Below are 57,671 nucleotides of genomic sequence, written 5' to 3' on the forward strand. Positions count from 1 at the left end.
GCCCCGCCCCTTCCTCACCAGCGCCAACGGCCAGCCCAGCGCTATCGGCATCGCCACCACTCAGATCATTAACACCAACTACAAGATGATCCAGCCTCGCGTGGGCTTCGCTTGGTCGCCCTATACAGGCACCGTCCTGCGCGGCGGCTACGGCATGTTCTACGGACTGATTCCGTTGAGCGCCTACTACAACGTACGCGTGGAAAATGGTGTCTTCCAGCAGCAGTACAATCTCCTGCCTGGCCAGGCCGGAGCGCCCACCAACCTCAACGTCCTCTTTACGCCTCCTGGCCCCCCGCTGGCTGCGCCCTTCGCAGGCGCGCTCACGCCTCAGCCAATCGGCGTTCCCGCAGGCCAGCCGCTGAGTCCGCACGGCGTCGATCCTCACTACACCCAGCCCTACACACACTCGGCAGACCTCGCCATTGAGCAGGCCCTGCCCTTCCAGACCACGCTCTCCATCGGCTGGGTAGGCACGCGCGGCATGCGCCTGCCTTACTCCATCGACCTCAACCAGCCCGCTTACACCGGCGCCACCCGCACCTATGACGTCGTCGACAAAACAGGCAAGACCCTCTCCACGGTCACAGTGCCCTTCTATCCTGCCGGGCTCCCCAAACCAGACCCAGGCGATGGCAACTTCCAGGTCTCCTTCAGCGGACTCAACACCTGGTACAACTCCCTCGCCGTCTCCCTTAAGAAGCAGATGAGCTATGGCTTCTCTGCGCTCTTCAACTACACCTGGGCCCATACCGAAGACGCCGGCCAGAGCGCCGGCGGAGCCTCCGGTGCCAACAGCTCCGGCGGAGCCTTCTTCGGCACCGACGTCCTCCTCGATCCGTTCAACCGCAAGGGAATCTACAACAATCCAGCCATCAACATGACACGCGAGCAGGCACGTTCGGACCTCGACATGAGGAGCCGCTTCGTCGCCAGCCTCGTCTGGCAGCCAACCCTGAAAACGGATAACGCCTTGGCTCGCCACGCCGCCAATGGCTGGACCCTAGCCGGCACAGCAACCGAGCAGACCGGCTTTCCGGTGACAGCGTTCTTGACCAACAACCCTGGTAAAGGCGTCTACACCACGAACGCTGGTAACACTGCCACCGCAGCCGGCTTCGATGGCAGTGCCACCGGAGCCGCCAACAACACCTTCAACTCCCCTGGAAGCGCATTCGGCCGGGCCCCGCAGGTCGCACGTAACGGATTTCATGGCCCCGGAGTTCATAACATCGATCTGCGGGTCTCTCGTGACTTTCCAATCCACGAGAATGTTCGCTTCCAGATCGTGGGCGAGGCGTTCAACCTGGTCAACCATCGCAACGGCCTTGGGGTGGCAACCAGTGCATTCTCCTTCGTCGCTCCCACCGCCACCTCGGTGACCTGCCCGGTCTCAGGCCATTCCAACACCTGTATCGCGCCGTTCGTGTCGTCGACGCCATTCGGCACCATCAACAACACCAGCGGCACCCTCTACGGCCCTCGCCAGTTACAGGTGGCCGCAAAACTCTTCTTCTAAACCGAACTACCCAACTAGAACGGCTCCGTTTCGACGGAGCCGTTCTCTTTGCCTCTCATCCTCTCCCGAGTTTTCCACAGCAAAATCTTGTCAAGCCCCTAAATGGCCTAATCCCATAAAAACAAATAACTTAGCAGTGGCAGACTAGTTACTGCAACTTGCTAGAAATTGAAATAGCTGGAAAACGGACAAAGCCCCGGTCATCCCGGGGCTCATCTGTGCCCATAACTATTTTGTTATGAATATTTTACGATTAAACCCTTTTGATGCAATATTTTACAAACGCCAAAAATCTCTAACTCTTTCTATTGCAATATTTTGCGGCTACCCAGGGGGGGGTAGGTACCCCAGAGCAGCTACTCCGGACGCCTCCGGTCCAGCGACAAAGGCCGCTTCGGCTGCGGCAGAATCACGTCTCGGTTCTCGGGTGAGACGGGATGTACGCCGAAGTCCCACACACCGAGATTCACCTCCCGGTCGCTGATCACCTCCATCAGCGCATACTCGCCGAACTCCAGCGGCTGGCGCGGCGTCAGCTTCATCCAGTGGCCTCCGGAGAGCACCTCCCGGGCCGTTTCGATCACGTCCTCCTGCTGGTGCACACTGCCCAGCATGCTGATTTTGAAGCTCGCGACAATGCGCGCGCCCTGACGCACATCGGCCCGCACAATCACATAGCGGCTGCCGGCCGATCCGCCAGCAGGCGCATCCTTGATGGCGCTGCTCGCCCCGTGCGTGTCCACCGTCAGCGGCGCGCCTCCCGTCGCTGGCGGCTCGTCGCTGCCGATGCGGAGGAACAGCGCCGGCGTGTCCACATGGAACTGCACTGCTGCCCGTTCACCCTTGAGCTGCACAAGCTGGTGCGAGCTCGACAGCGGATTGATCGCGGCCTTCAGCACATTGTGCGATGTGTTGCGGTTCAGCTCGCTGTCGGACTGCGGCATCGGAACCAGCTCCGGCTTGCCCTGAAAGATGTCGAGACCCAGCACGCTGTCCTGCTCCGGCAGACGCAGGTCCTTGGCAACCTCAGGCGTGTACGAGGCGCGCTCTGCCTCCTCCTTCAGCAGCTCCGGATCGATCGCCGGAGCGCCATCGTTCTGCCCTGCGTCGTTCGCCTGCTGTTCGGCATGCTGCCGCTCCCACCGCTTCGTCGCCTCGAAGTCCACTAGCGAGGCTGGAATCTCCTCCTGCACGCCGCCCCGCTCTGCGCTGACGTAGAGCACTCGGTCGCCCAGCACGCGATAGCTCATCACAATCTGGTAGCTTCCGTCCTTCAGAATCAGGCGGGTACGGTGAGGCTGCGCCGGGGCATCGGGGACAGGAAGGCTCTTCTGCGAGGAGGTCTGCGCCCCGGCGATGATATCCAGTGTGGCAAAAAAGACACAGCCTACCAGCAATACAGGCGGCAAAACTAAAAACCTTATGGGGCAATAATGCGTCTTATTCATAGAACTTCCCACAGTGTAGAGCCACTGGAGCTCTCCGGTTAGACGCACTCGACCACGGGCTCGATTGACAGCAACTCCACCGGCAGTTTGGCTCCTCACGCAGGGTATGTTACACAGAAAGCAGCATTCAAAACGCATGCAGACCATCTTCCAACGCGGACGCAGCACGCAGAGCCCTCTCTGGCTCAAGCTGATCGCTGTCTTCTGCGCATTCATGGTCTGCGTGATGGGAACCGTGCAAGTCAGCCACACTCATGTGGTCTTCTCGAGCGTGAAGCAGAGTCCCACTCACAACAGCCCGTCGCAGGACGACCATTGCCCGCTCTGCGTGGCGATGCACTCGTCGGCGCTGCCCGTCTCGGCCCACGCACCCGAACCGACCCTGCAAATGCAGGCGCTCGATTCGGTCGCCGCGGATGCCGAGAGAACCTTCCGCTGGCGGTTCGAGATGGCCAGCCGTCCACCTCCCGCTGATGCAGTCCGCGCCTAGTCCGCAGACACAATCACGTTCCGCGCAACTCAGTGTCTGAACCCACCGCGTACAACCTACGCGGACGCGCCCCATATCAGCACGACGCTCTTCCTGAGAGCGTCCCCAGGAGCCATCTTCTTTATGTGCAGGCCATCTCTCCACCGGCTTTTCGTATTCGTGCTCTCCCTCGCGCTGTTCGCCACAGTCGCGCAGGCACAGAGCAACTCCGGAACCATCTCCGGAACCATCACTGACCCGAGCGGCGCCATCGTCCCTAACGCGACCGTCGAGATCGCCAATCACGTCAGCGGTTACACCCGCACCGTCAGAACCGACAGCGCAGGTCAGTTCCGCTTCTATAACATCCCCTTCAACCCCTACCATCTCTTGGTCACGGTATCCGGCTTTGCCAAAACCGACAAAGCAGTCGACATTAACTCCATCGTGCCGGTCACGCTGCCGATCCAGCTCTCTGTTGAAAGCGCTTCGACGACCGTCAACGTTGAAAGCGGCGAGGAACTGATCGAGACCGATCCCAGCTTCCACACCGACGTTGACCGCTCGACCATTGACCGCCTGCCGCTCGAGAGCCAGTCTTCTTCTCTCAGCTCCATCGTTACGCTGTCTTCACCGGGAGTCGCGGCCGATTCGAACGGCCTCTTCCACGGCCTGGGAGATCACGCTGAGAACTCTTTCTCTGTCGATGGCCAGCCCATCACCGATCAGCAGAGCAAAGTCTTCTCCAACCAGCTTCCCGCCGACGCAGTGCAGTCGCTTGAAGTCATCGGAGGCGCCCCCACGGCGGAGTACGGCGACAAAACCAGTCTCATCATCGTGGCGACCACTCGCTCAGGACAAGGAGTTACGACTCCTCACGGCAGCATCGCCCTCGACTATGGAACCTTCGGCTCATCCAACCTGGATGCCAACCTTGCCTACGGTAAGCAGAACTGGGGCAACTTTATCGCGGTGAACGGCCTCAACTCGGGTCGCTTCCTCGATGGTCCCGAGTTCCTGACGCTGCACGATCACGGCAACGAACAGAACTTCTTCGACCGCGTGGACTATCAGTTCAACCAGGCCAACTCCCTCCACACCAACTTCCAGTACACGCGCTCCTGGTTCCAGACCCCGAACTCCTATGACACCTCGAGCGTCTTCGACCAGTTCGGTAACTTCCTCGGAGCCGCTGATCAGAGGTCCAAGATCGAGACCTTCAATATAGCTCCCACCTTCACTCGCATCGTCAATGCGAACTCTGTCTTCAACATCGGAGCCTATGTTCGCCGCGACGGCTACAACTATTATGCGAGCCACAACCCACTGGCCGACTTCGGCCCCATCCAACAGGAGACCGTACAACAATATCGCACGTTGACCAACGCCGGCATTCACTCTGACTTCTCCTACAACAAAGGCATTCACAACATTAAGATTGGCGGCGTCTATCAGCAGACGTTTCTGCGCGAGAACATCCACACCGGACTCGTCGATCCGGGTGTAAATGCTCCATGCGTCGATAGCAACGGCAGCTCCGTCGGCGGATTCACCGACCCCAACCAGTGCGCCAACGCCGGGCTGCAGGCCAACCCGAACTTCAACCCCGTTCTCCTGCCATACGATCTCACCCGAGGCGGCACCAAGTACTACTGGCACGGCCAGACCGACGTGAAGCAGCTCGCTCTCTACGCGCAGGACCAGATCTCGGCCGGCAACTGGCTCTTCAACGTTGGCGTGCGCGGCGACTTTTACAATGGCCTCGCCGTTCAGCGCCAGGCCGAGCCCCGCGTTGGACTCTCCTATAACATCAAGAAGACAAACACCGTGCTACGCGCCTCCTACGCGCGCGCGCAGGAGACGCCCTTCAACGAGAACCTCGTGCTTTCCACCAACGGCTGCTACGATCCCGTCATTCAGGGCATCTTCGAGACGCTTGGCCAGTGCACCCCCGCGCCGTTCAACCCTGGCTTCCGCAACGAGTTTCACGCAGGCCTGCAGCAGGCCTTCGGCAGGCACCTCGTTGTCAGTGCCGAGTACATCTGGAAGTACACACACAACGCCTACGACTTCAGCGTCTTCGGATCGACTCCCATCACCTTCCCCATCGAGTGGCACAACTCGAAGATCCCCGGCTTCGCCATCCGTGCCAATGTCCCGGAGACCCACGGCTTCAGCGCCTTCGTCGTGATGTCTTCGGTCGCTGCGCGCTTCTTCAACCCGCAGGTCGGAGGCGTCGGCGCAACCCCTGGGACGCCCGGCTCCAACTTCCCCTTCCGCATCGACCACGACGAGCGTTTCAACGAGACTACGCACTTGCAGTACAACCTTCCTTTCCGCAAGAGCGCCTGGATCGGCTTCAACTGGCGCTATGACAGCGGCCTCGTCGCCGGTTCGGCTCCGTGCTACAACGCAATTGATCCGAATAGCAAGTGCGCGACGTTCTCGTTCGACAGCAACGGAAACCCGCTCACTATCAATGGCCAGCCTGCTGTCGACCTGAGCGGCTTCACTGCCGACCAGGAGTTCCAGTCTGGGCTCATCTGCAATGGTGTTCGTGCAACACCGACCAATCCTTTGCCCGTGACCTGCCTCGCCTCGCAGCTCACCTCCAGCCTCATCAACATCCCCGCTCCGGGAACTGAGAACGACGACCGTAACCCGCAGCGTATCCAGCCGAGGCACCTCTTCGACATGGCTTTGGGCGAGGACAACCTCTTCCACGGTGACAAGTACAAAGTTGGCCTTCGTGCGACTGCTATCAACATCACGAACAAGTACGCGCTGTACAACTTTCTCTCCACCTTCTCAGGCACGCACTACGTCTCGCCGCGAGCAATCACCGGAGAGGTCAGCTTCACCTTCTAACCTCCCGCTGCGTCACCAGCAAACAAAAGCGAGTCAGCAACAGAGCATCGTTGCTGACTCGCTTTTTTGCTGACTCACTGTTGCTATAGTCTCAGCCCCTCGTCGCCATCTGGATGCATTCTTCCAGAATATCGAGCGCCACGTCGGCCTCCTGCTGTTTCACCACGAGCGGTGGGCACAGGCGAATGCTGGTCTCGCCGCAGCCGAGAATCAGCAGGCCGCGCTCAAACGCCAGATCGACGATGCGATCGCGCAGCGCGCCCACAGGCTCGCGGCTCTGCTGGTCCTTGACGATCTCGATGCCGATCATCAGCCCGCGCCCGCGAACATCGCCCACGTTCGCGTGCTTGCTGACCCACGAACGCAGCCGCCCCAGCATCTTCGCTCCAACCGTGGCGGCGTTCTGCATCGCCTCGCGCTCGATGATGTCCAGCGTCGCGAGCGCCGCAGCAATGCACACCGGATTGCCGCCAAACGTACTCGCATGCGAGCCCGGCACCCAATCCATCACCTCGGCCTTCGCCATGCAGACACTAAGCGGCATGCCGCTCGCGATGCCTTTGGCGATGCAGACGATGTCCGGCTGCACGCCCGAGTGCTCGATCGCCCACCACTTGCCCGTGCGGCCCACGCCCGACTGCACCTCATCGGCGATCAGTAGGATTCCGTGCCGGTCGCAGATACGGCGAATCTCCTCAAGGAAATTCGTCGGAGCAACGACATAACCACCCTCGCCCTGAATCGGCTCGAGGATAATCGCGGCGACCTCCTCCGGCGGAACCGTCGTCTTGAAGAGCTTCTCCTCGATGAACCGCGCGCATCCAAGCGCGAACGCCTCTTCCTCCTGCGGCCCGCCGCTGCAACCGCGATACGCATACGGATAGCGGACATGATGCACGCCCGGAACAAATGGCGCGAAGCGGCGCTTCTGCTGCGGCTTCGACGCGGTCAGCGAGAGCGCACCCATCGTGCGTCCGTGAAATGCCCCAAAGAAGCTGATGATGTTCTGCCGGCCCGTGTGATACCGCGCGAGCTTCAGCGCGCACTCCACCGCTTCGGCTCCGGAGTTGCCGTAGTAGAAGCGATGCGGCCCAGGCATCGGAGCAATCGCCGAAAGCCTTTCCGCGAGCTTCACCATGTTCTCGTAGTAGAAGTCCGTGCCCGACATATGCAGCAGTTGACCAGCCTGGTCCTGAATCGCCTTCACCACCTCAGGGTGACAGTGCCCCGTCGAGTTCACGGCGATTCCTGCGGCAAAGTCGAGGAACTCATTGCCGTCGACATCCGTAATACGAGTCCCGCGACCCGACTTCGCCACCAATGGATAACCACGTGTGTAGCTGGGCGAGGTCAGACTGTGGTCTTCGGCGACGGTCTTCTGGGCAAGCGGCCCGGGGAGCGGCATCTTCAGCTTCGGGCCGTACTGCGCGTAGTCGGCCTCGGTGGCAACTCGAGTCTGCTCGTGAATCAGGGTGCTCATGCGGGTCTCCTTCGGTTGTCAGCGAGAAAGGGTGAGCCGCTTCCATCCGCCGCACGAAGGCGGCGAGATGCTGCAAAGAAAGCAGAGAGTAGAACGGCTGACGCTGGGCGAGAACTTCGCCAGGCTCGGAGGCGCTCGGCTAGTCGCCGCCGAAGAGGCTAGGCCGCGTGCTGGAAGGCAGACCGCACAGGTACGTGCGCGGCATCTGCTGCGTCCTGGAGGGGCACGATACCCCTGTGGCCTTGGAGATTGGTTCCATCGCGACTGAGAGACGGGATCTCATAAGGCTCGGCCTGTGCCGCTGAGTATAGCGCATTGAGCCCACCTTAGTGGAGCGCATTGCCAGTAACGATCGGGTGCGGCATCCCATCGTCAAACTGGACCGAAAACTCAAGGATCCCCGTCAGCAGATCGCGATGCTGCGTCGTAAAGTCGAGGCAGATCACCTCATCTGCCTGCGCTTTCGCTCCGGCCTTCTGCTTGTCAGGGACTATGCTGCGAAAGCAGGCCTTGGCCGCATAGGTCGTCACCACCGGGACTCCAATAACCGCAGTATCATCCTGCCTGGCAGAGCCCAGCGTAATTGCTGCAGGACGGCCGTCGATCGTGTAGTGAAACGGCTCCTGCAACAGAGACGCCGTTCCATACCGCTTGAGCTGCCGCAGAATCTGCTCCTTCGTAAACCATCCCTGCTGCTCTGCCTGCTTCAATGCACCCGGACACGTGCCGTCGATGGCCGAGATAACAAACGCCGAACTGCCAAGCTTGCTCTCCGAGCCTGCGGAGAGAATCGAGCGGACGCACTGCGGCGCCGCGGGGCCTTTGTCCGATGCCTGCGCTTTCGCCGCGCCCGTCATCACAGGCGTGAACTCGGCCGGATACGCAAAGGTCATGTTCAGCCCGGGATCGCGAAAGAGTTTGAGCGCAGTCGTGGGAGGCTTAGCAGGAGATTGCTGCGAAGTCTGCGCGAGACAAGGAGCAGCAAAGAGAGGCAGGCACAGCAACACCGCGGTCCGCAGCAACATGGCCATATCGTAGCACTTGTGGTCAAAACTGCATGGTCAACGCCAGCAAGCTCGCACTCGATCCTATCTTCCGTCAGAAGTCTACTTACGCTTCCAGCGGACGCCGTCCTTCGAATCCTCAAGCAGAATTCCCTTGGCCAGAAGCTCGTTCCGAATCGCGTCGGCCCGCGCGAAGTTGCGCGTCTTCTTGGCCTGCGTCCTTTCGGCGACAAGTGCATCGATCGCCTCATCGCTCAGCGACAGCGTGGCAACCATCGATGAGTCGGCCTCACCCAGCCGCCCTTCAGCCTCAGCCCATGCCAGCGCAGCGCGTGTGATCTCGGCGTCCCTGTCTTCGAGCACCGCAAAGACTCCATCGAACAGCGCAAGCACGCGAAGAATCTCGCTCACATTGCCTGCGCGAAGCGCATGCGCATCCGCGGCAGAGTTCGCCGTGCGCACCAGGTCGAAGATCGCCGCACGAGCCTCGGCCGTATTCAGGTCGTTCGCCAGAGCGGCGGTGTAGTCCTTCTCGGCCTTCGCTGCCGCCTGCGCCACTGCCTCGTCCAAACCTTCAGGAAAGCCACCCTTCAGCATGCGTTGGTGAAACGTCCGCAGCCGGTCAATCGCGTTGGTGGACTCCTTCAGGCTCTCGAAGGTGAAGTTCATCTGATGGCGGTACGGAACCGAGATCAGCAGGAACCGTATCGCCGAAGCACGATAGCCCTTCAGCAGAAGATCGCGCAGCGTGTAGAAGTTCCCCTCGGACTTCGACATCTTGCGTCCTTCCACCAAGAGAAAGCGCACATGCATCCAGTGCCGCGCAAACGCGTGCCCGCTCGCCGACTCCGACTGCGCAATCTCGTTCTCGTGATGCGGAAACATCAGGTCTTCGCCGCCCGCATGCAGATCGAACGACTCACCCAGATACTTCATCGCCATTGCGGAGCACTCGATATGCCACCCCGGACGCCCGCAGCCCAACGCCGTATCCCAGTGCTGCTCGCCGGGCTTGCAGGCCTTCCACAACGCAAAGTCGCGTGCAGCATCTTTCTCGTACTCGTCCACATCCACGCGCGCGCCGTCTTCGATCCCCTCGAAATCCTTGCGCGAGAGCTTGCCGTACTCCGGGAACCGCGCGATGCGGAAGTACCAGCTCCCATCGTCTGTCTGGTACGCGATGTCCCTGGCCGCAAGGTTCTCCACCATCGCAACCATCTCCGGAATGCAGCTCGTCGCATGCGCTACATACTCCGGCCGCTGAATCCCCAGCGCATCGGAGTCCTCAAAGAAGGCCCGTTCAAACTTTGCCGTGTACTCCGCAATCGGCAGGCCTGCCATGGTCGCATTGCGAATGATCTTGTCATCCACGTCGGTCACGTTCATCACGTGCCGGACCTTCATCCCCTGCTCGAGCAGGAAGCGGCGCAGCACGTCGACGTGCAGAAACGTCCTGAAGTTCCCGATGTGTCCATAGTCATACACCGTCGGGCCGCAACAGTACATTCGCAGTTCGGGAGCGCCGACTGGCTCCAGCGTCTCGGTCTTGCCGCCCAGGGTATTGAAAAGTTCCATTGTTGCCACGTGCGCTCTTATCCTGCCGCAGCCGAGCACGTAGCGCGGTGCAGACCACTTTTCTTTTGAAATTCCCTATTGATTTTAGCCGATGGCCCGTTTGCTCATTGTTCCTCGAGGTGCTATCCCTGCCCCAGACGAAGCTGCGGCGTCGCGCCCAGGTCATCGCCTGCAAACTGCTCGAGGACAAACTTCGGCCACGCCGCAGCCGCAATCATCGCGGCGTTGTCGGTCGAAAGGGCCAGCGACGGAAACGCCACCGGCAATCCGCGCCGGTCAGCCTCAGCCTGAAACCGCCGCCGCAGCTCGCGATTCGCAGCCACGCCGCCCGAAACCACAATGCCGCGCGCGCCGAACGCCTCCGCCGCAGCGAAGGTCTGGCGAAGTAGATTCCCTACCACCGCGTACTGGAACGACGCGATCAAATCCAGCGTCTGCGCATCGCATAGCCCTACAACCTCGTCCGAACCAGGCTTCAACTCCAGCTTCGCCGCCAGCGCCGCCCGCCGTGCCTCCACGCTCTCTCGCATGTGACGCGTCTCGATGTGCCGCAACACCGCCGTCTTGATGCCGCTGAAGGAAAAATCAAAGCTCGGCCCACTCGCGGCCACAGGAGCCTTCTTGTTCGGCAGCGAAGCCCCATCGCGATGCGGACGCGGCTTGATCTGCGCGAAGCTGAACTTCACCGCGCGCGGATTTCCCCGCACCGCCAGCGAATCGATCCACGGCCCTCCCGGATACCCCAACCCCAGCAGCTTCGCCACCTTGTCATAAGCCTCGCCAGCAGCGTCGTCCACCGTGCGGCCCACGTTGCGGTATCGCCACGCGCCCTCGCTGTCCTGCGTCTCGGCAAGATCCCGCGTTTGTTCTGCCAAATACAGATGCGTGTGCCCACCCGAGACCACCAGCGCGAGCAGCGGCAGCTCCATCGGAGCCTCAGCCCGCTGCCGGGCCTCCATCAGCACCGCATGAATGTGTCCCTCCAGATGGTTCACGCCGATCAGCGGCTTCCCCAGTCCAAAGCTCAGCGCCTTCGCATACGTAATCCCCACCAGCAGCGCGCCGGCAAGCCCCGGCCCCTCGGTCACCGCCACTGCATCAATATCGTCCAGGCTCACACCACTCCGCGAAAGCGCCTCGCGCACCACAGGCACTACGTTGCGCAGATGCTCCCGCGAAGCCAACTCCGGCACCACGCCGCCGTAGTTCGCATGCAGATTCATCTGCGAAGCAACTACATTCGACAGCGCGTCCGTGCCTCCACGAACGACCGCCGCAGCCGTCTCGTCGCACGAGCTTTCGATGCCCAGGATTAGACCCTGTGTCCTGCTTAGGCCTGTTCCGCTACCATCGCGCATCTCTTTATCATAGGTGAGAGCCGCGCATGGCACCCAGCATCCAGTCCGACCCGCGATACCTCGCCGCACACGAGATCGCCCTCACCCTCCGCAGCGCGGGCCATCAGGCCTACCTCGCCGGAGGCTGCGTGCGCGATCTCCTCCTCGACATAGCGCCCAAAGACTACGACGTAGCCACCAGCGCCACACCGGATGCCGTCCTAAGACTCTTCCCCAACAAGAAAGCCCTCACCGTGGGCGCGCACTTCGGCGTCGTCCTCGTCTGTGAGCCAAACCGCGGGGAACCAAACAACGGGGAAGACAACGTCGTCTCCACCGAAGTCGCCACCTTCCGCCACGACGGAGTCTACTCGGACGGCCGCCGCCCCGACGCCGTTCGCTTCTCCAGCGATCCCACAGAAGACGTGCAGCGCCGCGACTTCACCATCAATGGCATGCTCCTCGATCCCCCCATCTTCGAGCGGACAGGCGATGCCCCCGCCGCAACTCTCGACTACGTAGGCGGCCGCAACGACCTCGCCGCACGCATCATCCGCGCCATCGGCGACCCCGCCCAGCGCTTCGCCGAAGACAAGCTGCGTATGCTCCGCGCCATCCGCTTCGCCTCCCGCCTCGACTTCGACATCGAGCCAACGACCTTCGCCGCCATCCACAACGCCGCAGCGCAGATCAATCAGGTCAGCCTCGAGCGCGTCCGCGACGAGCTCACCCTGATGCTCACCGAAGGCCGCGCCCGCCGGGCCTTTGAGCTGCTCGACTCAAGCGGCCTCCTCGCGCAGGTCCTCCCCGAGGCCACACGCATGCACGGCGTCCAGCAGCCGCCCGAGTTCCACCCCGAGGGCGACGTCTGGGTCCACACCATGCTCTTGCTTGAAAAGCTTCCCGCCGGCTGCTCGCCCACGCTCGCTTGGGGAGCGCTCCTGCACGACATCGGCAAACCCGCCACCTTCCGTGCGCCCAACCCCAACGACCCACACGACCGCATCCGCTTCAACGGCCACGTCGAGGTCGGCGTACGCATTGCAGAGAAGGTCCTCGCACACCTGCGCTTCTCCAACGAAGACTCCGCGCAGATCGTCGCGCTCGTCAAAAACCACATGCGCTTCGGAGACGTCATGCACATGCGCCAGTCCACGCTGAAGCGCTTCCTCCGCCTGCCACACTTCGACGAACAACTCGAACTCCACCGCATCGACTGCGCCTCCGCGCACGGCGACCTCAGCCTCTACGACTTCACAAAGCAGCAGTACGAGACCGCGCCCGCTGAAGAGATCCACCCCAGGCTCCTGCTCACCGGCCGCGAGCTCATCGCCGCCGGCTACCACCCCGGCCCGCGCTTCAAGGCGATGCTCGAGGCCGCCGAAGACGCCCAGCTTGAAGGCGCCGTTAGCACCCCCGAGCAAGCCCTCTCGCTCATACGTGAGCGCTTCGGCAAGCCTCCCGCCGCCTGAGCGCGTCTATACGGTTCCCTTTAGTTTTTTGATTCGCCGTTCACGTTCGTCCGGTACACACTCTGCGAGGTGTTCACCTGGCTTCGCAGCTTGATCAACTCCAGAACCCCAGGGTCGTTCGCCTGCTCACCATGGGGAGCAAACAAGGCACGTCCACGGTCCGCTGCACTTTCTCGAGGCTCGCACAGGTAGTACACAGCGAGACTGTTTCGTGCCCTGCCCGGCGGGCAGGTCACTGGCTCCGGAAGCCCATGCCACGACCTCTGCGAAGTATCGAAGATCACTGCACGGTTGAACATGCACGAAATCTGCTTCCGCAGTTCACCCGGCGCACCGTTGTTATCCGCCCAGAGCCCCAGCGCTCCTCCGTACTCCTCACGCCAGTCGGGAGCCACATAGACAATCAGATTCAGAATCCGCTCCAACCCCAGCTTCGGGTGGATCGAATAATCGAGGTGAGTGTTCAGTTTGCCGCCGGCGGCGTGCGAGTGCCAGCCGCCACCATGCAGGCCCGGATCGGCCCACAGCTTCACTCCGGCCAGCTTCGACATCTCCGCCACAAACTCATCGGAGTTCAAAAAATTGAACAGCGCATAGGTATTCTTCGGAAAACGATCCCAATGGTTCAACGCCTTCTTCACCTCGATGGCGTTGTTATAGACAGACCAAGCCGGGCCATCAAACTCCGGAAACTCCTCGGCAACCGCGCGCGCCACGTCTTCACGGAGGAAGTTATCGATCACAATATGTCGAAAGGGATCTCCCGAGTCGAAATCAGAACTCAGATCGTCAAAGTTGATCTCTTCACGAAGCAGGGATTCATTCTCTGTCTGCAGTAGATTGTTCATCTGAGAAAAGAATATGAGAGCGTTGGGGGAGCGTCAAACACATTATCGACTCTGGAACCACTTCAAGGCATGGGCTCTCGCACGAACTCCGTTGCGCCTTGCCAGACGGCCCTCAAGCCATTCCAGTCTCTCTGCACGATCCGGTTTCCTGATCGCAGCGCTAAATAAAGCGGCATACCGATCAATGCCAGTCTTGAGTGCCTTCGGATGAATCGGAGAGAGGACACCGTAATCGTCTTTGTCATGAATGGCTTTTGACTCTTCGGCGTGCTTGCCCCCTCCTTATGCAGCACCGCCGTATCTTCGGCCATCACAATCTTCCAGTGTGTCTCCTGCATTCGCAGACACAGATCAGTGTCATCGCAATACATAAAGAAGCCTTCGTAGAGCAGACCAACTTCTTCAAGCATCGCTCGACGTGCCAGCACGCTGGCGAAGGTTGTATAGCAGTTCTTGTCAAACTTCACCGGTGCGTGAAAATGCGTCGAGTAGGCGATCCACGGCCTGACCTTACCGCCACCCCATGCCTGCACCTGCGTCGGATCGTGCGCATACAGCAATACCGTTCCCACCAGCCCTGCCTCCGGGCTCGCCATCGCCCGCCGCACCAGCTTCCGCAGTGTGTCCTGCGGGCAAACCGTATCGTTATTGAGCAGCCATACGAACTCCGCACTTCCCGCAAGCGCGGTTTGGATCCCCACATTGCACCCCTTCGGGAACCCAAGGTTCTTACCAGTCTCGATCAGCGTCACCTCAGGAAACGCCGACCGTATGCGTCCCGCGGAGTCGTTTGTCGACCCGTTGTCCACCACAACAATCTGCAGATTGCGGTAGTCCTGTGTCCGAAGCGAGGATAGGCAATCGAGCGTATCCTGCCATCCGTTCCAGTTCACAATCACACAGCACACGCTCGGACTCGCGTCAGCTGTGTCGTGCATCTCCATCGACTGCTCTCCCGTCATTCACTCTATATCACCCGCTTCAGGCGGGAAGCGTACGCTCCCATCTGCAACGGCCGTGACACTATGGTCAAATAGCAATCGTGACCCATCCCTTCGAAATCGGCCGCGCGCCCAACACCGTCTCCGCCGGCCACGGTAAGCTCTTCCTCATCGGCGGCCCCTGCGTCATCGAGTCCGAACAGCACGCCCGCATGATGGCTGAGTCGATCCAGCGCATCACCTCCGACCTCGGCGTCCCGTACATCTTCAAGGCCAGCTACGACAAGGCCAACCGCACCTCCATCAAGAGCTTTCGCGGCCCCGGCCTTGTCGAAGGCACGCGCATCCTCCGCACCATCGCCGAGACCACCGGGCTGCCCGTCCTCACCGACGTCCATACCGCAGAGGACTGCGCCGTCGCCGCCGAGTCCGTCGACGTCCTCCAGATTCCGGCCTTCCTATGCCGCCAGACTGACCTGCTGATCGCCGCCGCCGAGGCCGCGAAGACCAACAACCGCGCCATCAATATCAAGAAGGGCCAGTTTGTCGCCCCGGCCGACATGCGCCACGCCGTCGAAAAAGTCCGCGAGAGCGGCTGCGATCGCGTCTCCCTCACCGAGCGCGGAGCCAGCTTCGGGTACAACAACCTCGTCGTCGATATGCGCTCGCTGCCCATCATGCGCGCCTTCGCGCCGGTCGTCTTCGATGGAACCCACTCCGTCCAAACCCCTTCGGCAGCCAACGGAGTCAGCGGTGGCCAGCCCGAGTTCATCCCCGTCCTTGCCCGCGCCGCCGTCGCCGCCGGAGTTGACGGCGTCTTCCTCGAAGTCCACAACGACCCGCCGCATGCCAGGAGCGACGGAGCCAACGCGCTTCACCTCAACCACCTCAAGGCGGTGCTCGAACCGCTGCTCGCCATCCACGAGATCGTCAAGGGAATATCGCCTTCAGCCTGACAGCGCATCAGGCGATGCGTGAGGCAAAGCTGAGCAAAGCAGCCCAAATCCAGAAAAAAAAACGGCCCCTCGCGTGAGGGGCCAATCTGCCTTGGTTCTCTCTGGTTAGGAGAGTCTATTGCGGAGTGCGATCTATGTCGCAGGCTCTGCAAACTTTAGAACTTTCGGGCGGCACTCAAGCATCGCTGCTCGGCCCGTGCCGCCCTTTGGGGGGAGGGCTACTCGGTCACTCGGGCTTGCTCACACCCGCGTTGGATGTCGTTGGGGGCGTCGGAACAGCGTTCGACGCCGAAGTTGAGTTCATGGTCGCGAGACTGTTGTGCAGCAGGGTCACGCGGACTCCGTTGACGAGCGCCTTCTCACCCTCAGCCGGCTTGGTCGTGTTGCGGCCCATTCCGGTGCGGTAGATGCGGTAGACCGGGATCTGGTGCTCGGTGACGAGGTAACGAACCACCGAGTCAGCCATCGCCTGCGAGCTCTGCACGCCGCCGCGGCTATATCCCTCCACCTCGACGATGTAGCCCTTCTCGGCGCTCAGCTTCGTCGCGACGTCGTCCAGTTGGGCCTTGGCCTTCGGACCGAGCGAGGTACGTCCCGCGGCGAACGGAATCTCGGTCGCCGAGACCTGCTGGTACTGGTCCAGATTGGTGACCGTGGTGTTCAGGGCATCTGTACGGGTGCTCGCGTTGGTCGCCAGCGTATTGGCTGCATTAGCGCGATTGCCCGCATCCGTCGCGTGCTGGTCGGCCAAGGTTGCGGCGGTCATCGCCTTATTGATGCCAGCCGTCGCGCGCGAATCCACATCGCGGATGTCGTTGGCGTTCTTGGCCTGAAGCTGGTCGAGTTCGTTGGTGCGATCCTTGATCGGATCAACCTGCCTGTGTACCCACTTCTTGCGAGCGAGCGGGTTCATCTTGCCCCAGAAGCCTTCCTTCGACTGCGTATTGAGGGGCTGGCCGGTGGCGTAGGTCCCCTTGTCGTCCGGGCTGATCTGCGAAGTGGTGCTCGCAGGCTGCGTGGACTGGCTAGCGGGCGAACTCGACTGGGCCAGGGCGCTCATTCCCATCGCGCTACCCAGCACCAAAACTGAGAGACCAAAGGTATTTCCTGTTTTCATCATTTTCAAACTCCTCAGTGTCTTGGTTCGCCTAACGTTCAGACGTCAACACGCCATTGCATAGAGCATCTGGCGTGCCAAACTCAAAAACCCGTGGTTGTCTTTGAAAGCAAGTGACTTATGGCCAACGAGGTCGCAAACCGGCTCTCGGGAGAATGAGCACACGTTCAGCAAATTCTTCCGGGTCGCCGGTAACATTTGCTGAATGCCGAAAGTCTGGATTTCCCAGCCCTTACCAGCCGGGAATTACCTGGTCTCAACCCGAATGATATGAACCTCGGGCATCTGCTGGTTCCAGTTCTGCGGGATCGACTCAAAGATCAGCCGGAACTCCCGCGAATCCCCGGACTTCAGAGGAGCGGACGCCACCGTCTGGGTGTCGATATAAGGCTCCCGCGTCCGAATCAGCATCAGAGGTACCGTCTCCACCTGCGGGGGCATCGCCTCGTCGTTGCGGAACAGCACCTGAACCGTGATGCCGGCCACCGTCTGGCTCCCTGTATTCCGCACCGTTCCGTCGATAAAGGTCGACTTGCCACCTGAGAGGCTTGTCGACTCGCTCATCGCAAGCCCCGAGAGCGGCAGGTTAGCCGCATAGGCCGCCAACGGCTGAATCCCGGTCACTGGAGACGCCTTTTTTCTGCCCGCAATGACCAACCCAGCCAAAACCGCCAGCACTACGACGCCGGCGATAACCCAGACCGAGGCTGACATCCCGCCCCCCGCAGGCGCCTTGGGCGCAAACATTCCCGAGTCCCCAGCCCGCTCTATCCCGCGTGTGCCTTCCTGCTCCCTATCGCTCATAAGCCCGGATTTTATACCTCGCAGTTGCCCTTTTCTCACGTACTGCAGTCACAAAGGAAACCAGCAGAGCACCTTCGCAAAAAAGTAGCCTGATTTTCATTTGAGGCCAGAACTTTCTGAGCCAATATGCCGTTAAGAGTCATCAAAGGGTTATGAGAGGAGACGCTCCAATGGACACCCCAACCAGCAAAGCGCCGCCCCCTGCTCAGAAAGCCGGGCAGTTTACCACCGTTTCCGACACCACTGCACGTTCTGCGCCGTCCAAAGTGGCGGACCGCGTCTACAGAATCGCCGCTTTGACTGCCGGAATCGCCCTCCTGGCGACCGTCGTCTAGCACCCGCGCCGCACGCGCTCAGGCGAAGCTTGCGCGTTTGATCTTCTGCCTGAAGTCCTCACCCTGCATCTCAACCACAACGCACATCTCCTGTAGCCTCGACCGCATGCGCTCGCCGATGCGGTCGCCAAGGGTCTCCTCGCGCACCGCTGTGCCGCGTGGCCCCGCCTCCGTGCCCAGCGGCCCGAGGTTGCTGTAGTTCGTGGTGATAATCGTCGTCCGCCGGTCGTTATAGCGGGTATTCAAGATGTGCGCGACCGTGTCCCAGACCCAGTCGGTCGGCTTGGCCGCACCCAGCTCGTCCAGCACCAGCACCTCGGCCTCAAACACGGGCCGCAGCACCTGAAGCTCGGTCTCGCGAACCTGCGGGTTGTAGCTGTTCTGCACCTGCTTCAGCAGGTCGCGATAGTCGTAAAACAGCCCTGACGCGCCGCGCTCAGTCACCAGGGCCTGCAGAATCCCGACCGCCAGGTGCGTCTTTCCCACCCCGATCCCGCCCGTCAGCAGCAGTCCCGTCCCCGCCGTCTCCAGCGGATAACTCTCCACAAACTTTCGCGCCCGCACCAGCGCCGCGCCCAGCGACCGGTGCGACGAGGGAAATTTCGTCTCATAGTTATCGAGCGAGCAGTGTTCATACCGCCGCGGAATCCCAGCCCGGCCCAGCCTGCGCGCCGCACGCTCCCGCACGCGGCACTCGCACTCCTCGGCAAACTGCCGCCCATCGCGCTGCACCACCCGCAGCCCGGCTCCCTCGCAGATCTGACAAATCTCAGCCATCGGTCGTAACTCTAGTATCGCAGCACTTCGCCGTCTGCGGGCCCTGTGCGAATCCCGATCGCACGGCTGAAAAGCTGGACACGTGATGCTAAAATAAGAGAAGCGCTTAGCCACTCCAGTCGGGGTGTGCCGGCTTCGCGACAGGCCTTCGATGTGACGTGACCGCACCGTCGCAAGCGATCCGCGACCCGACGAGCCATCTCAGCCAACCGGCCAACACACGCCTTTGGCAAAAGGATAGAACCACCGATGCCTAAAGAAGGAATCCACCCGAAGTACGAAACCATCACCGTCAAGTGCGCCTGCGGCAACCACTTTGAGACCCGCTCCACGCACAAGGGCGACATCGTCCTTGAAATCTGCTCCAACTGCCACCCGTTCTTCACCGGCAAGCAGAAGCTGGTCGACACCGCCGGACGCGTCGAGCGCTTCCGCCGCAAGTTCGCCCAGTCGGACGCCGGCAAAGCCGCAAAGTAAAGCGGAGCCGAAAACTATCAGAAGGCCTCCGCGAAAAACGGAGGCCTTCGCTTTCTACTCCCTACTCCCTACTCCCTATTCCCTGTCTTTATGAAGAAGCGTTACACACTCGAGCAGAAGCGCTGGGACTCGCCCCGTGAGTACGCCATGCCGGAGCACGCCCGCGTGCCTGCCAGCTTCTCCATCGGCAACGTAACGATCGCCCCGGCGACGGTCCTCGCACCCATGGCCGGTGTCACCGATACAGTCTTCCGCCGCTTCATCAAGAACGCGAGCCAGTTCACCGCTTCCACAGAATCCTCGACGAACGTCGAGGCTATAACCACCAACCAGCAATCCGGCTGCGGCCTCATAATGACGGAGTTCACCTCCGCCGACGGCCTCTCCCGCATGCGCGAGACCAAGCGCAAGCGCTATCTCACCTACTACGACGACGAGCACCCCATCTCCGCGCAGCTCTTTGGCTCCAACCCCGAGACCCTCGCCGACTCCGCCCGCATCGTGCAGGACGCCGGATTCGACCTCGTCGACCTCAACCTCGGCTGCCCGGCCAAGCGCGTCGTCGCCTGCAACGGAGGCTCCGGCCTGCTGCGCGACCTGCCGCTCATCGAGACGATCTTCAAGGCCATCCGCGCCGCCGTCACCATCCCCTTCACGGTGAAGTTCCGCATCGGCTGGAACGACTCCAACATCGTCTGCGTCGAGCTGGCGAAGCTCGCCGAGGACTGCGGCCTCAATGCCTGCGCGCTCCACGCCCGAACCCGCGAGGACGGCTACACGGGCCAGGCCCGCTGGGAGTTCATCGCCGCCGTGAAGGATGCCGTCAATATCCCCGTCATAGGCAACGGCGACATCCGCACCCCCGAGGACGCCGCCGCCATGGTCGAGGCCACAGGCTGCGACGCCGTCATGATCGGCCGCACCGCGCCGTCCAATCCATGGATCTTCCGCCAGATCGCCCAGTACACGGCCTCTAAAGAGGCAACGGGGACCGGCGCCTACGACATCCCCACCAACGAAGACCGCTACCGCATGATCCGCACCTACTTCCAGATGCTGGTCGACGAGATCGCCGTAGAAGAGGCCGCCGAAGCCGCCCGTGCCGCAGCCATCACGGCCTCAGGCCAGATCGCCCGCGAGCAGCGCAACCGCGACTGCGTCGGCAAGATGAAGCAGTTCGCCAGCTGGTTCACCCACGGCGTCCCCGGAGGCTCCACCCTCCGCAAACAAATCTTCGAATCCAAAAACGGCCCCGCCGTCCTCGACGCCGTAGAGCGCTTCTTCGAGTCCCAGCCGCAAACTTCCGCGTTAGAGATTCTTGCGACTGAGCCAGCAGACGACTCGCTCCTCACCTCAGCCGCTTACTGTGACTGAATTCGCCGCTACTGCATCAAAAGGACACCCACAAATCCTGCTGGTAGAAACGAGACCAAAGGTGCAGCCTAACAACATTCGCGTCGCTCTCGCGCAGTTCGCGCCCATCTACCAAAACAAGCAAGCCACGCTCACTAAAGCGCTTGACCTGATCCAGCAGGCGGCCGGCAAGGGCGCAAAGCTCATCGCCTTTGGCGAAACGTGGTTTCCCGGCTATCCCGTCTGGCTCGACGTCTGCCCCGCCGCCGGCCTGTGGAACCATGAGCCAACCAAGCGCATCTTCGCGGAGCTGCGCCAGAACAGCATCACAATCACCGGCCCTGAGACGAAGGCGCTCGCTGAAGCAGCCGCTGACCTCAGCATTGGAATCGTCATCGGCATCAACGAGCGCGTTGACGAAGGCCCAGGCCAGGGCACCCTTTACAACAGCCTCCTCACTTTCTCAACCGACGGCCTTCTGGCAAATCACCATCGCAAGCTCGTCCCCACATTCACCGAGCGGCTGGTCTGGGGCAACGGCGACGGCGGTGGCCTAAGCGCTGCTTCCATAGCCAACGCCCGCGTCGGCGGACTCATCTGCTGGGAGCACTGGATGCCGCTCGCGCGCACCGCCATGCACCAGTCCGGCGAGCACATCCACGTCGCGGTCTGGCCCACGGCCAACGAGATCGCGCAGCTCGCCAGCCGCCACTACGCCTTCGAAGGCCGTTGCTTCGTCCTCGCCGTCGGCCTGATGATGCGCGCCGTCGACATTCCAGGTGAGCTTCCTCACAACGTCAATCAGGAGTGGGCCGAGAGCGGAGGCAGCGCCATCATCGCGCCTGACACCAGCTACGTCGTCGAACCCATCTACGACCGCGAGGAGCTCGTCATTGCCGACCTCGACCTCAACATGATCGACCGCGAGAGCATGGCGCTCGATGTAACCGGCCACTATTCGCGACCGGATGTCTTCACCTTCTCGCATCGCACCCTCGCGGGCTAGCGCCAGGCTCTGCAATGAGTTGACTCTAATTTGGCTAAACGTTTTGTAGGAGAAACGATAGCTTCAAGCCGCCGTTCGTCTTGCAGTCCTGGGAGCGTGTGTTGGCCGTCGGCCGCGCCTGCTCTGTGGTTCCTGAATAAGCAGATCTGCCGAGATACCCCAGGACGCACTCAGCCGCCGGATCATCGTCAGCGTGAGCGGACGCCTTCCGTTCAATATCTCCGACACTCGCGCTCTGCTTCCCAGCAGATCCTCGAGATCTTTGCGCCGCAAACCTCGCTGGTCCATCACAAACTGAATGACTGCGACGGGGGTCGGGCACTGGATGGGAAAGCGCTTCTCCTCATAGGCCGCCACAAGCGTCGCGAGTACGTCCAGCTCATCCTCTTCGGCGGAGCTCCGGTTCTTATCCATCAGGACTTCGATCCTCGATAGAGCCTTCCCGTGGTCCTGCTCACTCCGAATGGGAAATATCCGCATAACGCTCCTTGTCGTGCTGAACAGTGGCGACATCGACCCTGTCGTACTCCGCATGCGTGCCCAGCCACTTGATGAAGATGACCTGTAATTGATAGTTGATACTCACGACCAGCCGGTAATCGTTGCCCTTGATGTTGAAGACCACTCTGTTCGCGGAAACGATGCTCGCCGAACCAAACATTCGCTTCAATTCGGCTGAGTTCTTCCACTCCGCCCTGGAGGCAATGGCATACCACGCCTCCAGATGATCGAGAACGACGCGTCGTTCTGCTCGGCGAACTCGGTGGTGCACGAAGTTGATCAGAGTGCTCCGAGCTACAATCCTCACTTCGAAAACATACCACGCTCCCATTTTGGGAGCAATGCCGAGAATGGCCTCTACGCAGTCGTACCCACACTTCGCTTCCGCCACACCGCCTTTACCTTCTCGCGCCACCGCTCATCCAGCGCCACCAGTACCCACTCCACCTGCGGCGAGATATACCTCAGTACCACCTCCGTCGCCGGATGCACCCGCAGCGAAGGAGCCACCAGGTACAGCCGCGGGTCCGCCTCCGACAACCGAACTCCACCAAAGTACCCCAGCCTCTGAAACTCCCCCAGCCCGAAGCCCGCATTCTCCGCCGTCTGCCGATGATGCCATCGCACTCGCACCCAGTAGTCCAGCCCTTGTAACGCGAGATGCAGGTCATCATCGGCCTTCAGCTCAATCACCGCCAGCCGCCCGTCGTCCGTCACTCCCAGCAGGTCGAGCATGCCGCGATCCCCCGCGGCAAACGCTGGAACCTGCGTGTACACATGCGCCGCATTCAGCCGCGCATCCAGCGGCTCGACATCTCGCCGCAGCACGTTCTCCAGCCAGCGCTCCGGCTGCATCCTGTAAAGCGGATCGCGCTTGTCCCCGCCCGAATGCCGCCGCTCAAACAACCGCGCCACCAGCTCTCCCAGCTCTCCCTCGTTCTCGCCGGTCAGCGGAGTCTCATTCGCCCCCGCACCAAACGTAATCTCATCCTCGCGATTGAACGAGGCGCCCGCATACCCACTGCGCACCCGCGCAAACTCCAGCCCATGCAGCAGGAACGCAACCTCCGCGCCGCTCCTCACCCGCAACTCCACCACACCACGCATCGCCTCAGGCACCAGCGCCATCACCCGCGCTGTAGCGTCCGCAAACCTCTCCCGCACAGCCGCCTCATTCGGAGCATGCACCAGCCGCGTCGTCAGGTTCCCATGGTCCGCAGGCTCGCGCTGCGTTAGCCCCTCGCTCGCCTGATCCAGCTCCCATAGCTCCCACTGCGCGGCGCGTGTATTCAGCCACGCCATCCGCGAGGCCGTCAGCGCCGCCATCCCACGCGGCACAACCACCTTCAGCCCCTGAAACACCCTGCGCCCATCACCCTTCGCGCGGCAGTGATCGAGCCACAGAATCCCCAGCGTCAGAATCCCATCGACGACAGCCGGCGACTCCTCCTCGTTCACCGCGATCACCGCCCATGCCTGCTGGCCCTTCACCAACGAACCACGAGCATACGCAGGCCCAAAGCTCTTCTCGAGGTCCATCGCCGTGCGCAGCCCGTCCACCTTCCAGTCGGCAAACTCACGCTGAAGCACGCGCTCCAGCACGCGCAGATACCGCACCCGCGTCGTCTCACGCGCCGAAGGCGTCCGCCGGTCGCGATCCGCCACCAGCTCGAGCGTCTGCGGCTTCGTCTGCCCGAAGCGATGCGTGCTCAGCCGCAGCACGCCGTTGCGCGTCGCGACGGCGCTCACCCTCCGCACCAGGTTTCTGTCCTCGCTCCAAAGGTGCAGCGTGCACCGCCCATGCTCCGCTGCGAGCCGGTACTTCGCCTCGCGCATTTCGAAGACCACCCGCCCATCCTCGAGCACCACCGCGCGCGGATGCTCTGACAGAAACGCATCGAGCCCGCGCGCAATCTCCTCTGGCGTCTGCTCCCTTTCGGTTCCCCGCGTCAACGTAGCCCCGGTCTCCCGCCCCACATCACCACTTCTTATTCGCGCGCAGACGCGTAATATGCGCTACGTGATGCCGCGAGTGCCATCCATACGCCAGCGTCGCCAGCTCAATCGACATCGGCCCGTCCTCCGGGTGCCGGAATCCCCTCGCCCACTGTTCCTCGCTCAGCGACTGCAACATCAGCACCCACCGCGCATGCAGGCTCTCGATCAGTTCCAGCGACCACTCCACCGGGGCAACCGAATCACGCAACGCCGCCCACGCCTTCTCGTCGTACGTCTTGACCGTCGGCCAGTCCTCCGTCAGCGCCAGCCGCACGCGGATAAACGCATTCATGTGGCTGTCGGCGATGTGGTGCACAAGCTGCCGCACCGTCCATCCACCCTCGCGATACGGCGTATTCAACTGCGTTGCATTCAGCCCGTCCACCGCATTTCGCAACTGCTCCGGCATCTCGGCGATCGACGCAATCGCATTCAGCCGGTCATCCGGAGTGATCGTCTCCGGCTTCACAAACTTTCCAATCGGATACTGCGAGTCCACCACCTCGGTCACATTCATCGCCCCCTCCTTCCCCTTTAGCAGCAAGGTAGCACAGCTACATTGCATCTCATCCAATCCCATAATTCCTCCACCCTGTAACCTCAAATAAGGAGCCCTCTCGATGCGTTTCCTCCCCGCGAGCCTCGCCACCATTCTTCTCTTCACCGCGACCATCGCGCGGCCCCAGCAGACTGCTCAGCGGCCTGCTGAGCATTTGGGCTTCGACGCCAACGACTACCCCGGCGACGCTGCCCTGCCCGCCCTCCGCCGGCACTTCGTTTTCACCGGATACTGGCTCAACAACCCTCCCGGCGAGACCACCAATCCCTGGCTCGGCAAGCGCGACACCCTTCTCCGCAACAACTTCGGCTTCCTCGTCCTCTACAACGGCCGCCTCGACGCCGAGATCCTCAAAGCAAAACGCCGCGGCACCACCCCTCAAGCCCTCGGCAAACAAGACGCCGCCGCCGCCATCGCCGCTGCGCAGCGCGAACACTTCCCCGCCGGCACCGCCCTCTTCCTCGACCAGGAAGAGGGCGGCCGCCTGCTCCCCGAACAGTCCGCCTACCTGCTCGCATGGACCGAAGCCATCGCCCGCTCCACCTACCTCCCGGGCGTCTACGCCAGCGGCCAGCCCGTCCCCGACGACCCCGGCACCACCATCACCACCATCCAGGACATCCGCGAGCAGGTCGCCGCAAAGCACCTCCACCCCATCGCCTTCTTCGCCTACCAGGACGCCTGCCCACCCTCAAACGGCTGCACGCTCACCCCGCCGCCCATCACCGCCGCCGGAACCCCCGACATCGCCGTCTGGCAGTACGCCCAATCCCCCCGCCGCCCCGCGAACACCCGCTCCTGCGCCAAAACCTACGCCGCCGACGGGAACTGCTACGCCCCCGGCATCCCGAAGCTCTATCTCGACATGAGCGTAGCCACGTCAGACGACCCCTCCCACGGCCGCTAGCACTACACTCAACCCAGCAGGAGAGGCCGCCATGAAGCTCCAAGCCGCGCTCACGTTCGCTCTCGTAGCTGCCTCTCCTCTCGCGCAAGCACAAGAACCCACTCCTCAAACACCCACCATCAGCACACAGTCCACTCTCGTCCTCGTTCCCGCTCTCGTTCGCGATAAACCTGGCAACCTCGTCTACACCCTCAACGCCGACGACTTCACACTCATCGACGACGGCGTCCCGCAAAAGCTCCACCTCGAGCAGGACACCGGCGGCGAACCACTCGCCCTCGTCGTTGTCATCGAGATCGGCGCCGCCGGTGCGCGCGAGTTCAACAAGTTCACCTCCATCGCTCCACCCCTCGCTCCCATGCTCGAATCCATCGTCGGCAATGTTCCGCACAAGATTGCCGTCGTCGCCTTCGACAGCCAGCCAACCCTCCTCGAAGACTTCACTCCCAGCATCGATCGTGCCGCAGCAGCCATCGCCACGCTAACCCCTGACTGCACACGTCAGCATCACCTCGACAACTGCGCCTCGCCGCTCGCCATCCGCAACGTACCACTCGGCGACAACGGCGACGCCATCCTCGACAGCATCGCCTTCTCCGTTGACCTCTTGCGCAAACAACCCATCGAGTATCGCCGCGCCATCCTGCTCATCAGCGAGACGCTCGACCGCGGCAGCCGCACTAGCCTCGATGACGCCCTACGCGCCATCAGCGACACCAACACCACCATCTACAGCATCGGTTTCTCCACAGCGAAGTCCGAAGCCGCCCACTACGGCGCGCGCACACTTCCCACGCAGCCAGGCGGCTTATGGATGGAAAACCACCACCCCAACCCGCCTCACGGCTGCATGGGCAAAGATCCCGATCCCGATCCCGACCCCGACGCCACCCACAACAAAGCCGTCCAGGTCTATGACTGCGCCACGCAGCTTCTGCCGCCGCTCGCGCTCGCCAAGATGGCCGCCATCCTCGCCACCGACGGCCTCAAACGCAACATCCCCGAGACCGTTGCCAGTCTCACCGGCGGCGAGTACTTCAAACTGACCAACGCCAAAAGCCTCGAGCGCGACCTCGCCACCATCTCCAACCACATCCCCAATCGCTACATCCTCAGCTTCCAGCCACAGTCACCCCACCCCGGCCTCCACGCCATCGGGCTGCAGCTGAAGGACTATCCCAACCTCCAGCTCACCGCCCGCACCAGCTACTGGGCCGATGCAGTCAATGCATCATCACAACCTGCCTCGCCAGGCACACCTTCAAAAGCACAGTAGATCGAGACGATCCTCAATCACCGGCAACAGGCAGCGATACACGAAACTCTGTTCGCCCCGGCTGCGAATCAAATTCAATCAGGCCATCGTTATGACCCACTAGACGCCGAGCAATGTCCAGCCCTAGACCCGTGCCCTGCCCCATCGGTTTCGTCGTAAAAAAGGGATCGAAGACGCGTGAGCGGATCTCTGATGGAATGCCCGGCCCATTATCGATGATGCGCACCACTATATGTTGACCCTCACAGCACGCGCTCACCTCCACGCGGCCACCTTCCGGCGCGGCATCCAGAGCATTATCGATCAGGTTTCCCCATATCTGGTTTAGTTCGGCCGCAAAACCGAATACCCGCGGCAGACCGGCCTGCAAATCAATGGCCACGGCCACCGACTTCTCCCTCGCCTTCGAGTTCAACACTGTCACGGTGTCGCTCAGTCCTAACCCCAGATCCACACGCTCGGCCACCATCGCCTGGTCCATGTGCGTGAATCCCTTCACTGCCATGACAAGACCAGAGATACGCGATGAACAACTCTGAATCTCTGACGCGAGACTCCGTACTGCACATCCGGCAGCCGCCCAGCGAAGCACGGCGTTGGCTGTTGGTCCCGGCACAATCTCCACAATCGAGTTCAGCGCCTCGAACGTAACCTCGGTGTCGGCAAGTATCTGGGCGTTGGAGGTATCTAAACCACGATCGGCAAGCCAACCGTAAATAGCATCTTCGCGGTCGGCTTGCTCCAGAGCAGATCGCGTCTTCACGGTCTTCTTCGCAAGGCAGGATTCTCGGATCGCATCCACCGCGGCCAACTGAGTTTCCGATAACCCGGCCGCTTCCAACGCGCGCGTCGCGTTTTCTGACTCTTCCAGCCGATCCGTAAGCAGGCAAACACTGCGCTCAATCGCTGACGCAGGATTATTCAGCTCATGAGCCAGGCCCGCAGAAAGCTTACCAAGCGAGATCAGCTTCTCGTTATCCAGCTCGCTCGAAGTAAACAGTCGCGCGCGGTCGATCATCCGATGCACCAGGATCGACGTGATCTCAAAACACTCCTGGATCATCTCTCGAAGATGGTCCCGATGCAGGGCCAGGATCTCCAAAGGCTCCTGTGCAATTGAATCTCCTGGAGGACTCACCAGCCGTGAGTACGGCAGCATCCCGGTTACGTCGCCCGCCCCCCACTCAACCAGCTTGCTCGGCCCGGCCCCACGGTCGACGAAGAGCGCCAGACGCCCCGACAGAATGACGTAAAGCCCCTCTACCGGATGCCCCTTTTGAGACAGCATCTCGCCGACTCCAAGCGTTCGAAGGGACCCATGTTCCACCAGCCAGGCCAGTTCCTCACGAGGTGCTGAGCCAAGTGTCTTGTGTTGCGCCAGGCGCTCGATCAGATCCGTTGCGGTCACTTGCATTGCAACCTCTCAATCAGGGCTGATTTTTCTCCCAGTCAAGGTATCAGATTGAGTAGTTGGGGAACGATCAAAGAAAATGGGCGTTTACTCCCTGCCGTGATACAAGGGCAATATCATGCACAAGCTACGATCATGGAGAATCCTGGACAAACGCCGATTCCTCAATGCAGCGATGAAAGAGCTTGCGGGAGCCGCTCATATCTCATTTGAAGGGAATCTCAGTTCATTGAGACTCACACATCTGACAGGGGCTTCGGAAGAAGAAACTCCCGCCCTAAGGAGGAATACGATCTGGCCCAAGCAGAACTTTGTCGTTCTCCCTTTAGAAGCTGGCCATTCAAAAGCGATCAATTCAGCTATCGGGGGAACAATACCCAAAGCGATTCTCCATATCCAGATTGAAAGAGAAGGTCGGCTTGAATTGGGCATCTACGACAATTTTCAAGGCATCGCCTGCGGGAGTGCACTCGGTTCTCAATTCTTCGAGCAGCTTCAATCAGCCGGAATCGTTAAGCACGCCGAAAACATCGAACTCGCTAATGAGTAGAAACCGCTGACTCGCTGACTCGCTCCCATTTGCCGCATCCTCACCCCACCCCTATCATCAAATCAAGATGACCACCCCCGCCCCTGACCACAAGCACTACTTCACCACCAAGCTAGGCATCTCCGAGCGCCTCATCGAGCGTTGCCTCGCCGAAGCCCTCTCCGCCGGGGGCGACTACGCCGACCTCTACTTCGAGTCCGTCACCTCCACCTCGCTCGGCATCGACGAGTCCCTCGTCAAATCAGCCTCCCAGGGCATCAGCCTCGGCTGCGGCGTCCGGGTCCTCTCCGGCGAGCGCACCGGCTACGCCTACACGGACGACCTCTCCTCCGACGCGTTGCTACGCGCAGCGCGAACGGCAGCCCTCATCGCCAGCGGCCCCGCCAAGGAGCTCATGACCGGCTTCCGCCACACCGAGGCCGAGTCCCTCTACCCCATCATCGGAGACACCGCCGACGCCCAAATTGCGATCCAGACCGCCCAGAAGCTCGACCTCCTGCAGCGCGCCGACGCCGCCGCACGCGCCTACGACCCGCGCATCACCCAGGTCCGCGCCAGCTTCTCCGACGAACTCCGCCGCATCCTCGTCGCCGCCTCCGACGGAACCTTCGCCTCCGACACCCAGCCCCTATCGCGCCTCAACGTCTTCGTCATTGCCAAGGACGCCACCAACACCGCCCGCGGAACCAGCGGCGGAGGCGGCCGCATCACCATGGACTTCTTCAGCGCCGGCGGCCCGGGTGAGGCCGACAAGAGCCCAGAGCACTTCGCCCGCGAGGCCGCACGCACCGCCATCCTCCAATTGGGTGCAGTAGCCGCCCCCGCCGGCGAGATGGAAGTCGTCCTCGGCCCCGGCTGGCCCGGCGTCCTGCTCCACGAAGCCGTAGGCCACGGCCTCGAAGCCGACTTCAACCGCAAGAAAACCTCCGCCTTCGCCGGCCTCATCGGCCAGCAGGTAGCCTCCAGCAAAGTCACCGTAGTCGACAACGGCCGTCTGCCCAACCGCCGAGGCTCCATCAACGTCGACGACGAGGGCAACCCCACGCAGGAGACCGTCCTCATCGAAAACGGTATCCTCAAGGGCTACCTCTCGGACAAGCTCTCCTCGCGCCTCATGGGAACCCCCAACACCGGCTCCGGCCGCCGCGAGAGTTACCACCACATCCCCATGCCCCGCATGACCAACACCTACATGCTCAACGGCGAAGACATGCCCGAGGACATCATCCGCTCCGTCAAGCGCGGCCTCTACGCCGTCAACTTCGGCGGAGGCCAGGTCGACATCACCAACGGCAAGTTCGTCTTCTCCGCCTCCGAGGCCTACCTCATCGAAGACGGCAAGGTCACCCGCCCCGTCAAAGGAGCCACCCTCATAGGCAACGGCCCCGAAGCCCTCAAGTACGTCTCCATGGTCGGCAACGACCTCGCCCTCGACGAAGGCATAGGCACCTGCGGCAAATCCGGCCAGTCTGTCCCCGTAGGCGTAGGCATGCCCACCATCAAACTCGACAAGATGACCGTCGGCGGAACCAGCTAGATACACGAAATGAAAGAGCGCGGTTACAGGGTTCGAGTGGAAGAGGGTCGCGTCTCTGTAGAGCATCGCGCGTCTTTCCGACCCCGCACGATCACTTATCTGGCGATCGCTTATCTGTGTTATTGCTTGCTCCCGGTCGTCAGGAAAATTCTCGTGGAGTTCTACACCTCTCGTGACCCGGTCATTGGATGTTTTGCCTTGCTGATGTGCCTCATTCCATTTCTTTTTGGAGCCACATGGCTCTTCTTCGCTTAAGGCGAAGTTCTGAGTTGCGATGCTAAGGAACTGCATTTCGCGCGAAGACGAACTTTCGGGCGATGGCACCGTTTTCGGTTTCTCTCTGCGGAGATTAGAGAACTTCGCCGAGCCTTTCGCGGCACTGGGAGGAACCGCAGTTTCACTGTGCTGACCTTTCAATATCATGGGCGAACGTTCGACATGCTTGAAGATTTGAGCCTGATCGGGTCTTACATGCTTGTAAATCGATGGCCGTGGACACAATCATCCCCATCGACCCAGCTGCTGCCATGATGAAAGACATCGACCAGCGAGGCTGGTTCGTCAATCCATTGCGGACTGATCGCGATGAGAATCCTCCAACAACGCAGTAATGATCTCGATCACGCTATTCCTGCCTCCTGCATGAATGGGACTAATCGCGCAAAGCGCGATCCGCCTCGCTTAAGGGCACGGCTTTAGCCGTGCCGCAAAGAACCAGCAGCGAAGTGGCTTCCGCTCTGCCGAAGGCCGGAGCGAAGTCCGAAGGGCGCAGCGGCCCGCGTTGCCCAGAACACTACCTGGCACCAACTACGGAACCAATCCCCCTCCAGACCGTATTCACAACAAGACCAAGAGGCACAAATCCATGCGATTCCTCACTACATCCGCCACCGTCCTGTGCGCAATCCTGACTAGCGCTTCATTCGCCACCGCCGCAACACCAGACGTCAAGCTACAGACCAGGCTCTTCCTCGACGCCTACGCACGCGGCGACCGCGACACCGTCCTCCCCATGCTCGATCCCGCCATCACCGTCTACGCCAGCGACGCAGCCGAAATCTTCCGCGGGACCGAAGCCGTCACCACCCTCCTCGCCAACGACCAGCGCCTCTGGGGAGGCCCCGCCCACATCGGCGAGATGGAAGACACCTCCATCGTTCAGCAGGGACCCTTCGCATCGCTCTTCTTCGACGCCAGCTTCTCCGCAGGCGGCCAGCCTCCTGTCCTCGTGCGCTTCGCTATGGTCTGGAAGCTCACCGACGGCAAATGGCTCCTCATTCAAGGCTCAAACGTAGTCCCCACACGCGGTCAAAGCGCAGCAGAGCTTCTCAAGAAAAACTGACTGCCAAAGCCGGGTACCCCATTCATGCGGCCTCATCGCATGAGTGGGAACAATCGCGCGAAGCGCGATCCGCTTCTAGGTAAAGCGGGGCTTCAGCCCCGCGTCTAAGGCCGCTGCGAAGCGGCTACCACTCTGCCGAAGGCCGGAGCGAAGTCCGAAGGACAAAGCGACTGATCTATTCGTGATCTCCAACACCGCACTAACAATCCGGGCCCCGCTCACTTCTTCGCCCGAACCGCCAACGTCACCTCAGCAACACGCTTGCCGAGCGACGTAGCGATCGCCAGATCTTCCGCCGTCGGCTGCAACTCGCCGCGCGGGCCGGCGATGGTTGACGCCCCATATGGAGTCCCCCCTCGAGCCTCCGTATGAATCATGCCGGGCAACGAGTACGGAACCCCGACAATCAACATGCCCAGATGCAGTAACGGAAACATCATCGACACCAGAGTCGTCTCCTGCCCTCCATGCGTCGATGCGGTCGAGGTGAAGAACCCCACCGGCTTACCTTCCATGTCGCCGCCAAGCCACAGCGATGCCGTGCTATCGATCAACGCCTTCGCCTGGGCCGTCATATTTCCATAGCGAGTCGGGCTCCCGAAGACCATTCCATCCGCAGCTCGCAGGTCATCCAACGTGCACTCCGGAATCGACTGCTGCCCCTGATACACCTGGTAGGCATAGCCGCCTTCTTTCTTCATGTGTTCCACGTTTTCCGGAAACTCCCGAATACGGCGAAAGACAACGTCAACACCTGCCACCTGCTGCGCTCCGGCAACAACGGCATTCGCGAGTGCGTGGACATGGCCATACATCGAGTAATAGACGACGAGAACCTTCACGGTTTGCCTCCTCTCGGCGGGGCCCGATAGAGTCACTCATGGTCGAAAGCAACAAGGCGGCCAATAGTGCCAACTCATGTAAATCCCGCGCTACGTTGTCCGTCAACTCGATCCAATTCTCCTGATAAGATTGTTGTTCGCCCATTGAGGCGTGGGTGGTCCAAATGAGACTGACCCCGGCTGTCAGAAACCTGCGATCTTTCGAGCGCCGCATTCGCCAGACGCGGATGCTGGCCCGGGCCATTAAATCGCCCCACCATCCGATCCTCGCCCACGTTATTCCCATCCGGCGCTGCAATCTCTCCTGCGCATACTGCAACGAATACGACAAGGTTTCCAATCCCGTACCGGCTGCGGAGATGCTTCGCCGCATCGATCTTCTGGCGGCCCTCGGCACAGGGATTATTACCTTCAGCGGCGGTGAACCGTTGCTGCATCCCGAACTGGACGACATGATTCGCCGTATCCGCGCACACGGCATCATCGCTACGCTCATTACCAATGGCTATTTGCTGACTCCGGAACGAATTCAGCGGCTGAACCGCGCCGGCCTTGAACACTTGCAGATCAGCATCGACAACGTGCAGCCCGATGACGTCTCGAACAAAAGCCTGAAGGTCCTCGACAAAAAACTGCAATGGCTGGCCGAGTATGCGGAATTTGATGTCAATATCAACTCCGTCCTTGGAGCTGGCGTTCAAAGTCCCGCAGATGCGCTTACGATCACACGCCGGGCCCTGGAACTGGGATTTGAAACGACCGTCGGCATCGTCCATGACCACAGCGGACAACTCCGGTTTTTGCGGGACGAGGAAAAGACTGTTTACGACCAGATACAAAGTGAGCGGAAGCCGGCCTTCTGGGCATTTGCCTACGACAACCTCTTCAACAGGAATATGGCGCTGGGGAAGCCAAACGACTGGCACTGCCGTGCGGGAAGCCGATATCTGTATATCTGCGAAGATGGGCTTGTCCACTACTGTTCGCAGCAACGAGGGTACCCCGCCATCCCACTCGAGCAGTACACGCATAAGGATCTTGAGCGAGAGTATTCCACCCAGAAGCCCTGCGCCCCCTATTGCACGATTTCATGTGTACACCGGGTTGCGATGATCGATCTCGTTCGGGACAAGCCGCGCGAGGCATTAGCGAACTTCTTTCCCCCTGCGGAATCAGGCGCCCCCGCCAGGCTCCCGCTCGGAGTAAAGTTTCTTACTTCTATCTTCCTTCCCCCGGAAGATGGCAGGCCTCAGAGCGCAGCAGCCAAGGCAACAGCTGGCGCGGTGATGAGACTGCTTGGAATTAAGTGACCGAACCACGCCGCAGCGACGATCAATTTCGTCTTTGATTTTCTTGTTGTCATTCCGAGCGAAGCCGAGGAATCTGCTGTTCGCCTAGAGAGCCACTAAATCTCGGGTGCCCCATTCATGCCGCAGCCTCACCGCGGCATGGGTGGGAAAGAACCACACCTCCAGCCACAAAATCTCTCACCGTTTTGTTGTCATTCCGAAGCATCATTTTGGTTGTCATTCCGAGCGAATCCGGGTGCCCCATCTTCGCGCCGCTTCATCGCGCTAAGGTGGAACAATCGCGCAGAAGCGCGATCCGGAGCTACCACCACATCCCGATGCCCCGCACACCTAGTCGAAGGTGCCGTAATAAAGACCGCGAAGCGGCTTCCACTCTGCCGAAGGCCCGAGCGAAGTCCGAAGGACGAAGCGACAAATCTATTCACGATCTCCGAACCGCCACCGAATCCTCACTTCGCCCGCTTCAAAAACGGAAGCAGCATCGGCGTGCGCTGCCTGTACTGCCTATACGCATCCCCGAACGCCCAGATCAGGTCATGCTCCTCAAACTGGATCGCCACCAGGATGTACCCTGTCGTCGCAAGGGCAAACACCAGATGCCCCACGGTCATCTTCGGCGTCGCACAGAACGCAATCAGAAATCCCAGGTAGATCGGGTGACGAACTTTCTTATAGAGCATCGGCGTCTTGAACCCGATCGGCTCATAGGGCTGACCACGCAGATACAGCCCAACCTGCCGCAGGCCGAACAGGTCCGCATGGCTCACCATCAGCGTGCTCCCAAGCACAATCAGCCAACCGATGAAGTAGAGAACCACCAGCACCCCGCGTCCCGCCGCGTTCTCGACACTCCACACCACTCCCGTCATGGGCCGCCACTGCCAATAAAGCAGATCCAGGCACAGGCTCGCGAAGACGACATACGTGCTCCGCTCGATCACTGTCGGAACAATCTTCGTCCACGCCCGCTTGAACCACGGTCGGGCCATCACGCTGTGCTGCACCGCAAACAGGCTCAGCAGAAGCGCATCGATCACCAGCGCTGCAAACGTGAACTCTCCACCGCCCGAGTCGATCGACTTCGGGACTACATAATTCCCGACAAACCCGATCGCATAAAGAAACGTGACGAAGAAGAGGAGATAAGCCAGGATTCCGTAGAGAAATGCAGCAATCTTTGCCAAGGTTGGCCTCCCAGAAGTTCGGACTTGCGTGGCCCCAAGGATCGGCACTAAAGATACGCTTGTTGGTGGTGAGATACGATCCCCCGCACCTTTTCCCCCTTCCACAGAAATCTTGTCAAGCCCCAAAACCACTCAACCCAATAAAAGCAAACAACTTACAAGTGGCAGAGTAGTTCCCCTCAATCCGCTAAAATAGAAACAGCAGCCAAATCAGAAAGCCCCGGACACCTCCGGGGCTTTCTCACATAACCGCAACCCATTTGTTTTGAATACTTTGACTATTAAAGCCTTTAGATGGAATACTTTGCACGGCAAGTCCGACGCTAAAGCAAATGAAATGAATACCTTACGCAAAAACAGGAGGAGGGGGATACTCTAGGAAAGACCATGCCGACTGAGACCAAGACCAACCTACGCCAGCTAGCCTCCGACGTCCTCGCCCGCGCCCTCCGCGCCGGAGCCACCGACGCCGAGGCCGTCGTCGCCGAGGGCGACGAGTTCTCCGCCCGCGTCCGCCTCGGCCAGGTTGAGACCCTCAAGGAGTCCGGCTCCCGAGCCGTCGGCCTGCGCGTCTTCCTCGGCCAGCGCACCGCCAGCACCTCCAGCTCCGACCTCTCCCCCGAGAGCATCGACCGTCTCGTAGACGGAGCCCTCACGCTCGCGAAGATCACGAGCGTTGACCCCTTCGCCGGCCTCCCGGAAGCGAGCGAGTTCGGCCAGCTCGAAGGCGACCTCAAGCTCTACTTCGACGACGTCAACCAGCTCCCGCCAGCCGAGCGCATCGAGATCGCCCGCCGCGCCGAAGCCGCCGCAATGGCCTTCGACACGCGCATCCAGAATTCCGGCGGAGCTGACTTCGACACCGGAACCTCCCACAAGATCCTCACCAACTCCCGAGGCTTCACCGGCGAGTATCGCCGCAGCTACTGCGGCTTCTCCGTCGCACCCATCGCCATCGACGCAAACGGCGGCATGCAGCGCAACTACTGGTACTCAAGCTCCCGCACCGCCGCGAAACTCGAATCGCCCGAAGAGATCGGCCAGGAGGCAGCAAGACGCACCCTCCGCCGCCTCGGAGCCCGCCGTGTCCCAACCCAGAAGGCACCCGTAGTCTTCTCCCCCGAGATCGCCCGCTCGATCATCGGCAACATCTTCGAGGCCGCCAACGGCGACGCCATCTACCGCCACGCCACCTTCTTCGCCGACATGCTCGGCAAGCAGGTCGCCGGAGAAAACATCACCGTCATCGACGACGGCACCATGATGCTCGACGGAATAGGCGGCTTCGGAACCTCGCCCTTCGACGGCGAAGGCCTCCCCACGCGCCGCAACGTACTCGTCGAAAAGGGCGTCCTCAAGACCTACGTCAACAACACCTACACCGCGCGCAAGCTCAACATGCGCTCCACCGGCAACGCCTCACGCGGCCTCGCCGGAAACCCCGGCATCGGCTCCCACAACTTCTACCTCGAGCCCGGAACCAAGACACCCGAACAGATCATCGGCGGAATCAAAAACGGCCTCTACGTCACCGAAACCATGGGCTTCGGCGTAAACCTCGTCACCGGCGACTACTCGCAAGGCGCCGCCGGCCTCTGGATCGAAAACGGCGAGCTCGCCTACCCGGTCGAAGAGATCACCATCGCCGGCAACCTCAAGGACATGTACCGCAACATCGTCGCCATCGGCAACGACCTCGTCTTCCGAAGCTCCGCAGCCGCACCAACCATTAGAGTCGAAGGCATGACCATCGCAGGCTCATAAAACAAGGAGTTTGAATGGAAGACGTTCGCACAAATGTGGCTTTTCAACCGTGGATCGGTGACGCATTTCAGGAGGGGATACGCGGTCAAAGAATTCTTGTCCTTGGGGAATCGCATTACCATCGATGCGACGAAGATGCCGCCTGCAGAAACGAGAATGACAATGCTCGAAAGACCATGCATGAAAACATGACGCGAGGCGTCGTCCAATGGTGGAAGGATAATGCGCACCCTTCACCACTCTCTTACCGCGTTCCTAAATTGTTCAACATTGAAAAGAGCGAATTTTGGACCAGAGTGGCTTTCTATAACTACCTGCAAAGTTTTGCCGGACCAGCTGCACGTTGCCGTCCTAGCGAAGAACAGTGGGGGGATCTGACCAACGCTCAAGGTTTTCAAGAGATCCTGGATCAACTTAATCCCAATCGAATTTTGGTCCTCGGAAAGAAGCTTTGGTCGAATCTTCCTAGTAAAACTCCGCCACTTGCGCGACAGCCTCAACAAGAAACAGGCTTACGTGTATCAAATGACGTGCGCTCTTACCATGAGGTTGATCACTTCTGTTACTGGTATTGGTCAAAGTCGGGCCATAAGGGACTTGCGATGCCAATAATGCACCCTTCTGCATCTCGTTTTTCAGCAGAAGAATGGACTGAACCAATAGTCAGATGGCTGTCTTTCAGTAAATAATTCAAGGCGTGGCGGCGTACTTCCACTTCGAAAAAATCATCGGCTTCTCGCCCGAGCAGGCCGATGAGATTTTGCGCGCCATCCCAGCGCTCCCCGGAGTCTTCGCCCTCTACGGCGAGCAAGCTAGCTCCGAGCCATACCTGACGCGAGCCGCTGACCTTCGCCGCCGCATGAAGCGCCTTCTCGCGCCGCCTGAGTCGCAATCCAAACGCCTCAACTTGCGCGACAAAGTGGCCCGCATCGAATACACGATCACGGGCTCCGAGTTCGAGTCCGCGCTCACGCTCTACCATGCAGCCGCGACGATCTTCGGTTACACCGAAGCGCGCCGAAGACTCAAGCTGCACACGCCAACCTTTCTCCGTATGACGATGGAAAACGAATTCCCCCGCGTCTACGCGACCAACCGCCTCTCCAAACGCGGCCTCGCCGAGATGTACGGCCCGTTCCCGTCCCGCGCCGCCGCCGAGCGCTACTGTGACGCCGTTCTCGATCTCTTCAAGCTGCGACGCTGCCACGAAGATCTGCAGCCCTATCCCGAGCATCCGGGCTGCGTCTATGGCGAGATGAAGAAATGCATCGAGCCCTGCAAGCAGGCGTGCACAACAGAGCAATACGCAGCCGAAGCCGCAGGAGTCAAAGCCTTCTTCGACACACGCGGCGAGAGCATGCTCTCCACCATCGCCGCCGACCGCGAACGTGCCTCCGAGGAGATGGAGTTCGAACGCGCCGCCGCGCTCCACGAGCAGCACCAGAAGGTCAAAGCTGCAGCCTCGCTCGCCGACGAGATCGTTCGCCCGATCCCTCAGCTTCGCGGAGTCATCGTCCAGAGGTCCGCCGAGACCGAAGACAACGCAGACAAAGCCGCGCTCTTCCTTTTCGAAGGCGGCTGCATCGTCGGCCCGGAGCTGCTCTCTACGCTCGGCGTCCGCGCCGTCAAGGAGCAGACCAGCGTGGGCAGCTCGCTCTTCGCGCAGCCGCTGATGCTGCAGGCTGTACCGCTCGAAGGCGAAGCCACGGATCCTGCTATTTCACCCGAAGACCGCGCCAGAGCCGCGCTTGAAAACCTTGAGGCTCGGGTAGCTCCGAGCCGCGACCTCGCGCTTCTGAGCGACCATCTCTCGCTCCTTCGCCGTTGGTACTACCGGCCCGAGAAGCAGCGCGCCGGCGAGGCCTTCCTGCCCAATCCGGACGGAAGCTGGCCGGTTCGCCGCATCCTGCGCAGCGCGGCGCGGCATGTACTCGGCGATCCGAAGCCGCTTCCAGACGTGCAGCGCGAGGCAGCCAAAGCGGTGAAGACGCGCATCCTGCACGAAGGCAGGCCCGAGGTCGAGCGCGTCGTCGCGGACGCAGGCCGCAAGCGGAGAAGGTCGCAGGCGCCCGAAGAGAGCGTACCCACGCCGAACGAATAGCCTCCTCTCTGCCTGCCGTCAAGTGCAACGCTGATAGACTCGCAACAGGGAGAATTTCCTTTGGTAGAACTGGCATTCTCAATCCTGGCCTCCGACTTCGCCCATCTGGCCGACGAGGTCGCGGCGGCCGAGCGCGGCGGCGGAAGCATTGTCCACGTCGATATCATGGATGGACACTTCGTCCCCAACATCACCTTCGGGCCGCCGATGGTTGAGGCGCTGCGTCCGGTGACGAAGCTGCCGTTGGACTGCCATCTGATGATCGAGAACCCTGACGAGTACATCCCCGCCTTCGCCTCTGCAGGAGCCGATCTCATCAGCGTTCACCAGGAGACCTGCCGCCACCTGCACCGTACGCTCCAGCTCATCTCCGAGCACGGCGTGCTTCCCGGCGTGGTCCTCAACCCGGCGACTCCGGTCGAGACGCTGATTGAGGTCCTTCCGATGGTCCACTATGTGCTTGTAATGAGCGTCAATCCTGGCTTCGGTGGGCAGAAGTTCCTGCCGCTGGCGCTCCGTAAGATCGCACATCTGGCTGAGCTGCGCGAGGAGATGGGGCTGAAATTCCGCATCGAGGTCGATGGCGGCGTTGCTCCAGAGACGGTTGCGTCGGTGGTCGAAGCGGGAGCGGAGATGCTGGTCGCCGGTTCGGCGGTCTTTACCCGCGGCAAGACCGAGCAAAGCGCCCGTAAGTTATTGAAGCTGGCGCGAGCGGCTGAGGCCGCACAAAGCTGACAGGAACGTCTAAAATAAGAGCACGTTCGGGCGCATCCGTTGCGCCTGGGCACGAGGTTCAGGGCTGATGATTGAACGTTCTTTTTTCCCAGGTGTACGGGCCGGCGTTGTCGCCGGTCTCGCAGTAGCGGGTCTGCTGGCTGCTTCGCTTCCAGGCGCAGCGCAGGTGACAGGTTCCACGCAAACGACGACGGACGCCAACGGTCAGCCGCAGCAGGCAGTCACGCTGTCAGCCTCGCCCAAGTCCTCCAAGAAGGAGAACAAGGTCGTCCAGTCCAAGGACACCAAGCGGCAGATCCGCAAGGAGAAGAAGACCAGCGCAGAAGAGGCAGCCGACGCCAGTCTTCCCGACAGGCAACTCTATGACAAGGCGCTTGATGCCACCAAAAAGGGCCACTTCGACGTGGCGCGGCTTGATCTGCAGACGATGCTGAATACCTACCCTGACTCTCAGTATCAGATGAAGGCGAAGCTGGCGATCGCCGACAGCTGGTACAAGGAGGGCGGTTCGGCCGCTCTGATGCAGGCCGAGCAGGAGTACAAGGACTTCATCACCTTTTTCCCCAATGCTCCTGAGGCTGCCGAGGCCCAGATGCGCGTGGGCGACATCTACTTCCGGCAGATGGACAAGCCGGACCGCGACTACACGAAGGCGGTTCACGCGCAAGAAGAGTACCGCCTGATGCTGGAGCAGTTCCCTGACTCCACGCTGGTTCCGCAGGCCAAGCAGCGCCTGCGCGAGGTGCAGGAGGTGCTGGCGACGCGCGAGGCCGAGATCGCCGGCTACTATGCCTCGCACGAGAACTGGGCGGCAACGATCGCGCGCTACCAGACGGTGGCCGACAGCTATCCGCAATTCAGCCGCATGTGCGACGTGCTGGTGGGCCTGGGCGATGCCTACGAGGCTGAGGCCCGGATTGTGCGTGCGGCCAGGCTGCCCGAAGACGCCAGAGCACGGCTGTTGACGATCTACGACGACCAGGCGGCGGCGGCGTACCGCAAGGTGGTGCTCGAGTACTCGGCTTCGGCCCACGTGGAGGATGCACGCGACCGTCTGGCGGCGATGAACCTGCCGATTCCGGTTCCGACGCCAGAGCAGGCCGCAGCCAGCACGGCGCTCGAGAACAGCCGTAAGGGATACAGCCTGCAGGACCGCGCGAAGCTGCTGGTTCTGCGCCGGCCTGACACGGTCATGGCGGCTCGCGACGGCGAGCCCACGCTAAGCGACCCGAAGGCGACACTGGCTCCTGACATCACGCGGGACTTTGTGAAGAATTTCAATTCCGCGATGAATCCTGCGGCTGCTGCAGCCGCCGCTAAGGACTCTCCGGCGGCTAGCGCAGCAGACGCTTCGTCCACGGACGCCAGCGCACCCGCTCAGCCGGCGAATCCTGATGCCGCTAAGGCCCCGCTTGCGCTTCAGGACGTTCCCGCCGCGGGTCAGGGCGATAGCGGCAGCGGTGCCTCGACGATGACGAACGTGCCTGGTTCGACGGGCTCGACGTCAGCCCCGGCGAACTCGCTGGGCGTGGAGATCGTGACTCACCCGGCGAACAACGACGCCAATGGCGGCCTGAAGGCAGTGGGACCGGACAACACCGCGACTCCGCCGCCGATTGAGAAGCCCGCGGCCGCACCGGATGCGGTCAACGACATCGCTCCGGGCTCGCAGCCTGCCGGACAGGTTCCCGGCGCCAATGCCAAGAAGACGGCCAAGCCCACCTACGACAAGGGCGATGAGTCGTCGAGCAAACACAAGAAAAAGAAGGGGCTGGATAAACTCAACCCGTTCTAGATTTCGTCACTCATCCCGGGAAGAAGCTGATTTTGAAAAGATAAGGCCGGGCTGTGTGCCCGGCCTTTCTGTCTTCTCTGACTTCTAGCTCAGTGAACCAGTCACGCAGGGCTGGGATGGCGGCGCTTCAAGTAGATGGCGGAGAACAGCAGGAGCGCGGCTGCGGCGAGGCTGAAGAGGAAGACCGGACTGAACGAGACACGGTGCGTGGATTTGGCGTGACCTCCGAGTGTGGAGAGGTGGCCACCAAGCACGTAGGCGCTGCCGGAGATCGATTCGTCGGTCTCGTAGACGGCATTGCCGTCGATGACGATTGCGTTGCCGCCGAGCCGGGCACCTGAGTCGATGACCGAATTGCCTCCGATGACGGTCGCACTGCCCTGGACGCGGCCGGTGATGTTGAGGCTGCCGAAGAGGACGATGACATGGCCGGTGAGGTCGCCCTCGACCTGGACCGAGCAGAAGAGGCAGATGGCGCTGTGAATCTGCTGGCCCTGTGCGACGAATATGTCCTGATTAAAGTAAGTGCGGTTGCCCGGGGCCTGCGCGTGAACGGCGGCTGGAGCTACAAGGAGCAGCAGAGCGGCGATTCGGAGCACCATCCTGGTCAGCAAAGGTCTCTCCTATGCGAAGGGTCTGTCGATGATACGCAGTTCCGATGGCTTCGGTTCCCTGCGTTACCGGCGGGGCGGCTGGATACCCCGGCCCTGGGGGTAGACGGGGAACTGGTAGCGGTTACGCCGGATGAGGTAGACGATAAGCCAGATAATGCCGATGAGGATGAGCAGCGGTGCGAAGGGGATGAGCAGCCAGAAGGCCCCGGGAAGGACGGTGCGGGAGCCGTGAATAGCGGCTCCGTTGGCGAGGTTGGCGTCGCCGGCGAGAATGGCGACATCGCCGCCGGTCTCAGCCCCTGCGCCAAGGTTGAGGTCGCCGCCCAGGATGGCGACGTCGCCGCCGATCTTGTGGCCTGAGTCGACGCTGACAGAGCCGAAGAGGACCGCTACGTCGCCCCCGACATCGCCGTGGATGCGGACGGCGCAGAAAATACAGGCGATGTCGCCGACGTTATCGCCTTCGTTGATCGTGATATCGGTGCCGATGCCGGCGCGGTCGTTGTTGCCATGCCTGCCCCTGGCAAAGGCAGGAAGAGCTGTGAGAAGGACAAGCAGGGCGGCTGAGAGAAGCTGTCTGCGCATGAAAAACCTCGAAAGCAGTTTACGGCGGAACAGAGGTCCTGCGACTCGGAAATAGTCACAAATGATGGCAGCACAAGGCTTCGGCTGCCCGGGCGACCGTTGCCTGAATGCTACGCTTAAGGGACATGAGTCACGAACTGCCGAAGGCATACGATCCGTCTGTTATTGAAGAGCGCTGGGCCGAATACTGGGTCCGCGAACACCTGTTTGATGTCGCCACTCCGAAGGGTACGAATACAGACCCGCAGAAGTTCACGATGCTGCTGCCGCCCCCGAATGTGACGGGACGGCTGCACATGGGCCACATGCTGAACCAGACCGAGATGGACATCCTGACGCGGTGGCACAGGATGCGCGGTGAGACGGCCGTGTGGGTTCCGGGAACCGACCACGCGGGCATTGCGACGCAGATGATGGTCGAACGGCAGCTCAAATCTGAGGGGAAGAATCGTCAGCAACTTGGGCGCGAGGCGTTTGTGGAGCGCGTCTGGGAGTGGAAGGACGTCTACGGCGGCGCGATTCTGGACCAGATGAAGCGGCTGGGCGCGAGCGTGGACTGGAGCCGCGAGTACTTCACCATGGACGACCGGCTGAGCGTCGCCGTGAAGGAGTGCTTCGTTCGCCTGTGGGAGCAGGGGCTGATCTATCGCGGGGCGTACATCGTCAACTGGGACCCCGCGATCCAGACGGCGGTTTCGGACCTCGAGGTGGAGCACGAAGAGCGCATGGGGAAGATCTACCACGTGCGCTATCCGCTGGCCGACGGGACGGGATCGATCGTTGTGGCGACGACGCGGCCGGAGACCATGCTGGGCGACGTTGCCGTGGCCGTCAATCCTGACGACGAGCGCTACAAGGCAGTGGTGGGCAAGATGGTGCGGTTGCCGCTGAGCGGGGTGAACAACGGGCCGGACCGCGAGATTCCGATTCTGGCGGACGACTGGGCAAAGCCGGAGTTCGGCACGGGAGCCGTGAAGGTGACTCCGGCACATGACCCGAACGACTTTGTCATCGGGCAGCGGCATGGGCTGCCGAATCTTTCGATTCTGGACGAACACGCGAATGTGTCGCTGCCGGGCTCGGCATATGACGGGATGGAAAGGTATGCGGCGCGGGAGAAGATCGTCGAGGACCTGAAAGAGCATGGCCTGCTGGTGGACGTGAAGGACCACGCGCTGTCGATCGGGCTGAGCCAGCGGTCGGGCGTGGTCGTCGAGCCGCGGCTCTCGCAGCAGTGGTTTGTGAAAATTCAGCCGCTGGCCGATAAGGCGATTGCGGCGGTGCGCGACGGGCACATCCGGTTTACTCCGGAGATGTATGCGAAGACGTACTTCGAGTGGATGAACAATATCCACGACTGGTGTATCTCGCGGCAGCTCTGGTGGGGACACAGGATCCCGGCGTGGCACTGCGCGAAGTGCGGCGAAGTGACAGTCGCCCGGGAGACTCCAACGACGTGCAGGAAGTGCCACTCGGCCGATCTGACACAGGAGACCGACGTGCTGGACACGTGGTTCTCGAGCGGACTGCTTCCCTTCACCACGTTCGGCTGGCCGGGTACGGATTCGGGGTTGACGGCAGACCTGGCGGCGTTTTATCCGACACAGTTGCTGGTGACCGGCTTCGACATCCTCTTCTTCTGGGTGGCGAGGATGATCATGCTCGGGTGCCACTTCATGCTGGATGTGCCGATGCCGGATGGTTCGGCCCGCACGCTCGCCGACGCGGTGCCCTTCCGCGAGGTGTACATTCATGCGCTGGTGCGCGATGCCGAGCGCCAGAAGATGTCGAAGACGAAGGGCAACGTGCTCGACCCGATCGAAGTGGTCGAGAAGTACGGCACGGACGCGGTGCGGTTCACGCTGGCGAGCATGGCTTCGCCGGGCACGGACATCGCCTTCAGCGAGGGGCGCACTGAGGGGTATCGCGCCTTTGCGAACAAGATCTGGAACGCGGCGCGGTTCCTGTTTATGCAGGTGGACCGTGCCCGCGAGGCGGGTTACAACGTGTCGATGCTGGCAAGCGGCGCGGCGCCGGCCCTGCCGGATGAGACTCCGCTGGAGACGCGGTGGATCTTCGGGCGGTTGAACGCCGTGTGCGCCGAGGTTGACCGGGCGCTTGCGGACTATCGCTTCGACGAGGCAGCGGCGGCGGTGTACCAGTTCTTCTGGGGAGAGTTCTGCGACTGGTACCTGGAGCTCGTGAAGCTGAGGCTGGAGTTCGGCGAGGGTCATGAGAAGAATGCCGCGACAGCAGTGTCGCTGGCTTCTCTGGTGGCCGTGTTTGAGGCGGCGCTGCGGCTGCTGAGTCCGTTCATGCCCTTCCTCACCGAAGAGCTTTGGCACGCGCTGTATGAGGGCAAGGCTCCGGCGAAGTCGATTGCTCTGACGCGGTATCCGCGGGCCGAGGACTTTGCCGCCGACGAGGCCTCAGTGGCGGCGATGACGACGCTGCAGGAGCTGATTGTCACCGTACGCGCGCTGCGGAAGGAGCTGGGCGTGCCGGAGAAGGAGGCTGCGCCGATCCAGTTGCATGCGGACAATCGCGTGATTGCGCTGGCGGATGCGAATGCGGACATGCTGGCGAAGATGGCTCGCGTGGCATCGGTAGAGTTTGCCAGCGAGCCGCTGACCGGCGCAGGTACGCGGTCGACGGTGAACTTCGACGTCGCTGTGGTCTATGAGCGGCAGATCGACGTTGCAGCAGAGCGCGAACGGCTGACGAAGGAGTTGGCGAAGCTTGAGAAGGGGTTGACGGCTGCCGAAAAGCAACTCGGTAACGAGGCCTTTATGGCGAAGGCGCCGGCGCATATCGTTGAGGGTCTGCGGAAGCAGTCGGCCGAGACGAAGATGCTGCACGAGAAGGCGAGGGCGGCGCTTGAGGCTCTGCCCTCGGCGTAACGGGAACTGAGGGATGCTGAGAGCATCCCTCATCCTTTCCAGGCAGAAGGAGCTGGAGGCGCTTCAGGCATTCGTCCTGGCTTCGACCTTGGGCGTGGTGGAGACTCCGAGCTGTTGCATCAAGGTCATCAGGTTCCAGTCAGCCCATATCTCTACGATCTGTGAGTTTTCTATCCGATAGATGGACGTTCCTGAAACGGTTACCTTGCGGTTTGTGGGAGGAATCCCGAGAAACAGGGCCTGGTGGGTACCTTGCGCGGTCCAGTGGAGTACCACCTCGCTGTGTTCCGCGACGGTGTCGTCGATCGTGAAGTTCAGATCGGGAAAGCCGCTCCGGCACAGGGCGATGTGACGCATCATGTTCGCTGCTCCCGACGTTAGAGACGGGAATACAGGATCATGGATACGGCAGTCCTCTGAGATAAGCTCGCGTACACAATCCAGTTTGCCCAGGTTCCAGCATTCGTCCATGAACCGGTGTGCGAGCTGCTTGTTGTCCATAAGAGGCTTGGTTTCGGTGATCATGTTGGAACCCCCTTATAGAGCGGCGATTATAGACCGCTCGCCTGAGGAATTGAAGTCGGTACGCCTTTGTCCAATGCTGGCAGTAAGATGCGGCGTTCAAGGTTTAGGATGAGTGAATGGACTGGAAGAGCAAGAAGGTTCGGGCGATCCTGGAGTCGGCGCTCGCAGAGGACAAGGCAGCGAATGATGTGACGACGGCGCTGACGATCGATCCGAAGATGCGCGCGTCAGGCACGATTCTCGCGAAACAGAGCTGCGTGGTCTCGGGACTGGGATGCATCCCGGTGTTTCTGGAGATCTTCGCGAAGATGAACTCAGCGCCGCTGGGGCGATTTGAGGTGGTGAGCCATCCGGAGATCTTCGACGGCGTAAAGGTGAAGGCAGGCCAGCCGCTGGCCGTGATCCGTTACAAAGCCGCGGCGATTCTTTCGTGCGAGCGAGTGATTCTGAACCTAATGCAGCGCATGTGCGGCATTGCGACGCTGACGAACGAGTTCGTGACGGCCGTGAAGGGGACGAAGACGCAGGTGCTCGATACACGCAAGACGATTCCCGGGCTGCGCATGCTGGACAAGTACGCGGTGAGCTGCGGCGGAGGCGTGAACCACAGGCTCGATCTGCAGGACGGGATTCTGATCAAAAACAACCACATCTCGCTGGGAGGCGGGCTGCCTACGGTGCTCGAGAAGGCGCTGAAGGGGCGCAAGACGGGGCAGGTCGTGCAGGTTGAAGTCCGCAGCCAGCAGGAGTTGGAACAGGCAATCGCGGGCGGGGCGGAGTCGATTCTGCTCGACAATATGACACCGGCCGAGGTGAAGAAGGCAGTGAAGCAGATTCGCGCAACTCTGCCGCGCGTGCCAATTGAGGCCTCGGGCAGCATGAACCTGAAGACGGTGCGAGACTATGCGCTGGCCGGTGTGGACTTTATTTCGGTAGGCGCGCTGACGCACTCGGCCACGGCGGTGGACCTGAGCATGCGAATCACGGCCGATGTGTTGTAGGCGCAACCGCTCATCCACCGGACGGGCGCGGAGTTTCTCTTTGTGAGTTGAAGTGTGAGTGGGTTTGATATAGCCGCAGTTGAGGCGAGCATCGTCGGGACGGAGTTTGCCGGGCGGGTGATGCACTGGGCTTCCGTCGGCTCGACGAATGCGCTGGCACTCGAGGCCGCGCAGGCAGGAGCACGCGGCGGCGTGTGGGTCGCCGATGAGCAGACGGCCGGACGCGGACGCGGCGGGCATGGGTGGCACTCGGCTGCGGGAGATGGGCTCTATGTGAGCGCGCTGGTTGCGCCTCCACTGCCGATGACGGATGCCCTGCGGCTGTCGCTGGCGACGGGTCTGGCTGCACGTGCTGCAATCGAAGAGGTGACGGGGCTGACGGTGGACATCCGTTGGCCGAATGATCTTCTGATTGATCGTCGCAAATGCGGGGGGATTCTGGTGGAGACGGCCGTAGCTCCGGATGGCACGCTGCGCTATGCCGTGATCGGTGTGGGAATCAATATGAATCACGCTGCGTTTCCTGAAGAGATCGCGCCGTTTGCCACGTCGTTGCGGATTGCATTGGGTAGATTGTTTTCACGCGAGGCCCTGCTTGCTGCGGTGCTGCGCCGGCTGGATGACGAGATACGGCTGCTGCTCCACGCTTGTGGGGGCGACGATGGCAGAGAGTTGTTGGAGCGGTTTGCGAAGGCATCGAGCTGGGTGAGCGGCAAGCGTGTGCGGGTTGAGGAGAGCGGTGGATATACTGGCGTCACGGCGGGGCTCGATGCGCGCGGCTTTCTGCTGGTAGATGGCGAGGACGGCGTGAGACACACGGTACTCTCAGGCGGCGTGCGCGAGCTTGCTTGATTTGGCGCCTGGGGAACAGGCTTTTTCTTCTGCACGAATGCAAAATTACTTCAACTACTTTACGGAGATCGAGGAGCGCTTCCAGCAACGGCGCGGGTCGCTGCTGATGCTGTCCACGCTGGACTGGGCCCTGATCGAGACGTGGCGGGAGGCAGGGATTCCGCTGGAGGCTGTGCTTCGCGGCATCGACAACGCCTTCGACAAGCACGACGCGAGAGCGCAGCGCAGTGGAGGCCGAATGCGCAAGGTCAACGGGCTGGCGTGGTGCGCGCAGAGCGTGATGGAGGCGGTGGAGCAGGCGATGGAAGCTGCGATTGGTGCAAACCCGCGCGGCGCATCCTCCGGCAGCGGCGCGGCACAGCAGGGGAGCGGCTTTGAGGCCGAGCGCGTGGCGCGTTACCTGGAAGAGAACGCGGGTGCAGTGCTGACTGCTGCGTTGCGGCCTCCAGCGGACACGGTCGCGACCGAGGTTGCAGAGAGACTGCGCGCACTCGCCACTACGCTGCGCGCTGAGCCTGCAGCTTCATTGGAGGAGTTGGACCGCACGCTCACGATGCTGGAGGAGAAGCTGGTCGCCGCGCTGCTGACCGAGGCCAGTGAACAGGAGCTGACTGCGCTCCGCGAGCAGGCAACGCGTGAGCTTGCCCCGTATCGCGGCAAGATGCAGGCCGTGCAGATCAAACAGGTGACGACGCAGTTTCTGCAGAAGAAGCTGCTGGAGGCGCGACGGCTTCCTCGCATGAGCCTGTTCTACATGAGCCTTGATGATATGTGATATGTGACCGATGAAGTTACTTATTGAAAAGGTAGTCTACGGCGGAGATGGACTGGCGCGGCTGAGCGATGGCTCGGTCTTTGTGCCGTTCACGCTGCCGGGCGAGACGGTCGAGGCGAGAGAGGTCTCGACGGGGGGCGGGCGGCGCGAAGCTGAGCTGGTGCAGGTCCTTCAGCCTTCATCGGCGCGAGTAGCGCCGGAGTGCGCGCACTTCGGTGTGTGCGGCGGCTGCCAGTATCAGCACGCAACCTATGACGAGCAGCTTGCGATGAAGCGGGCAATTCTGTCAGAGTCGCTTGAGCGAGCGGGCCTCTCGGAGTTGCCGGCGATCGTAACGCACACAGCTGAGCCGTGGGGTTACAGAAACCGAATACGGCTGCGACTCGCCGAGGTGGACGGAGTGTTGCGAGTGGGGTATCTGCGACGCGGATCGTCGGAGTTCCTGCCGGTGCAGATGTGCCCAATCGCTTCGCCGCTGCTGTGGCGCGCGGCTCAGGCTCTGCTCACGCTGCTGAGCGAGGATGCGCAGTGGCTGCGATCTGCGCTTGAGGTTGAGTTCTTTACGAATGCCGGAGAAACGAAGCTGCAGATGCTCCTTTTCGTCGAGCGCGAACCTGCGAAGGGATTTGAGAGGTTCAGCGAGAGATTGCGCGAGAGAGTTCCTGAGCTTGTGGGCGCTGGCGTTTCGGTAATAGCGAGCGCGGGCCGCAATCGCAAGACGCAGCGCATGCGGCCGGGTACGGCGTGGGGCGCGGACGGAATGGGCTGTGACGCGGCGGGCGAGAGCTACTGGGTGAGCCGCGGCGCGTTCTTTCAGGTGAACCGCTTTTTGATCGACGAGTTGGTGCGGCTTGTGACAGGGGGACGCGGTGGATCGGTTGCGTGGGACCTCTTCGCTGGAGTCGGGCTGTTCTCGCGCGTGTTGGCGAAACAGTTTGCGCGAGTGGTTGCGGTAGAGGCAGCGGCGGATGATCTGGCGCGGAGCTTCAAGAGCGAGGGCCGCGTCGCCGTGAATGCGACGACGGTGGAGTTTCTGCGCCGCGCGGTGCTCGAGCGCGAGAGGCCGGAACTGGTAGTGATGGACCCGCCGAGGGCCGGTGTAGGTGCGGAGGTCTGCGCGCTGCTGGCGCGGGTGTGCGCTCCCGAGATGGTCTACGTCTCGTGCGATCCGGTGACGCTGGGGCGTGACCTGAAGGCGATGGTAGACTCCGGTTACACGCTGGCCGAGCTGCACATGGTGGACCTGTTTCCGCAGACCTTCCATCAGGAGACGGTTGCGGTTCTTCGGCGAGAGACGGCGTAGCGACGACGGGGGCGGGTCTGGCAACCACAACACGCGAGCTTTGGGCCAAAAGCTATGTCGAGCGGCTTCGATTTCGAAGAGCTCCGGTGCTGGTTGCTGCGTGCTGGTTCGCGCTGGGGATGGCGATGGCGCGCAGTTGGCACGAGCCCGTGGTTCTGCTGGTGGCTGTGAGTTTGCTGTTCGTGCTTGCGATGGCAGCGCTGCGGTGGTCGCTCCGCGTGGCCGTGGTTCCTGTGGCTGGACTGTGGATCGCGGCGGGATTCTGTTGCTGGCAACTGCGGCCGGTTCCTGCTGCGCAGACCGAGTTGAAGCAGTACGCCGATGGGTTGAGCCGCGAGGTTCGGGGCCGCGTCGTGCGCGTGCGGGAGCTTCCGCCACGCACGAAGGCTGCCGATCAGGACAACGATCCGGCGTGGTGGATCGAGCGGGAGCCTGAGGCCGCTGAAGCGGTCTCGCTGGATGTGCAGGTGGAGGCTGTCGAGGAGGTGACGCCGGATGTCTCGCGCATGGTGCCTGTCGAGGGCGGCGTGCGTGTGACGGTCTTGGCGAGCGATGCGGCGCTGCCTGCGCTTCATTGTGGCGACATCGTCGACGCTCCGATGCGGCTGAAGGTGCCGGAACGTTATCGCGACCCGGGCGCGTGGCAGTATGCGGATTTTCTGCTGGCGCAGGGCATCGGAGTCCATGCGAGTGTGCGTACCGCGAAGCTGCGCGTGATCGAGAGCGGAGCGCCGAGCCTGCAGTGCCGCCTGTATGCCGCGCAGAGTTGGGCCTCGGGAAAGATGCTCGGCTTTGTGCGCTCGCGCCCGAACCGGCGTCTGCCGCAAGCGATGCGCCTGACGGAAGAAGATGCCGGAATGCTGAACGCAATGCTCTTTGGAGATCGCACTCGGCTGAATCACGTGCTGCGTCTGGGTTTTGAACGCACGGGGTCGTTTCATCTCTTCGTCGTCTCCGGCATGCATGTGGCGTTGCTGGCAGGCATGGTGCTGTGGATTGCGCGGCGGCTGCGAGTACGCGAGTGGCTGGCTACACCGCTGACACTTTTGCTGACGGCGGCGTATGCCCTGCTGACAGGCTTCGGCGCACCGGTGCAGCGAGCGCTCTTTATGACGGCGGTGTTTCTGACGGCGCGGCTGCTCGCGCGCGAACGCAGCGTACTGAACGCGCTTGGTGCGGCGGCGCTGGCTGAGCTGGTGTTGTCGCCGGCGAGTCTGTTCGAAGCTAGCTTCCAGATGACGTTTCTTGCGATCGTCGCGATTGGCGGGATTGCTGTGCCGCTGGGAGAGCGCGGCTTCCTGGAGTACGCACGTGCGGCTGAGAACATTCGCGACCTCTGGCGGGACCGGGCGCTTCGCCCGGCGGTGGCACAGTTTCGTGTGATGCTGCGGCTGTGGGGCGAGATGCTGAACCGTCTCCTCGGAAACTGGTCATACGGGCTCCCTGCGATGCTGCTGGGGCTTCTGCTGTGGGTCGCGGAGCTGGCGCTGATTGGAGTAGTTGCCGAGATGGTGATGGCGCTGCCGATGGCAATGTACTTCCATCGCGCGACTCTGTTTGCATTGCCGGCCAATATAGTGACCGTGCCTGTGGTCGGGGTGCTGGCTCCGCTGGCCATCGTAACGTTCTGCGCAGCGTTGGTGAGTCCACCGCTGGCGGCGGCTCCGGCTGCCGTGACAGCGATGTTGCTTCACGGCATCGAATGGGTGATCGGGCACGTGAGTCATCTGCATACCGCCGATGTGCGCGTACCCGCACCGGTGTGGTGGGTCGCATTGTTTGCCGTCGCGGCGTGGGCCTTCTGCTGCTGGGCGGTGCGTCGATCCAGCGCGTGGGCGTGGGTTGCTGTGATGACGCTGCCTTTGGTGACTGTGCTTGTCCTGTGGCCTGAGCCTGCGCTGGTCTCGCATGGGAAGCTCGAGGTGACGGCGATCGATGTAGGACAGGGTGATTCACTGCTGGTCGTTAGCCCGCAGGGCGAGACGATGCTGGTGGATGCAGGCGGACCAGTGGGTGGAGTGAACGAGGCCGCATCGGCGATGAGCGTCTTCGACGTAGGCGAGGAGGTCGTGTCGCCTTATCTGTGGTCGCGTCGGATACGACGGCTCGACGTGCTCGTGCTGAGCCATGCGCACAGCGATCACATGGGAGGAATGGCGGCCGTGATGCGGAGCTTCCGTCCAAGAGAGCTGTGGGTGAGCATCGATCCGGACTCAGAGGCGTATCGTGCACTGCTGGCCGAAGCGGCAGAGCTCGGTGTCTCCGTACGGCACCATCACGCGGGCGACGCGATGGACTGGAGCGGGACGCATGTGAGCGTGCTGGCTCCTGATGGGGACTACAGAAATGCGAGTGCCCCACGGAACAATGATTCGCTGGTGATGCGCGTGGACTATGGCGCGGGCTCGGTACTACTGGAGGGCGACGCCGAAGCTCCGAGCGAGCAGGCTATGGTGGCTGAGCATCGTGTGGATCCTGTAACGCTGCTGAAGGTGGGGCACCACGGTAGCAGGTCGTCGACGACGCCGGACTTCCTGGCGGCCGCCGCGCCGAAGGATGCCGTGGTTTCAGTGGGACGGGGGAATACGTTCGGGCATCCGCGATTCGAGGTGATTGAACGGATTGCTGACAGAGCGACGAGGCTTTATCGAACGGACCAGTTCGGCGTTACGACGTTTTTGATCGGACGCGACGGAAGCATTCGTGAGGTTGTAGGCGCCGCCGACTGACGCAAGACAAAAACAATGTGCGGAACCTGCGTCGGCTCCTGCCACTTAAGTTGTGGAAGGCAGGATGCGCCGGGCCGAGGTTTCGGAGTAGTGTGGAGAGCAGCGGAGGCTCAGCCTATGGATTTGGACGAATCTGGGAAAGACGTCGTTGTACCTGGTCCGGAGGAGATGGCAGAAGAGCAGAAGCTGATCCGGCGGCTGCAAATCATGATGAACATGGTGATGCAGGTGATCGCGCAGGACGCGTCGCTCACCGTGGACGAGGCATCGCAGATGATCGCCGACTCACGGAAGGCAGCGCTCACCATGTTTCCCGGCAAGGAACTGGCGTACGACCTGATATGGAGGCCGCGCTTTCAGCGGTTGATGCGGGAACGGTTTCGGATGATGTGAGTCTACTGCGCGGCTTTGGATGTCGCGGCTTCATCAGGAACAGCGATGGCCACGCCAGTCATGTCTCCGGCGATGACGATGGGCTGCTGCTGAGGACCGTAGGTCTTGATCGTGGTTTCTTTCGTGTGCGTCGGCGGAAAGGTTCCCGGCGGGCCGTTCGGTATCTCCTCACGGCTGACATCGCGCGCATTGGTGACTTTGAGAATGTAGTTACCCTCGGGAACAAAGTCGAAGCGAAAGGTGGAATCGTCCTTGTCAACCTTGGCCGAAGCTGCCTCGGAGTTGTCATCCGGGTAAAGAAGAACCGCCGTGCCAGCATTGACGACGCGGCCGGTGCGGGCCTGGACGATCCCTCCGGTGACGCTGTGCAGCTTTGAGATGGGAATGACGATATCCTCGTTGGAGTCGTCTTCGCCATCATTGAGCTTGATGTGTGTGGCGTTCCGCTGGCGGGTCTCGCCGCCAGAGTAGATGCGTATTCCAAATTTCGTGCTGCCAGAGGAGCTACCGCCAGAGCTTGTGGCGCTGTCGAAGAGGTGGGTGATGTAATTCTCGCTGACCTCAAGGCTGGTTTCAAGGATGTACTCGCCTGCGGGCAGACCGACGATGCGATAGCGGCCCTGGTCGTCGGAGGCGGGGCGATTTTTGCCCGCGACGCTTTGAATCCTGACACCAACCCATTTGCCGCTGCTGTCCTTACGGCGAACGCGTATGTTAAGACCGGGTGCCGGACTGCCGTCATCGTAGCGAATGAAACCGCTGATGGAAGCGCCGCGCCGCAACTGAATGTCAATATTGCTGATGCGATTCGGATCAACTGCAACAGTAGGTAGCACGCTGGCGATGAACTTCTGCATCTCCAACGAAGGGTGTGCAAGGTCGTCGCTGGTGAGTTGCGCGGTTGGCGAGATGTAGCCTGGATATTCGACAACGACATAGTAGTAGCCTGGCGTGACACGCGGCATGGTGAAGCTGCCATCGAGCCCGGTATCGACAGGCGTAAGCATCAACTGCTGAGAACGGCCATCGCTTTGCGTGGGCGTCCGGGAATCGGGCGCGTCAGTGATGGGCAGCAACGTCACGCTGGCAAGGCGCGCCGGAACGTTGTTCTCGCAAGTGACGCGGCCCGTAACCGAGCCGTAGATAGGTTTGGCCACGTTCTGGACAGGCGGCTGCGCGGCCTGCTGGCCGGCTGCGGTGAGCGCGAACGAGACAAGAGCAGCGAGAGAACAAGTTAGACGCAGCATGAGGAAAGTCTTCAAGATGGCCAACAGTCTAGCCTGAAGCGCAACAAGAGCACAGAAATTTCAGCGCCTGAGATGCTGTTAGGCTGGGTTATGCAGATTCGACTGGCTGCGCTTGAAGACCTTCCCGCACTGATGGCTCTGGTGCGGAAGGTCGTTCCGCTGATGAGGGCCGTGGGGAATCTGCAGTGGGACGAAAGCTATCCGAATGTAGAGGTCTTCACGCGGGACATCGAGCTGGTACAGTTGTGGATGGCAGAGATCGACGGCTCGGTTGCCGGAGTCGCCGCGGTGACGACGGATCAGGAGCCCGAGTATGCGCAGGTGGGCTGGGACATCGAAGAGCCCGCCGTGGTTGTACACCGGCTCGCCGTGCATCCGGACTTTCGCGGCGCAGGCGTAGCGCAGGCACTGTTGCAGCAGGCCGAGAGAGTCGCGGTGGAGCGTGGGATCTCCGTACTGCGCATTGATACGAATACACAGAATGAAGCGACCCAGAGACTCTTCCCCAAGCTGGGATACGTGCTGGCGGGCGAGATAGGGCTTGGCTTCAGACCCGGACTGCGGTTCCTTTGCTACGAAAAGCGGCTCGGCCAGGCGTGACGATCAGGCTTTCGCCGCTTGAGGCGGGTGGGCGAAGGGTAGAAGTCCAACGGTACATCCTTTTGCCTGATAAAAGAGAGCGTTAGCCTATAACAGCGCAGGAGGTAGAATTCTCCCGACGCGATGTTTGCGTTCATACCGGTTTTTAAAAAGGCGGTGCTTTCTGATGCGTATCAGTCTTCCAATTTCACGAGGACTCTTCGTGCTGATGCTGCTGGTCTCGGCTCCCATGGCGGGCCGCGCGCTTGATAACGGTCTGGCGAGAACGCCACCGATGGGCTGGAACAGCTGGAACAAGTACGCCTGCAAGGGCCTGAACGAAAAGGTGGTGCGCGAGACGGCCGATGCCATGGTCTCGAGCGGCATGAAGGACGCCGGCTACCAGTACGTCGTCATGGACGATTGCTGGCAGGTTGGCCGCGACGCGCAAGGCAACATCCTCGCTGACCCCGAGCGCTTCCCCTCCGGCATCAAGGCGCTGGCGGATTACGTTCACTCCAAGGGGTTGAAGTTCGGCCTCTATACCGATGTGGGGACGATGACGTGCGCCAAGCGACCCGGAAGCATCGGACATGAGTATCAGGACGCGAAGCAGTACGCGGCGTGGGGCGTCGACTACCTGAAGGAAGACTGGTGCAACACACTGCCGGGCCAGAACAGCGAGTCCTCGTACACACTGATGCGCAATGCACTGGGTGAGGCGGGACGGCCGATCGTCTTCAGCATCTGCGAGTGGGGTTCGACCAAGCCGTGGCTGTGGGCCGGTCAGGTCGGCAATCTGTGGCGCGCAACGCCCGACATTCAGGACTGCTGGGACTGCAAGCGTTCGTGGGGTGGCGGCGGCATTGCACCTATCCTCGACCTGATGGATGGGATTGAGAGCTACTCGGGGCCGGGACACTGGAACGATCCGGACATGCTCGAGGTCGGTAACGGCGGCATGACGAACGAGGAGTACAAAACGCACTTCAGCATGTGGGCGATGTTCTCTGCGCCATTGCTGGCCGGCAATGACATCTCCAACATGTCGCCGGAGACGAAGGAGATTCTGCTGAACAAGGACGTCATCGCGATCGATCAGGATGCGCTCGGACAGCAGGCCCGCAGGGTAAAGAAGACCGGCGATCTCGAAGTGTGGTCGAAGCAGCTCAGCGACGGCGGGCGTGCGGTGGCGCTGGTGAACCGCAGCGCGGCGACAGCATCCATCTCCGCTTCATGGACGGACGTTGGTTATCCTGATTCGCTCTCGGCAACGGTGAGGGACCTATGGACGAAGAAGCTGTCAAGCAACGTGAAGGGCAGCTTCTCCGCCGACGTGCCGAGCCACGGCGTGGTGATGGTGCGGTTGAATCCATAGTCGTGCGTTGGAGATGAAACAGGAAGCCGCCGGTAGATTGCCGGCGGCTTCTGCTCTTACGGAAGCTGAGGAAGCCCGATGACCGGGGTCTTGATGGGAACGGCAAGACCCACGAACTCGGTGATCGAGTTGTTCCCGAAGTTCGAGACCCAGACGTTGCCGCTGGCGTCGATGGCGATGCCATAGGCCTCCAGCAGTGCCGCGTCCGGAGCCCATCCGGCTGCGGGCGAGAGCGCCTTTCCGGGCGCACTCGAGGCCGACCCGGCCAGCTCGCTCAACGAGTTGCCACGGAAGTTGGCGACCCACACATTGCCCGCGCCGTCGATGCTCAGGCCGACCGGATGCACGACCCCTCCACCGGTGTATCCGGAGGAGACAACGGCGTTCGTCGAAGACGAGATCTCGCTGATGCTGTCGCCGTAGAAGTTCGAGGCCCAGATATAGCCTCGCTGATCGATCGCCAATCCCTGCGGGCTGTCACAGCAGTGAATGTTGGTGAACTGCTTGCCGTCCGCGGAGATGCGCGTGAGATAGTCACCGCCCTCATTGGCGATCCAGCCATTGTGGTTTCCATCGATGGCGACGGCGACAGGAAAGGCGAGGCCGGAGTCCGCTCCGCTCGGTGGAATGTAGCCGGAGGTTCCGGAGAGCGGCTGGCCCGTGCTCGAGAGCAACGTGACGCGGGAGTTGCCGTAGTCGACGACCCAGGCAGTGCTATTAGTGTCAATCGCGATGGACACCGGATAGTTCAGGCCACCGCTGCTGAAGCCTGTCGCTCCGGAGACAGGCTGGCCGCTCGAGTTCAGCTCCGTGACCGTGCCGAGCGCGGTGTTGACGGCGTAGGGGCTGTTCTCGTTGGGGACCCAGACGTTGTCCAGGCTGTCGATGGCAAGACCGTAGGAGGAGTTCAGCCCAGAGCCGGTGATTCCGTTAGCGAAGAGCGGTTTGCCGGTCGGCGAGAACTCGGAGGCCGCATTGAAGTAGTTCGCCACCCAGATGTTGCCGCTGGAGTCGGCGGCGATGCCCGTGGGTTCGTTCATTCCCCCGCCATTAAAGTTGACGAAGAGCGTCCAGTCCGCAGGTGCGCTAGTAAGGGCCGGCTGAAATGCGGTGCTCGCCGTCGAGAGGCTATACAGCGTGGCAACGTTGCTGCCCGGATTGCGGACGAGATTGAGCGCGGCATCGAGCGTGT

52 protein-coding genes (2 of these 52 running past the window's edge) are annotated in these 57,671 nt (G+C 61.4%); 30 read left to right on the plus strand and 22 right to left on the minus strand.

The genetic code is table 11. The features are described from left to right. Positions 1–1,519 carry the final stretch of a TonB-dependent receptor gene (locus tag OHL16_RS13310; protein WP_263367655.1) on the plus strand. It extends 1,835 nt beyond the left edge of the window, so only the last 1,519 of its 3,354 coding nucleotides appear in the window; its start codon lies off the left edge, out of view; the stop codon is at positions 1,517–1,519. A 356-nt stretch (positions 1,520–1,875) separates the two neighbouring features. Here the strand turns inward: OHL16_RS13310 and OHL16_RS13315 are convergent, their stop codons facing one another. Further along, positions 1,876–2,967, minus strand: a complete 1,092-nt coding sequence (locus tag OHL16_RS13315) for a hypothetical protein (RefSeq protein WP_263367656.1) — start codon at positions 2,965–2,967, stop codon at positions 1,876–1,878. A 136-nt stretch (positions 2,968–3,103) separates the two neighbouring features. Between OHL16_RS13315 and OHL16_RS13320 the strand changes: the two genes are divergently transcribed. Next, on the plus strand, positions 3,104–3,457 hold the full coding sequence (locus tag OHL16_RS13320) for a hypothetical protein (protein WP_263367657.1): 354 nt from the start codon (positions 3,104–3,106) through the stop codon (positions 3,455–3,457). 123 nt (positions 3,458–3,580) lie between these two features. Next, positions 3,581–6,304: a TonB-dependent receptor gene (locus OHL16_RS13325; protein WP_263367658.1), complete on the plus strand. Its 2,724-nt coding sequence runs from the start codon at positions 3,581–3,583 to the stop codon at positions 6,302–6,304. Positions 6,305–6,395: 91 nt separating this feature from the next. Here the strand turns inward: OHL16_RS13325 and OHL16_RS13330 are convergent, their stop codons facing one another. Further along, the gene (locus OHL16_RS13330; RefSeq protein ID WP_263367659.1) at positions 6,396–7,784 is read right to left on the minus strand and encodes an acetyl ornithine aminotransferase family protein; all 1,389 of its coding nucleotides are present in this window, start codon (positions 7,782–7,784) and stop codon (positions 6,396–6,398) included. 31 nt (positions 7,785–7,815) lie between these two features. On the opposite strand from OHL16_RS13330, the gene OHL16_RS13335 reads away from it, so the two are divergent. Beyond that, complete coding sequence (locus OHL16_RS13335; protein WP_263367660.1) at positions 7,816–8,052, plus strand: hypothetical protein; 237 nt, start codon at positions 7,816–7,818, stop codon at positions 8,050–8,052. A 58-nt stretch (positions 8,053–8,110) separates the two neighbouring features. Here the strand turns inward: OHL16_RS13335 and OHL16_RS13340 are convergent, their stop codons facing one another. The 3 genes from OHL16_RS13340 to tsaD form a co-directional block, all read right to left on the minus strand. Continuing rightward, on the minus strand, positions 8,111–8,809 hold the full coding sequence (locus tag OHL16_RS13340; RefSeq protein ID WP_263367661.1) for a hypothetical protein: 699 nt from the start codon (positions 8,807–8,809) through the stop codon (positions 8,111–8,113). Between the two features lie 81 nt (positions 8,810–8,890). Next, positions 8,891–10,363 carry a cysteine--tRNA ligase gene (cysS, locus tag OHL16_RS13345; protein ID WP_263367974.1) on the minus strand — a complete coding sequence of 491 codons (1,473 nt, stop codon included), beginning with the start codon at positions 10,361–10,363 and terminating at the stop codon, positions 8,891–8,893. A gap of 122 nt (positions 10,364–10,485) precedes the next feature. Next, on the minus strand, positions 10,486–11,721 hold the full coding sequence (gene tsaD, locus OHL16_RS13350; protein ID WP_263367662.1) for a tRNA (adenosine(37)-N6)-threonylcarbamoyltransferase complex transferase subunit TsaD: 1,236 nt from the start codon (positions 11,719–11,721) through the stop codon (positions 10,486–10,488). A gap of 26 nt (positions 11,722–11,747) precedes the next feature. Between tsaD and OHL16_RS13355 the strand changes: the two genes are divergently transcribed. After that, positions 11,748–13,172 (plus strand): CCA tRNA nucleotidyltransferase, encoded by a 1,425-nt coding sequence (locus tag OHL16_RS13355; protein ID WP_263367663.1) that lies wholly within the window; start codon positions 11,748–11,750, stop codon positions 13,170–13,172. A gap of 20 nt (positions 13,173–13,192) precedes the next feature. On the opposite strand, the gene OHL16_RS13360 is transcribed toward OHL16_RS13355, so the two are convergent. Beyond that, a complete protein-coding gene (locus OHL16_RS13360) occupies positions 13,193–14,020 on the minus strand; it encodes a 2OG-Fe(II) oxygenase (RefSeq protein WP_263367664.1) in 828 nt (275 codons plus the stop codon). Positions 14,021–14,082: 62 nt separating this feature from the next. Next, positions 14,083–14,958 carry a glycosyltransferase family 2 protein gene (locus OHL16_RS13365; protein WP_263367665.1) on the minus strand — a complete coding sequence of 292 codons (876 nt, stop codon included), beginning with the start codon at positions 14,956–14,958 and terminating at the stop codon, positions 14,083–14,085. Positions 14,959–15,062: 104 nt separating this feature from the next. Between OHL16_RS13365 and kdsA the strand changes: the two genes are divergently transcribed. Further along, positions 15,063–15,917: a 3-deoxy-8-phosphooctulonate synthase gene (gene kdsA, locus OHL16_RS13370; RefSeq protein ID WP_317891062.1), complete on the plus strand. Its 855-nt coding sequence runs from the start codon at positions 15,063–15,065 to the stop codon at positions 15,915–15,917. A 226-nt stretch (positions 15,918–16,143) separates the two neighbouring features. Here kdsA and OHL16_RS13375 read toward each other — a convergent pair whose 3' ends face one another. Both OHL16_RS13375 and OHL16_RS13380 read right to left on the minus strand, forming a co-directional pair. Next, a complete protein-coding gene (locus tag OHL16_RS13375) occupies positions 16,144–17,037 on the minus strand; it encodes an OmpA family protein (RefSeq protein ID WP_263367666.1) in 894 nt (297 codons plus the stop codon). A gap of 243 nt (positions 17,038–17,280) precedes the next feature. Further along, on the minus strand, positions 17,281–17,781 hold the full coding sequence (locus OHL16_RS13380) for a DUF2393 domain-containing protein (protein ID WP_263367667.1): 501 nt from the start codon (positions 17,779–17,781) through the stop codon (positions 17,281–17,283). 227 nt (positions 17,782–18,008) lie between these two features. On the opposite strand from OHL16_RS13380, the gene OHL16_RS13385 reads away from it, so the two are divergent. Further along, entirely contained in the window at positions 18,009–18,173 is a 165-nt protein-coding gene (locus tag OHL16_RS13385; protein WP_263367668.1) for a hypothetical protein, read from the plus strand. Positions 18,174–18,191: 18 nt separating this feature from the next. On the opposite strand, the gene OHL16_RS13390 is transcribed toward OHL16_RS13385, so the two are convergent. Further along, positions 18,192–18,950 (minus strand): ATP-binding protein, encoded by a 759-nt coding sequence (locus tag OHL16_RS13390; protein WP_263367669.1) that lies wholly within the window; start codon positions 18,948–18,950, stop codon positions 18,192–18,194. A 249-nt stretch (positions 18,951–19,199) separates the two neighbouring features. Between OHL16_RS13390 and rpmE the strand changes: the two genes are divergently transcribed. From rpmE to OHL16_RS13405, 3 genes are all read left to right on the plus strand, one after another. Then, positions 19,200–19,427, plus strand: coding sequence for a 50S ribosomal protein L31 (rpmE, locus tag OHL16_RS13395; protein ID WP_263367670.1), 228 nt, complete (start codon positions 19,200–19,202; stop codon positions 19,425–19,427). Between the two features lie 90 nt (positions 19,428–19,517). Continuing rightward, entirely contained in the window at positions 19,518–20,801 is a 1,284-nt protein-coding gene (locus OHL16_RS13400; protein WP_263367671.1) for a tRNA dihydrouridine synthase, read from the plus strand. Positions 20,802–20,862: 61 nt separating this feature from the next. After that, positions 20,863–21,786, plus strand: coding sequence for a carbon-nitrogen hydrolase family protein (locus OHL16_RS13405; protein WP_263367672.1), 924 nt, complete (start codon positions 20,863–20,865; stop codon positions 21,784–21,786). 63 nt (positions 21,787–21,849) lie between these two features. Here the strand turns inward: OHL16_RS13405 and OHL16_RS13410 are convergent, their stop codons facing one another. From OHL16_RS13410 to OHL16_RS13425, 4 genes are read right to left on the minus strand one after another with little or no spacing between them, the layout of a single operon-like run. Continuing rightward, complete coding sequence (locus tag OHL16_RS13410) at positions 21,850–22,266, minus strand: helix-turn-helix domain-containing protein (protein WP_263367673.1); 417 nt, start codon at positions 22,264–22,266, stop codon at positions 21,850–21,852. Beyond that, positions 22,241–22,678 (minus strand): type II toxin-antitoxin system HigB family toxin, encoded by a 438-nt coding sequence (locus tag OHL16_RS13415; RefSeq protein ID WP_263367674.1) that lies wholly within the window; start codon positions 22,676–22,678, stop codon positions 22,241–22,243. The genes OHL16_RS13410 and OHL16_RS13415 overlap by 26 nt, the downstream gene beginning before the upstream one ends. Further along, entirely contained in the window at positions 22,645–24,240 is a 1,596-nt protein-coding gene (locus tag OHL16_RS13420; protein ID WP_263367675.1) for a hypothetical protein, read from the minus strand. Before OHL16_RS13420 ends, OHL16_RS13415 begins: the two co-directional genes overlap by 34 nt. A gap of 25 nt (positions 24,241–24,265) precedes the next feature. Further along, entirely contained in the window at positions 24,266–24,802 is a 537-nt protein-coding gene (locus OHL16_RS13425; RefSeq protein WP_263367676.1) for a YfiT family bacillithiol transferase, read from the minus strand. Positions 24,803–24,905: 103 nt separating this feature from the next. On the opposite strand from OHL16_RS13425, the gene OHL16_RS13430 reads away from it, so the two are divergent. Continuing rightward, positions 24,906–25,751, plus strand: a complete 846-nt coding sequence (locus OHL16_RS13430; protein WP_263367677.1) for a glycoside hydrolase domain-containing protein — start codon at positions 24,906–24,908, stop codon at positions 25,749–25,751. A gap of 31 nt (positions 25,752–25,782) precedes the next feature. Beyond that, on the plus strand, positions 25,783–27,027 hold the full coding sequence (locus tag OHL16_RS13435; RefSeq protein WP_263367678.1) for a VWA domain-containing protein: 1,245 nt from the start codon (positions 25,783–25,785) through the stop codon (positions 27,025–27,027). A 13-nt stretch (positions 27,028–27,040) separates the two neighbouring features. Here the strand turns inward: OHL16_RS13435 and OHL16_RS13440 are convergent, their stop codons facing one another. Next, positions 27,041–28,441, minus strand: a complete 1,401-nt coding sequence (locus OHL16_RS13440; RefSeq protein WP_263367679.1) for a sensor histidine kinase — start codon at positions 28,439–28,441, stop codon at positions 27,041–27,043. Between the two features lie 115 nt (positions 28,442–28,556). Between OHL16_RS13440 and OHL16_RS13445 the strand changes: the two genes are divergently transcribed. The 3 genes from OHL16_RS13445 to OHL16_RS13455 all read left to right on the plus strand — a co-directional run bounded on the left by OHL16_RS13445 (position 28,557) and on the right by OHL16_RS13455 (position 31,867). Continuing rightward, positions 28,557–28,988: a hypothetical protein gene (locus tag OHL16_RS13445; protein WP_263367680.1), complete on the plus strand. Its 432-nt coding sequence runs from the start codon at positions 28,557–28,559 to the stop codon at positions 28,986–28,988. A 67-nt stretch (positions 28,989–29,055) separates the two neighbouring features. After that, on the plus strand, positions 29,056–30,525 hold the full coding sequence (gene tldD / locus OHL16_RS13450) for a metalloprotease TldD (RefSeq protein ID WP_263367681.1): 1,470 nt from the start codon (positions 29,056–29,058) through the stop codon (positions 30,523–30,525). 865 nt (positions 30,526–31,390) lie between these two features. Further along, positions 31,391–31,867 (plus strand): nuclear transport factor 2 family protein, encoded by a 477-nt coding sequence (locus OHL16_RS13455; RefSeq protein ID WP_263367682.1) that lies wholly within the window; start codon positions 31,391–31,393, stop codon positions 31,865–31,867. Positions 31,868–32,085: 218 nt separating this feature from the next. Here OHL16_RS13455 and wrbA read toward each other — a convergent pair whose 3' ends face one another. Beyond that, positions 32,086–32,709, minus strand: a complete 624-nt coding sequence (gene wrbA / locus OHL16_RS13460; RefSeq protein WP_263367684.1) for an NAD(P)H:quinone oxidoreductase — start codon at positions 32,707–32,709, stop codon at positions 32,086–32,088. Positions 32,710–32,873: 164 nt separating this feature from the next. On the opposite strand from wrbA, the gene OHL16_RS13465 reads away from it, so the two are divergent. After that, entirely contained in the window at positions 32,874–34,019 is a 1,146-nt protein-coding gene (locus tag OHL16_RS13465; protein WP_263367685.1) for a radical SAM protein, read from the plus strand. Positions 34,020–34,468: 449 nt separating this feature from the next. Here OHL16_RS13465 and mddA read toward each other — a convergent pair whose 3' ends face one another. After that, positions 34,469–35,203, minus strand: a complete 735-nt coding sequence (gene mddA / locus OHL16_RS13470) for a methanethiol S-methyltransferase (RefSeq protein ID WP_263367686.1) — start codon at positions 35,201–35,203, stop codon at positions 34,469–34,471. 387 nt (positions 35,204–35,590) lie between these two features. Here mddA and OHL16_RS13475 point away from each other — a divergent pair, with 387 nt between their 5' ends. The 5 genes from OHL16_RS13475 (at position 35,591) to OHL16_RS13495 (ending at position 41,598) form a co-directional block, all read left to right on the plus strand. Next, the gene (locus OHL16_RS13475) at positions 35,591–36,967 is read left to right on the plus strand and encodes a TldD/PmbA family protein (protein ID WP_263367687.1); all 1,377 of its coding nucleotides are present in this window, start codon (positions 35,591–35,593) and stop codon (positions 36,965–36,967) included. Between the two features lie 14 nt (positions 36,968–36,981). After that, positions 36,982–37,656, plus strand: coding sequence for a hypothetical protein (locus OHL16_RS13480; protein WP_263367688.1), 675 nt, complete (start codon positions 36,982–36,984; stop codon positions 37,654–37,656). An 8-nt stretch (positions 37,657–37,664) separates the two neighbouring features. Continuing rightward, the gene (locus tag OHL16_RS13485) at positions 37,665–39,068 is read left to right on the plus strand and encodes an excinuclease ABC subunit UvrC (RefSeq protein WP_263367689.1); all 1,404 of its coding nucleotides are present in this window, start codon (positions 37,665–37,667) and stop codon (positions 39,066–39,068) included. A gap of 60 nt (positions 39,069–39,128) precedes the next feature. After that, positions 39,129–39,803: a ribulose-phosphate 3-epimerase gene (gene rpe, locus OHL16_RS13490; protein ID WP_263367690.1), complete on the plus strand. Its 675-nt coding sequence runs from the start codon at positions 39,129–39,131 to the stop codon at positions 39,801–39,803. A gap of 67 nt (positions 39,804–39,870) precedes the next feature. Further along, positions 39,871–41,598, plus strand: coding sequence for an outer membrane protein assembly factor BamD (locus OHL16_RS13495; RefSeq protein ID WP_263367691.1), 1,728 nt, complete (start codon positions 39,871–39,873; stop codon positions 41,596–41,598). A 101-nt stretch (positions 41,599–41,699) separates the two neighbouring features. Here the strand turns inward: OHL16_RS13495 and OHL16_RS13500 are convergent, their stop codons facing one another. Both OHL16_RS13500 and OHL16_RS13505 read right to left on the minus strand, forming a co-directional pair. Then, positions 41,700–42,212, minus strand: a complete 513-nt coding sequence (locus OHL16_RS13500; protein WP_263367692.1) for a hypothetical protein — start codon at positions 42,210–42,212, stop codon at positions 41,700–41,702. Positions 42,213–42,275: 63 nt separating this feature from the next. Continuing rightward, entirely contained in the window at positions 42,276–42,797 is a 522-nt protein-coding gene (locus OHL16_RS13505; protein WP_263367693.1) for a hypothetical protein, read from the minus strand. 125 nt (positions 42,798–42,922) lie between these two features. Here OHL16_RS13505 and OHL16_RS13510 point away from each other — a divergent pair, with 125 nt between their 5' ends. Beyond that, entirely contained in the window at positions 42,923–45,697 is a 2,775-nt protein-coding gene (locus tag OHL16_RS13510) for a valine--tRNA ligase (protein WP_263367694.1), read from the plus strand. 63 nt (positions 45,698–45,760) lie between these two features. Here the strand turns inward: OHL16_RS13510 and OHL16_RS13515 are convergent, their stop codons facing one another. Then, the gene (locus tag OHL16_RS13515; protein ID WP_263367696.1) at positions 45,761–46,222 is read right to left on the minus strand and encodes an ester cyclase; all 462 of its coding nucleotides are present in this window, start codon (positions 46,220–46,222) and stop codon (positions 45,761–45,763) included. A 116-nt stretch (positions 46,223–46,338) separates the two neighbouring features. On the opposite strand from OHL16_RS13515, the gene nadC reads away from it, so the two are divergent. From nadC to OHL16_RS13545, 6 genes are all read left to right on the plus strand, one after another. Continuing rightward, a complete protein-coding gene (gene nadC / locus OHL16_RS13520; RefSeq protein ID WP_263367697.1) occupies positions 46,339–47,223 on the plus strand; it encodes a carboxylating nicotinate-nucleotide diphosphorylase in 885 nt (294 codons plus the stop codon). Between the two features lie 54 nt (positions 47,224–47,277). Then, positions 47,278–48,075 carry a biotin--[acetyl-CoA-carboxylase] ligase gene (locus OHL16_RS13525; RefSeq protein ID WP_263367698.1) on the plus strand — a complete coding sequence of 266 codons (798 nt, stop codon included), beginning with the start codon at positions 47,278–47,280 and terminating at the stop codon, positions 48,073–48,075. A 37-nt stretch (positions 48,076–48,112) separates the two neighbouring features. Further along, positions 48,113–48,850, plus strand: a complete 738-nt coding sequence (locus OHL16_RS13530) for a hypothetical protein (protein ID WP_263367699.1) — start codon at positions 48,113–48,115, stop codon at positions 48,848–48,850. Between the two features lie 10 nt (positions 48,851–48,860). Further along, entirely contained in the window at positions 48,861–50,153 is a 1,293-nt protein-coding gene (rlmD, locus tag OHL16_RS13535) for a 23S rRNA (uracil(1939)-C(5))-methyltransferase RlmD (RefSeq protein WP_263367700.1), read from the plus strand. Positions 50,154–50,239: 86 nt separating this feature from the next. Then, positions 50,240–52,882, plus strand: a complete 2,643-nt coding sequence (locus tag OHL16_RS13540) for a ComEC/Rec2 family competence protein (protein ID WP_263367701.1) — start codon at positions 50,240–50,242, stop codon at positions 52,880–52,882. A gap of 117 nt (positions 52,883–52,999) precedes the next feature. Next, a complete protein-coding gene (locus tag OHL16_RS13545; RefSeq protein ID WP_263367702.1) occupies positions 53,000–53,275 on the plus strand; it encodes a hypothetical protein in 276 nt (91 codons plus the stop codon). Between the two features lie 2 nt (positions 53,276–53,277). Here the strand turns inward: OHL16_RS13545 and OHL16_RS13550 are convergent, their stop codons facing one another. Then, positions 53,278–54,522 (minus strand): carboxypeptidase-like regulatory domain-containing protein, encoded by a 1,245-nt coding sequence (locus OHL16_RS13550; protein ID WP_263367703.1) that lies wholly within the window; start codon positions 54,520–54,522, stop codon positions 53,278–53,280. 90 nt (positions 54,523–54,612) lie between these two features. On the opposite strand from OHL16_RS13550, the gene OHL16_RS13555 reads away from it, so the two are divergent. Both OHL16_RS13555 and OHL16_RS13560 read left to right on the plus strand, forming a co-directional pair. Beyond that, on the plus strand, positions 54,613–55,122 hold the full coding sequence (locus tag OHL16_RS13555; protein ID WP_263367704.1) for a GNAT family N-acetyltransferase: 510 nt from the start codon (positions 54,613–54,615) through the stop codon (positions 55,120–55,122). Positions 55,123–55,288: 166 nt separating this feature from the next. Next, positions 55,289–56,479, plus strand: coding sequence for an alpha-amylase family protein (locus tag OHL16_RS13560; protein ID WP_263367705.1), 1,191 nt, complete (start codon positions 55,289–55,291; stop codon positions 56,477–56,479). 56 nt (positions 56,480–56,535) lie between these two features. Here the strand turns inward: OHL16_RS13560 and OHL16_RS13565 are convergent, their stop codons facing one another. Further along, positions 56,536–57,671, minus strand: partial view of an NHL repeat-containing protein gene (locus OHL16_RS13565; protein WP_263367706.1) — the 3' portion only. It continues 760 nt past the right edge of the window; only the last 1,136 of its 1,896 coding nucleotides appear in the window; the start codon falls outside the window, past its right edge; its stop codon occupies positions 56,536–56,538.

The sequence above is a fragment of the Edaphobacter bradus genome (assembly GCF_025685645.1).
GTDB classification, from domain to species: Bacteria; Acidobacteriota; Terriglobia; order Terriglobales; family Acidobacteriaceae; genus Edaphobacter; species Edaphobacter bradus.

Coding starts and splice junctions, on each gene's coding strand:
- OHL16_RS13315 (WP_263367656.1), bottom strand. CDS start 2,967: ATGAATAAGACGCATTATTGCCCCATAAGGTTTTTAGTTTTGCCGCCT.
- OHL16_RS13320 (WP_263367657.1), top strand. CDS start 3,104: ATGCAGACCATCTTCCAACGCGGACGCAGCACGCAGAGCCCTCTCTGG.
- OHL16_RS13325 (WP_263367658.1), top strand. CDS start 3,581: ATGTGCAGGCCATCTCTCCACCGGCTTTTCGTATTCGTGCTCTCCCTC.
- OHL16_RS13330 (WP_263367659.1), bottom strand. CDS start 7,784: ATGAGCACCCTGATTCACGAGCAGACTCGAGTTGCCACCGAGGCCGAC.
- OHL16_RS13340 (WP_263367661.1), bottom strand. CDS start 8,809: ATGTTGCTGCGGACCGCGGTGTTGCTGTGCCTGCCTCTCTTTGCTGCT.
- cysS (WP_263367974.1), bottom strand. CDS start 10,363: ATGGAACTTTTCAATACCCTGGGCGGCAAGACCGAGACGCTGGAGCCA.
- tsaD (WP_263367662.1), bottom strand. CDS start 11,721: ATGCGCGATGGTAGCGGAACAGGCCTAAGCAGGACACAGGGTCTAATC.
- OHL16_RS13355 (WP_263367663.1), top strand. CDS start 11,748: ATGGCACCCAGCATCCAGTCCGACCCGCGATACCTCGCCGCACACGAG.
- OHL16_RS13360 (WP_263367664.1), bottom strand. CDS start 14,020: ATGAACAATCTACTGCAGACAGAGAATGAATCCCTGCTTCGTGAAGAG.
- OHL16_RS13365 (WP_263367665.1), bottom strand. CDS start 14,958: ATGCACGACACAGCTGACGCGAGTCCGAGCGTGTGCTGTGTGATTGTG.
- OHL16_RS13375 (WP_263367666.1), bottom strand. CDS start 17,037: ATGATGAAAACAGGAAATACCTTTGGTCTCTCAGTTTTGGTGCTGGGT.
- OHL16_RS13380 (WP_263367667.1), bottom strand. CDS start 17,781: ATGTTTGCGCCCAAGGCGCCTGCGGGGGGCGGGATGTCAGCCTCGGTC.
- OHL16_RS13385 (WP_263367668.1), top strand. CDS start 18,009: ATGGACACCCCAACCAGCAAAGCGCCGCCCCCTGCTCAGAAAGCCGGG.
- OHL16_RS13390 (WP_263367669.1), bottom strand. CDS start 18,950: ATGGCTGAGATTTGTCAGATCTGCGAGGGAGCCGGGCTGCGGGTGGTG.
- rpmE (WP_263367670.1), top strand. CDS start 19,200: ATGCCTAAAGAAGGAATCCACCCGAAGTACGAAACCATCACCGTCAAG.
- OHL16_RS13400 (WP_263367671.1), top strand. CDS start 19,518: ATGAAGAAGCGTTACACACTCGAGCAGAAGCGCTGGGACTCGCCCCGT.
- OHL16_RS13410 (WP_263367673.1), bottom strand. CDS start 22,266: ATGCGGATATTTCCCATTCGGAGTGAGCAGGACCACGGGAAGGCTCTA.
- OHL16_RS13425 (WP_263367676.1), bottom strand. CDS start 24,802: ATGAATGTGACCGAGGTGGTGGACTCGCAGTATCCGATTGGAAAGTTT.
- OHL16_RS13430 (WP_263367677.1), top strand. CDS start 24,906: ATGCGTTTCCTCCCCGCGAGCCTCGCCACCATTCTTCTCTTCACCGCG.
- OHL16_RS13435 (WP_263367678.1), top strand. CDS start 25,783: ATGAAGCTCCAAGCCGCGCTCACGTTCGCTCTCGTAGCTGCCTCTCCT.
- OHL16_RS13440 (WP_263367679.1), bottom strand. CDS start 28,441: ATGCAAGTGACCGCAACGGATCTGATCGAGCGCCTGGCGCAACACAAG.
- OHL16_RS13445 (WP_263367680.1), top strand. CDS start 28,557: ATGCACAAGCTACGATCATGGAGAATCCTGGACAAACGCCGATTCCTC.
- tldD (WP_263367681.1), top strand. CDS start 29,056: ATGACCACCCCCGCCCCTGACCACAAGCACTACTTCACCACCAAGCTA.
- OHL16_RS13455 (WP_263367682.1), top strand. CDS start 31,391: ATGCGATTCCTCACTACATCCGCCACCGTCCTGTGCGCAATCCTGACT.
- OHL16_RS13465 (WP_263367685.1), top strand. CDS start 32,874: ATGAGACTGACCCCGGCTGTCAGAAACCTGCGATCTTTCGAGCGCCGC.
- OHL16_RS13475 (WP_263367687.1), top strand. CDS start 35,591: ATGCCGACTGAGACCAAGACCAACCTACGCCAGCTAGCCTCCGACGTC.
- OHL16_RS13480 (WP_263367688.1), top strand. CDS start 36,982: ATGGAAGACGTTCGCACAAATGTGGCTTTTCAACCGTGGATCGGTGAC.
- OHL16_RS13495 (WP_263367691.1), top strand. CDS start 39,871: ATGATTGAACGTTCTTTTTTCCCAGGTGTACGGGCCGGCGTTGTCGCC.
- OHL16_RS13505 (WP_263367693.1), bottom strand. CDS start 42,797: ATGCGCAGACAGCTTCTCTCAGCCGCCCTGCTTGTCCTTCTCACAGCT.
- OHL16_RS13510 (WP_263367694.1), top strand. CDS start 42,923: ATGAGTCACGAACTGCCGAAGGCATACGATCCGTCTGTTATTGAAGAG.
- OHL16_RS13515 (WP_263367696.1), bottom strand. CDS start 46,222: ATGATCACCGAAACCAAGCCTCTTATGGACAACAAGCAGCTCGCACAC.
- nadC (WP_263367697.1), top strand. CDS start 46,339: ATGGACTGGAAGAGCAAGAAGGTTCGGGCGATCCTGGAGTCGGCGCTC.
- OHL16_RS13530 (WP_263367699.1), top strand. CDS start 48,113: ATGCAAAATTACTTCAACTACTTTACGGAGATCGAGGAGCGCTTCCAG.
- rlmD (WP_263367700.1), top strand. CDS start 48,861: ATGAAGTTACTTATTGAAAAGGTAGTCTACGGCGGAGATGGACTGGCG.
- OHL16_RS13545 (WP_263367702.1), top strand. CDS start 53,000: ATGGATTTGGACGAATCTGGGAAAGACGTCGTTGTACCTGGTCCGGAG.
- OHL16_RS13550 (WP_263367703.1), bottom strand. CDS start 54,522: ATGCTGCGTCTAACTTGTTCTCTCGCTGCTCTTGTCTCGTTCGCGCTC.
- OHL16_RS13555 (WP_263367704.1), top strand. CDS start 54,613: ATGCAGATTCGACTGGCTGCGCTTGAAGACCTTCCCGCACTGATGGCT.
- OHL16_RS13560 (WP_263367705.1), top strand. CDS start 55,289: ATGCGTATCAGTCTTCCAATTTCACGAGGACTCTTCGTGCTGATGCTG.